Here is a 57,671-nt window from a genome sequence, read left to right as displayed (position 1 = left end):
GATTATCTCTATGCGTTTCCCAAACTCGCCCAGCAGCAGAAACAGGCGCAGTCCGCGCAGGAGAGCGATCGCGCACAGTCTGCGCCAATAGTGCAGGCCGCTCGGCAGACGGGAGCGGCGCCCCGGCGGATGCAGCCCGAGGGCGCCCCGGCGCTACCCGCGATCAAGACGCGCGCCGACGCGCTCGCCGAGAGCGAGCGCGTGACAATCGACACGCCATCGATCGTCGGCTCCATCTCGCTGAAGGGCGGCCGCATCGACGATGTTTCGCTGAAGAACTATCACGAGAGCGTCGACCCCGAGAGCCCCATCATCGTGCTGCTCTCACCCGAGAGTTCACCGCATCCCTATTATGCCGAGTCGGGCTTTCTGACCGCAGAGACAGAGGGCGCGCCCATCCTGCCCACCGGCGAGACGCCGTGGACCGCCGACCGCCGGTCGCTCGCCGTCGGCCAGCCGGTGACGCTCACCTATGACAACGGCCATGGGCTCGTCTTCCGGCGCAAGGTGTCTGTGGACGAGCGATATATGTTCGCCGTCGTGGACAGCGTTGAAAATCATGGCGAGAAGCCGGTGACGCTCTTCCCATATCTGCGCGTGACACGCCTCGGCGCGCTGGAGAGCGCCGGTTACGCCGCGGTTCACGAGGGCTTCGTGGGCGTCGTGGGCGAGGCCGGCCTCCAGGAGATCAAATTCGACAAGATCGAGAAAGAGCCGCGTGGCGTCAAAACGGCGAAGGGCGCGGGCGGCTGGCTCGGCTTTACCGAAAAATATTGGGCCGCCGTTCTCGTCCCGGAGCAGGACAAGGCGATAGAGGCGCGGTTCTCGGCGGCCGGCAATGGCCCGATCAAGGCCTACCAGGCCGATACGGTCGCGGCGCCGCTCACCGTCGCCTCGGGCGCCACCGGCACGGTCTCCTCGCGAATCTTCGCCGGCGCCAAGGTCGTGGACACTCTCGACGCGTACAAGGCGCAAGGCGTCGAACGGTTCGACCTGCTGATCGACTGGGGCTGGTTCTACTATCTGACGCGCCCGATGTTCAGCCTCTTGGACAGCCTGTTCCATGTTCTCGGCAATTTCGGCCTGGCGATTCTCGTCGTCACCGTGCTCGTGAAGATCGCCTTCCTACCGATCGCCAACAAGAGCTATCAGGCGATCGCCAAAATGAAGGAGATACAGCCGAAGATCGCAGAGCTGAAAGCGAAGCACGGCGATGACAAGCAGACGCTGAGTCGCGAGCAGATGGAATTGTTCCGCCGCGAGAAGGTAAATCCGGCCGGGGGCTGTCTCCCCGCGCTGCTGCAAATTCCGGTGTGGTATTCCCTCTACAAGGTGCTGGTTACGACCATCGAGATGCGCCATGCGCCGTTCTATGGCTGGATCAAGGACCTGTCGGCGCCCGATCCGACCAACATTTTCAACCTATTCGGCCTCATTCCGGTCGAACCGACGCAGTTTCCTGTCGTCGGGCCGTATTTATGGCTCGGCGTGCTGCCGCTCGTCATGGGCGTCTCCATGTGGGCGACCATGAAAATGAATCCCGAACCGGCCGACGAGATTCAGCGCATGGCCTTCGGCTGGATGCCGGTGATCTTCACCTTTTCGATGGGCGGCTTCGCCTCCGGCCTGGTGATCTATTGGACCTGGAACAATGTGCTCTCGGTCGCTCAGCAATGGTACATCATGCGCCGAGCAGGCGTGAAATTCGAGCTGTGGGACAATCTAAAGAAGAGCTTCAAGTTCAAGACCGCCTGACGCGCCGCCCCTACGCTCCATGGCGAGTGCTGGATGGGTCGAGACGCCGGTACAATGCCTTCGATAGGAAGGGATCTGATCATCATGTATGCAGCGCTGATCTTCGACTGCGACGGCGTTCTCGTCGATAGCGAAGTTCTCGCATTGGAAGTCGAATTGGCGGCTCTGGCCGAGCATGGCCTTATCTATGAATCTGGCGACTTCATGCGCCGTTTCATGGGAATGCCGGACCCTGCGTTCTTTGCGGCGCTCTGCGCCGACAGCGTAGATCGACGAGGCAAGCCGCTGCCGGCCAATTTTCCCCAGTTGCACGCCGATCGGTACAGCGCCGCATTGCGGGAACGACTCACTGAGGTCGCCGGGGCGGCTCGGACCGTGAGCGAATGCACGATCAAAAAGGCGGTCGCGAGCTCCAGCAAGACCGCCATGCTTCGCTTCAAATTGGAGAAGGTCGGATTGTGGGAGACGTTTGCTCCGCATGTCTACTCCGGCGATTTGGTGGAACGAGGAAAGCCGGCTCCGGACCTTTTCCTATATGCCGCTCGCGAGTTGGAGGCAAAGCCCTCGAACTGCGTGGTGATCGAGGATAGCGTCAATGGCGTTCTTGCCGGTCGAGCGGCAGGCATGACCGTCTGGGGGTTCGTTGGCGGCGGACACTGCTCTGAGACCAGCGGCGCTGAATTGAGAGCGGCCGGCGCCGAGCGGATAATTCGAGACTGGGCGGACTTCAAAGTCACCTTTGCGCAAGCCCGTCTCTAGGAGTGAGCTATGGGCGCCGTTTTGGTTTCGGGAGGCACGGGCTTTGTCGGCGCCGGCGTTGTGCGCACGCTTCTTCGGGACGGCCATCATGTGACGGTCCTCAATCGTGGTTCGCATCTCGTCGCCGACACGCGCCAACTCACAGCGGACCGAAATCGTAGCGGCGATATTTGTCGCGTCCTGAAAGGCCAGCGCTTCGATGCGGTCGTGGATACGAACGCCTACACCGGCGTGCAGGCGCAACTTCTCATCGAAGCGCTGGCTGTTCGCACAGATCGCATCGTCGTAATTTCGAGCGGCGCGGTTTACAGCGACAATGCGGCTCAGCCGCCCGGCGAGGATCAGCCTGCCGAGGGAGCGAGCGTATGGGGGCCTTACGGACTCGGGAAGGTCGGTGTGGAGACCGCCTATCGCGCGGCGGCAGACCGGTTTGCTCACTGCGCGATCGTCCGGCCGCCGTACATTTTCGGACCAGGCAACAGCTCCGATCGCGAAACCTGGTTCTGGACGCGTCAATTGGCGGGTCGACCCGTCCTGCTGCCCGGGAATGGCGAAACACGCGCCCAATTTGTGCACAATGACGATCTCGCCGCCGCGGTGATCCTATTGGCCAGTGGCGATCGGGTCGGCTTCGACGTGTTCAATGTCGCTCATCCTGACATGCTCAGCTTCGCGGAGCTTGCGGCGCTGCTGGGTGAGATCGCTGGCGTCGATCAAAGAACCATTTGCCTCGATTCGAAAGCGGACGACATGCCGCCGCGCGCATGGTTTCCATTTCGGGATTTCCCTTGCCTTATGGACCCGACACGAATTTTACCTGAAACGAGCTGGGGTCCAAAGGCGGGGCTGCGTGAGCGCTTCGCAGAGACTTTGGCCCATTACTCGCCGACGCGCTTGTGGCTGCCTACTCGCCGACGGACGCTGAAGCGCGGCTGCTGACGAAGGTTTCCGCCGATGCCGATTGAAAGTCTTTCAGATAACTCATGGCCCAATGGCCAGCAACGCTGTCATTATGGGGAAGAACGGGCCATGCACTATCCGTATTGCCGAGGGGCTTGCACGACGACTTCGATGCGGCCGCCAGTTATTTGAGCGAGCGCTGCGTCTACGACTCCCCTAAAGGACCCGTAAAGGGACGCGAGTCGATCATCGATGCTTATCGCGCCGCTTCGGCCTGGGCCCATGCGACATTCGACGAAGTCGCGTATGAATCGCAGGTTGAGCAATCCGCTATCAGTGACACGGAAACCGTCGCCGTCATCTATACCGATCGCATTCGCGAGGGCGAACTCTGGCACACACACAAATGTAGGCAGCTTCTCACGTTGGACCCCGAGTCTAGCAAAATCGTTGCTATTTCGTATCAAACCCTCGAAGGAGAGGGCGAACGTTTGAACGAGTTTTTCGTCGCCTCTAGAGTCGTGACGCCTACAGATAGCGAGGTCGTCCATGATCGGATCAGTTCACATAAGGCATGCGCTGCGAACCGACGTCCGTGAAATAGCCCGCGTTCATGTGGACGCGGTTCGTGTCGCTTACAGAAACATCTACGCAGACGAGCACCTCAAAACTCTGTCCGCGGATCGAATGGCCGATAATTGGCTTCATGAGGAGAAAGGCCATCTGGTGCATTCGGAATATGTCGTCTTTGTAGCACTTATAGACGACAAAATTATAGGGTTTGCTGACATCGGGCCCACCGCATTCAAAGCAGTCGCAGAATTGTATGCGATATATCTCGACTCGGCCTATATCGGAAAAGGCGTCGGGAGCTCCCTGTTTCGAAAATGCATAGAGAGCGCGAAGCAGCGCGGCTTTCAAGCGATGAAATTGACTGTTTTAAGCGCAAATTACGTGGCCCGCGTTTTTTATGAGCGTATGCAAGGTCACGCATTGCCTGAAACGGAAATTGAGATCGTCACGGGTGGAACACGCGCCAAAATCATTACCTATGCGTGGCCCGATTTATCCGTCGTTCGTAATGAAGGACGAGGGCAGAACCATCGAGTTTTGTGACAACCCGGGGCTGAGGCGGTCGGTCAAATTCGTGGTCGAGTCCTTCTTGGGCGCCTCACGGACATTCGACCCGCGCCACCAGCTCGCTTCCCCCTCCCCCGAGATACGCCGCCATTGCGAACAAAACAAGAATTATGGTTCAGTCTCCGAGTCCGCTCACCCTGCCGATTCGCCCATGACCGCCATCGCCTATCTCGAAAAGCTCAACGCCGAACAACGTCGCGCCGTCGAGCACGGGCTTGCTGACGGCTCGTCGGCTTCCGCCGGCGGCCCGCTGCTCATCATCGCGGGCGCCGGCTCCGGCAAGACCAACACGCTCGCCCATCGCGTCGCGCATCTCATCGTCCGAGGCGCGGATCCACAGCGCATGTTGCTGATGACCTTCTCCCGCCGCGCCGCCGCCGAGATGACGCGGCGGGTCGAGCGCATCTGCGCCGAGGCGCTGGGCGCCAAGGGCGGCGGCGATGTCCTCGCCTGGGCCGGCACGTTTCACGCGATCGGCGCGAGGCTGCTGCGCGAATACGCCGGCGTCATCGGGCTCGATCCCGCCTTCACCATCCATGATCGCGAAGACTCCGCCGATCTGATGAATCTCATCCGCCACGAGCTCGGCTTCTCCAAGAGCGAGAGCCGCTTCCCCACAAAGGGAACGTGCCTTGCGATCTACTCCCGCGCCGTGAACGCCAAAATCCCGCTCGAGCAGGCGCTGCTCGGCGCCTTCCCCTGGTGCGCGCGCTGGCACGAGGAGCTGCGCCGCTTGTTCGCCGCCTATGTCGAGGCGAAGCAGGCGCAGAATGTGCTCGATTACGATGATCTCCTGCTCTACTGGGCGCAGATGATGCAGGACGAAGCCCTCGCCGAGGAGATCGGCGGCCGCTTCGATCACATTCTCGTCGACGAATATCAGGACACCAATCGCCTCCAGGCCTCCATCCTGCTCGCCTTGAAGCCGAAGGGCCAGGGGCTCACCGTCGTCGGCGACGACGCGCAATCCATCTATTCCTTCCGCGCCGCCACTGTGCGCAACATTTTGGAGTTTCCGAAGAGCTTCACGCCGCCGGCGGAAGTCGTCACGCTCGACCGCAATTATCGCTCGACCGAGCCGATCCTCGCCGCGGCCAACGCCGTCATCTCGCTCGCCGCCGAGCGCTACGCCAAGAACCTCTGGACAGAGCGTCGCTCCACCGAGCGGCCGCAGCTCGTCACCGTGCGCGACGAGAGCGATCAGGCGCGCTTCGTCGCCGAGCGCGTGCTAGAGGCCCGCGAAGGCGGCATGACGCTGAAGCAGCAGGCGGCGCTGTTCCGCGCCTCGCATCACAGCGCCATGTTGGAGCTGGAGCTCGCGCGTCGAAACATTCCCTTCGTGAAATTCGGCGGGCTGAAGTTCCTCGACAGCGCCCATGTGAAGGATGTTCTCGCTCTGCTGCGCTTCGCGCAGAACCCGCGCGATCGCGTCGCCGGTTTTCGCATTCTGCAAATTCTGCCCGGCGTCGGCCCCTCATCCGCGCAGAAGATTCTCGATTTCCTCATCGAGCGCCCGGACCCGCTCGCCTGTCTCGCCGACGCGCCGACGCCGCCGCGCGCCGGGGAAGAGTGGCGCGGCCTCGTCGCAACGCTGCAAACGCTGCACGCGAGAGAGGGCTGGCCGGCGGAAATGGAGGCGGTGCGCCGCTGGTATGAGCCGCATCTCGAGCGGCTGCACGAGGACGCGCCGAGTCGCCTCGCCGATCTCGTGCAGCTCGAGCAGATCGCCGCCTGCTATCCCTCGCGCGAGCGCTTCCTCACCGAGCTGACGCTCGACCCGCCGGACGCGACCAGCGACGAGGCGGGCCCGCCTCTGCGCGACGAGGATTATCTCATCCTCTCGACGATCCATTCGGCCAAGGGGCAGGAGTGGAAGTCGGTCTTCGTGCTGAACGCCGTCGACGGCTGCATCCCTTCCGATCTCGCGACGGGCACGGCGGCGGAGATAGAGGAGGAGCGCCGGCTGCTCTATGTCGCGATGAGGCGCGCGAAGGACAGCCTGCGCCTGGTGACGCCGCAGCGATTTTTCACCCATGGCCAGCCGGCGCAGGGTGACCGGCATGTCTACGCCGCGCGCACGCGATTCATTTCGACGGAGATGCTGCGGTATTTTAATTGCGTGAGCTGGCCGGCCGTGGCGGCCGCGGGCGAGCGTCTCGCCGGGGGTGGGCTGCGGGTCGATGTGCGGGCGAAGATGCGGGGGATGTGGGGATAGCAAAGGGAAGGTTTCTATGCAATTCGGCCTCCTTTTTTATTCTCGGAAATTGAATTAGATTATTGGGTCGTGAGGCTGCTGGCAGTTAGCTGTCGGGGGAAATCTTGCCTTAATGCGCTCGATCACAGCCGAGCCATATTTGTCGACCAACCGCTCAAGAAACTCAGGCTCAATCGCGTTGACGAAGGCTAGAAGGCCAGAAAGATGCGCGGTTTCATGGCCATTGAGCTGCCCGAGCGCGTAATGGTGCAACGCGGCGCGGATATCTCTTTTCCGATCCCGTCCCAGTGACACCTTTCCATTATCAGCGAGGACCAAGCCAGTTACGACTCGCCGGTACTTTCTTGTCGCAAGGACCGTTTTATCCTCATTCAGACGCAAGTGCGGCGAGGCGACTTCCCGAACAATGCGTCTGAGCATGCGCTCTATGCCAATAAGATTATGAGCTCGCTTCGCGGAAAACGTCAGGTCATCAGCGTAGCGGGTGTACTTGACTTTCTCCTTGGCAACGGCTTCGGTAACGCGCTGGTCGAACTCTCTCATCAGGATGTTTGAAAGATGGGGCGATGACGGCGCACCAATTGCGAGGCGCATTACTGAGCCGTATTTCGTTCGCCGGAACAATAAGTTTGCGCTCAGACATATATCGTCTATGTCCTTGAACACCGAATGCCGGCGGCAATACGCCGCCCAGTCGTCGGCTTTAATCGAGGGGAAGAAGTCGGCGAAGTCGAACTTGAGGATTGCTCCACCACCGGCATGAACAGCAGCGTTATCTCTTATCGACCGGCCCTCCCGGTAAGCCATTGCCGCGTCATGAACGGGGAGTCGGGACAGTATCTCTTCAACAAGGATCCTCTGGAGGAATTTAACTTCTCGCGCCGGCTGCGATATGATTCTTTCGCCACCGCGCCTTTTAGGTATCGAATATGTCTTGTAGCGGGACGGCGCTGTTGCGATGATCGTTCGAACGTCGCGTTCGCTAAGACCCGAAGCGGCCACGAGTGCCTGAACCACGTCAGACACGTTGCGTTCCTTTAGCTGCTTGCAGGATTGCGGCAAACCTTAGCTTGTCTTTCTCCTTCCAATGTTCTCTGATCACTGCTCGACGTCGCATTTTGCTTGTATCCTTGGCTCCTTCTTTTACAGGCAACGTCGCCGCGTCTACGCCCTTTGCTATACTGCTTGCAGTCTGCACGTAGTAGTCATTCGTTCCCTTCGAAACAGTTGTGAGCCAGTCAACAGCAGCCGCGCAACATAGATACCCACGAATCTGGTCATCGCTCTTCTCGGCCCCTAGAACCTTCAGCAGCCATGATATCTCCCGCAGAGTGAGCGCTCCATATTCCTGTACCAGTCCTACAATTAGTTTTATCACATGCCCCGCTCGACGAGGGTCGAAGGTGGTCGGCTCTCGGGCTGTATTGACCCGGCTTTCCAGAGGCCCCTCCAACATTTCCACTAGCTTTTTCTTGTCCACTTTTGCGGCGGATTTTCCTTCCAGGCCAACGTCGTGGTCTGCAATTACATGGATCGCCTCGCGACCGACTTCGCGCTCGATGCGCCGAAGTGGTCCGAGTTTTACGAATGACGGCTCATTCCAGTGCTCTTCTCTGATCACGACGAACAAGCGCTTCATGATCTCGTCGATCACGGAAAAAGCTCCGAGTTCGGCGAGGCTGCCGGCACTTTCGCAAAAAATGATGATTAGCTCAACGATCTGAGCGAGATCCGTCTCGAATATGAGTATGTCGTCGTAGCTTTTATGGAAATCATATTGCTTCGTGATGTCCTCCGCCTGGATCAATTCCCGATCCCTCAAGGGCTTTGGAGGAAGCGCTTTGAGGAAAGCGTCCCTAAGAGATTTCGGGACAGGGTCTCCAATATCGCCGTATTCCCCGCCGCACAACAACACGACGTCGAACGGCTCCTTCACGTGGATTCGTTCGGCGTCGATTTCTTCGACGAAAGGCAACAAGTGCTTACCTTTAAGGACTCGGAAGACGGCTTTGCGCCATCGAGCGGAGCGGTCCCACGGACGATGGCGCAAAGCCGTCTTCCGAGGCCGCAAGTGAGGACAATAAAGTTAGACCTAGCGAAGCGCCGGGCCACGTGCCTGACGGCACGTTACGCGTAAGCATAAACTAAGCTATTTCGTAACCATCAGCCTGTCAATCGCGCCTTCCGGGGATTACGCCGTCGGCCAACAATGCAGCAGGATGGAAACCAAAACGAACTCCGAATCCAAAGGCACTTGACGACGTCGTAGCAACATTCGCCGTCTTTGATCATGCGTCCCTCCCGCGCGCTTTCGGGCCGCGGCCGCGGCGTCCGGAGGCCGTGACGAGCGCCGCGATATCGTCGCCGGTGAGAAATCTCCGCGCGAGCAGCGCCTCGGCGATCCGCTCGACGTCGGCGCGCCGCCTGCGCGTCAGGGCGAGCGATTGCGCATAGAGACGGGAGAGGTCCGCCTCGACGATGTCGCGCAGATCGCGGTCATAGGCGAGCGATCCGGCCGCATCGCTTCGATGCAGCAGCGTTGCCCCCAGTCCATGCGCGGCGTGGCCCTCGGCGAGCGCGCGCGTCGCCACTGCGAGATCCGCCACCGCGCCGGTCGACGCCGCGCCGAGAATAGCTTCTTCGGCGGCCCGCCCCGCGAGCAGGATCATGACGCCGGCGTCGAGATCGGCCCTGGTCGGGAATTCAGGTCGTCGCCCGGCGGCGCGCGTTTCCCCTCCGGATGCGCCGCGCGGGATGATCGAGGCCGATGCGATCTGCATTCCGGCCTCCCGATAGGCGACGCAGTGCCCCGCCTCATGGACGGCGGCGACGCGGCGATCCGCCGGGGTCCGATCGTCCGGCGGCGCGATGATGCGCAGCAAATCGTCTAGCGTCGGCGGACGCCCGGCGTCACGGGCGAGCCACAATACGTCGTCGGCCCATTGCGCGGCCTGCGCGGGAGTGGCTCCAGGCGCGAGGCTCGCCGCCGGGACGAGATCAACGTCGGTGAGCGCGGTCCCGAGGTGATGGCGCAGCACGGCAGCGAGGCCTAGCGCGTCGGGCGGCCCGATCTCAATCAGCCGTCCGATGCGCCCCGGTCGCAGCAATGCGGGATCGATTTTCTCGGGGTGATTGGTCGCCGCGCAGACGACGAGTCCGTCCCGCTCGGAGTCGGGGCCGCCGGAAAGCGCGAGCAGGACGGCGTCGAGCAGCGGCGCCCACCAGCTCAGCCGGTCGGCGTCGAGTTTCGCGCGATCAGGAAGTCCGTCGATCTCGTCAATGAAAAAAAGCGCCGGGCGCGCCGCGCGCGCGGCGTCCCACGATCGCATGAAGGCGGTCACGACGTCGTTGAGCCCCGTGGTGTTGCGAAACCACTCGCTGGGGCTGGTGGCGATGAAATTCAGCCCGCAGGATTTCGCGACGGCGCTCGCGAAGAGAGTCTTCCCCGTGCCGGGCGGCCCGTGGAACAGAGCCGAGCAGTCCTTGGGCCACGCCGTGCCGGCGCGGTGGGCGGCGACGGCCGCGGCGAGGGACAGGCCCCAACGCATCGCGCCGGCGGGAACCCACGGAAGATCCTGCAAAGACGGGCCGTCGCCCGTCCGGTCGACGGCCTTGCGCTTCGCGACGGCGGCGAGCCGGTCGACGACGTCGCGCGCCGCCGCGCCCGAGCGGAAACAGGCCACGATCTCATGGAAGTTGAGCGTCGAGACGTCGGGGAGCGCGTCAGGAATGCGTCCGCTCGCGCTTTTCCGCAGCAGCGACCGCAGGACTTTGGCGTCGGGAGCGCGGACGTGGACGTCTGCATCGGCGACGGCGATGAGCGTCGAAGGCAGGAACCTTTTCGGATCCTGAGAGACGCCGACGACGGATCGCCCACGCGCGAGGTCGGCGGCGACGGCGTCATTGCCGCGGGCGGGATCGTGGTCGCGGCGGTAGGAACCGTCCCGCGCGAGCGAGACGGTCCGCATCGCATCCTTCCGGGCGGCGCGCGCCAGAGCGTCGCACCAGTCGGCGCCGGGGGCCTGAACGACCGCGGCGATCGTGTCGCCGCAACGGATCCGCCGGCGCAGATCGGCCGGCAGGGCTGCCCGCAGGCAGGCCAAGGCCAGCGCGTCGGCGACGCCGGCCGATCCGACCGCGTCGTCGTCATCGTCGGGGCGGTCGAAGAGGTCGTCGTCGTTTCCCTTTACGTGCGAGAGCTTTCTCATTGGTCCCTCCCGCACGCGGCGCCGCCGGGACGACCGAGGCGATAGAAGCGGCCCGCCGTGCGCGCCCAGCCGGCTTCGTCGTCGAGCGCGAACAGATCGGAGGTGATGATGCTGCGATCACCGAGCACGGGATGACCGGCAACCGCTCCCGCGAGAGCGGGCGTCCTGCGCCCAATGACAACCCAATGGTCCAAGATGGGCGCCTCGGCGAGATCGCTTTCCGCAGGAACACCATCCGCGAGGATACGGGCGATATCATCCGACAGGGCGCGCGTTCTTCGAATGATCTGCTTCGGATCGTCGCCCAGAAAGATTGCACTACGCATTATGAAACCTCCATGCTCGAAAGGACTCACCGTCGTGGCGTCCGGCTCATCGACCACGAGCGATCGGCATTCGACGCCATCGTCTCTGCCGTAGAATCATGCGGGGGCGGCGACGATGTGCGGAACGCGATGCGCACGTCTTCTGAAACGCAGTCGCCATGCGCCAGCTATCCGCGATGAGATCGGAATCGGCGGATCGCCGGCGCCGCAGACCGAAAATGACGATCTCGCGAGCGGCCGCGTCCCCGCGGAGCGCATGAAGCAGCGTGAGGCTCATCGCCGCGTCGACGTCTGCGATCGAGGCGCCCTGGTCCCGAGCGATACGAATGGCGCCACCGACTGCGGCAGCCACCCTGTCGCGACAGGAGTCGCAAAGGTCCGCGCCGTCGAAGAGGCGCGCGAGATCTCGCGTCAGCTCATGCGCTTGGGCGCTCGTGAAGGCGAGAGCAGAGACAGCGCGCCACCGGGTGAAAGAAGGCGGCGACGCGCAATGGGTTTCAGCAATATTGCAAGGCTTCATGGCGCAACTCTCCTGATCGCGCCCATCGGGGGCGCGTCGAATCTCGACATGTCGGAATCCACTCGGCGGGTCGGAGTTTGCCTGGTCCTCGAATGAGCGCCCGAAGTCGCGATCTTCGGCTGCCGACGAAGAATCGGCGCGGCTAGACCACATGGCTTGGTGATGCGCAGACGCAACCGAGGCGCGTGCGGCCGCGTCGCCGCGGCCGCACGCGATAGAATTGCGGGGTTGCGTCAGGCTCGGAAAGCGGAGCGCGCGTCGAGGCGGATCTCTTCCCACGCGCGCGTCACGCTGCGCGGGCTGCCCAACACGAGCTTGCCGGCGTCGTCGAGCGACCGGACGGGGACGTCTCTCGACAGAACACGGACGTCCGGCCGGCCGTGCACCGGTTCGAGCGCACGGTCGCGAGCGAGCTCCTCGCGGACGCGAATGTCGCGCGGCCGCGCCGACGGCTGCGCCTGGGCGCGGATTTCCGATCCGGCGAGAACAGCCCAACGCCCGCCCGCTTCGGCGACGGCGGCTCTATAGCCCATGTCTCTCAGGATCCAGACGCGGCCCGCATCGAAGGGCGTCACGAATCCGTCGAGGTCGTCCGACTCAATGGCGCGCTCGGAGTCGTGGACGGTCCTCTCCTCGAGGAGATCGACGCCCGCCACCGAGAGATAGAGACGCGCTCGCTCGAACAACGGCAGCGCGGCCTGGAAAGCCGTCCTCGACGGAGGATTGGCGTCCACGCCAGACATGACGTCGCAGCGTCCGGCGGCGACGAGATGGCTGTGCAAAAAATACTGCAACGCGTGAGCGATCCGCTTGTCCACCGCAGGGCCATAGATGATGGCCGCGCGCGTGCACCAAGCGAATTCGCGGTCCCGCATGTGATGAGCGAGACGATTGCGCACATCGAGCGTCTCGCCCGCACGCGCCATGACGACATCCGCCCAATCGTCGTTGAGGAGAAGATAGGCGGCAGGCGTGCGGAGCGGCAGAGCGCGAAGGTGGAAAGGGAGCTGTTCGCGAGCGCTGACGACCACAAAAAGACCCGCGGCATCGCATCCGGTGATCGCCGGACTGGCATGTCGCGTCGGCGACGGATCGGATGCGGTCTGAACGCAGATCGGGTCCAAACGACCGAGGTGTTTGGGCCCTCGCGTCGCGCAGAGATCGAAGCGCAGGCGGCAGGCGTTCTGGATGGATTCCGCTTGGTGCGGAGACGTGATAGTCCCTTTGTTAGCCATATGGTGATCTCCCTAGGATCATCGTTTGGTCAGGCCGCTGTGGAGGGGCCCTAATCCCTCCATGGCGGCCGCTTTTCGACTGGGATAGCCGCGACCAATCGACGAGATATGGATGCGGTTCAGGTTCCGCAAGGTCGAATTCGGCAAATTTTTAGAAGAAAAATATATAGTTAACGCAACTATCCTGCCAAGATCGGGCTTTTTAGCCGAATACGAGCAATGTTCTATTTATCCTCTAAGCTCTTATGCTGTGAACGACAGCATTCCCGCCGCGCGCCGCTCCGTCAGCCGAACCGCGAGCCGCGCCCTGTGTGACGCATTCGAGCAGATCGGCTACGATGATGGCGCCGGGGACGGATTCGTCTGCGCCACAAAGGCGTGCCGGGTTCGACCCGACTCCCAAATCTGAGATTTTTCCTCATGCGATTCTGTTTTCTTCATGCGGCCGACCTCCATATCGACAGCCCGCTCGCCGGTCTCGGCGTCAAGGACCCTGCCGTCGCGGCGCGTTTCGCCCAAGCGGGGCGGCGCGCCGTCGAGGCGCTGATCGACGAGGCGATCTCAGCCGACGCGGCTTTCGTCTTGATCTCCGGCGATATTTTCGACGGCGATTGGAAGGATGTGACCACCGGCCTCTTCTTCGCGCGCGCGCTCGGCCGGCTCGACCGCAAGGGAATTCCAACCTTCATCGTCAAGGGCAATCACGACGCCGACAGCCTCATGTCGAAGTCCCTGCCCTATCCGCCGAGCGTGCGAATCTTCTCCTCGTCACGCGCCGAGACGCTGCTCGACGAGCAGCGACGCGTCGCTCTGCATGGCCGCAGCTTCGGCACGCGTCTCGTCGACGGAGCCTTCGTCGCGAGCTATCCCGAGCGGCGCGAGGGCTGGCTCAACATCGGCGTTCTGCATACGGCGCTCGACGGCTCGCGCGGCCACACCGCCTATGCGCCCTGCACGGTCGAGGATCTCGCGCGCTTCGGCTATGATTATTGGGCGCTCGGCCATGTCCATGCGTCGGAGATCGTCGCGCGCGATCCATGGATCGTCTATCCCGGCAATATTCAGGGGCGGAGCGTCAAAGAGACGGGCGCGAAGGGCGCGATGCGGATCACCGTCGACGACGGACGCATCGTCGAGGCGACGCCGGTCTCGCTCGACGCCGCCCGCTGGGCGCATGAGCACGTCGAGATCGACGATTGCGTCGACGAGGCCGCAGCGCTCGCCCGCATAGAGGCGCGCCTCGGCGCCATCCATGCGCAAGCCGAGGCGCGGCCGCTCGCCGCCCGCATCCGCCTCGTCGGCGCGACGCCGCTGCACGAGCGCCTCGTCGCGGGGCGCGAGACGCTGGAGCAGGAATCGCGCGCGCTCGGCTTCCGCCTCGCCGAGGATTGCTGGGTCGAAAGGCTGGAGATCGCGACGCGCCCGCCAGCCCGCGCGCGAGCGCCCGCCGCGCCGGACGCGCTCGACCTCGAGACGCTGCTGCGCGAGGCCGCCGCCGATCCCGGCTTCGAGGCGACGCTGGCCGAGCTGGCCGAGCTTGTGAGCGACAAGCTGCCGCGCGGCCTGCGCGCCGAATTTCCGGCCGATCCGGCGGCGCTGGCGCGGCTCGCCGAGACTGCCCGCGATCTTCTGCTTGGCGCGCTCGATCAGGAGGACGCCGCGTGAGGATCGAGGAGCTGCGTTTCGAGCGCTATGGCGCCTTCACCGATCGCGCGCTGACCTTTCGGCCCGACGCGCGGCTGCATATCGTTCTCGGCGCCAATGAGGCGGGCAAGACCTCGGCGCTCGCCGGCATAGGCGATCTTCTGTTCGGCTTCGGCAAGCGCACCGCCTATGATTTTCTTCATGAGAGCCGGACGCTGCGGATCGGCGCGCGTCTGCGTCTCGTCGACGGCGCGGCGCTGAGCTTCCGGCGCCGCAAGGGCGACAAGAACACGCTTCTCGACGAGGCCGACAAGCCGCTCGACGACGAGCTGCTGGCGCCGCTACTGGGCGCCGCGACGCGCGAGAGCTTCTTCGCCGAATTCGGCCTCACCGCCCGCGCGCTGCGCGACGGCGGCCAGGAATTGCTGAAGGCCGGCGGGCGGCTGGCGGAGACGCTCGCGGCCTCCTCCGCTCAGCTTTCCGCCCTGTCGCGGCTGCGCGCCCGGCTCGATGCGGAGGCGGAAGCGCTGTTCGGAGCGCGCCGCGCCTCCTCGAAGGAGTTTTATATCGCCGCCGCTCGCTTCGACAATGCGGAGAAGCTCCTGCGCGACGCCATCGTCACCGCCGACGCTCTGAAGGCCGCCGACGAGGCGGTCGAGGAGGCGCGGCGCAAATGCGACGCGCTGCGCGGCGCGCATGAGGAAATCGGCCGCGCCCTCGCCCTTCGTCGGCGCGCGACGCGCACTCGGCCGCGCCTGTCACGCCTCGCCGGGTCGAGCGAGGAATTGGCGGATTTCGCCGACCTCCCCCCGGTCGCCGCCGAAGAGACGGCGCGCTGGCGCACGGCCTGGAAGGACGCCGAAACGCTCGACGAGAAGCTCGCCGGCTACGCCGCCGACGACGCCGAGGATCGGGCGACGATCGCCGCCCTCGCCGTGGACGAAACGCTGCTAGCGCAAGACGCCGAAGCGCAGAAGCTGCGCGAGCGGCTCGGCGCCGTGCGCAAGGCGCAGTCCGATCTGCCCAAGCGCCAAGGCGAGCAGCGCATCGCCGGCGACGCGCTGACCGAAACCGCGCGCCGGCTCGGCTTCGCCTCCTTCGAGCAGCTCCTCGCGCGCATGCCGACCGATCCCGCCCTGGCCGCCGCGCGCGAGGCCGTCGATGAACGCCGGCACGCCGAGGAGCGCTGCGCCGATGCGCTGGGCGAACTGGAACTGGCGCGTCAGAAGCAGCGGGAGCTGGAAGGCGCCGAGGAGAACGGAGCCTATGTCGCCGATCCAGAGCCGTTCTCGCGGCGTCTCGAGGCCTTCGCCGAAGTGGCCGGCGACGCCGATCGGCTGCGGCGCGACCGCGCGCAGGACGCGCTCGAGGAGGCGCGCATCGCGGAAGATGCGGCGCGGCTCGATCCGCCGGCGAATGCGCTGGACGAGCTGGCGCGCCGCCCGCTGCCGGACGAGGGCGCGATAGAGGCGGCGCGCGCCATCGACGCCGACATTGCCGAGAAAGAGAAGCGCTCGGCCGCCGATATGGCTGCGGCGCGCGCGACGCTCGCCGAAATCGAAGGCGAGATCGAGCGGCATTCGCGCGCCGGGGCGGCCGCGACAAGAGAGGATTTGCTCGCGGCTCGCGCCCGCCGCGACGCCGCCGGCGCGGCGCTCGAAGCGTCTCTCGACGGCGCGCCGTCCGAGCGGCGCGAGAATTTCGTCAGACTACGCGCCGAGACGCGCGAAATCGACACCGTCACCGATGTTCTCCTCTCCGACGCCGACCGCGCCTCTCGTCTCGAGACCGCGCGCGAGCGGCTCGCGCACGAGCAGAGCAAGCTCGCCAAGCTGCTCGACGCGCAGGCGGCGCTCGACGAGCGAAAATCAGCGGCCCAAGCCGCCTGGATAGAATTGTGGAGCCGCAGCGGCGTCGTCCCGCGCGCGCCCGCGGCGATGGCGCATTGGATGACGCAAATCGGCGAATTGACGGAGCGACGGCGGCGTCTTTCGGATCGCGGATGCGAGGCGGCGGCGATCGAGGGCAAGCTCGCGGCGCATCGCGGCGCATTGGCGCGGCTCGTTCTGGACCTCGGCGGCGTCGACGATCCGTCCATGCCGATCGAGTTGCTGCACAAGGATGCGTCGAGCCGACTCGCCCGCCTGCAACGAATCTGGACCGGGGCGCGCGAACGCGCCATACGCCGGCAGCATGCGCAGGAGGATGTCGAGCGACGCGAAGCCGCGAAATCGCGCGCGCTCGAGACACTCGAGGCGGCGCGCTCGCAATGGCCGACGCGGATGAGCGCGATCGGCCTCGCCGCCGATGCGACGATCGCCGAGGCCGAGGCGGCGCTGGCGATCTGGCGCGACGTGCCCGTGCAAAAGAAGGACTTCGAGGAATTGAGCCGCCGCATCTCCCGGATGGAGGAGGATATGGCGGCTTTCGCCGCCGACGTCGCTCGCCTCATCGCGGCGACGGCGCCGGACATCGATAGCAGCGTGCCACTGGCGGCTCTCGACGCCGTCATCGCGCGTCTCGAAACGGCGCGCAAGATGCAAAGCCAACGCGACGCGCTGACGGCGGCGATCGACAAACGCGCGGTCGCGCGCGCCTCGCTGATGACGCAGAAGGCGAGGATCGACACGATTCTGGAGCGGGCGCGCCTCGCGCTCGGCCTCGGCTCTCCCGCCTCCCTCGCAGCCGCGCTGCCGCGTCTCGAGCGGCGGCAAGAAGTGGTGAAAGAGATCGAATTCATTCGCCGCGATCTCGTCGAGATCGGCGATGGCTACAACGAAGAGACGCTGCGCGCCGAGCAGGACGGTCTCGACGCCGATCTGCTGCCGACGGAGATCGAGCGCCTGAGCGTCGATCAAAGCCAGCTCCTCGCCGATATAGAAGCGGCCGCCAAGCTTCGGCACGAGGCGGAGACGGCGCGCGAGCGACTGGCCGCAGGACGGGACGCCGAAGCCGCCGCGCATGAGAAAGCCGAGGCCGGCGCGGAACTGCTGAGCGTCGCGGAGCGCTGGATCACGCGCGCCGCCGCCGCCCGCCTCGCCGCGCGGGCCATAGAGCGCCATCGCGCCGCGGTGCAGGACCCGCTGATCCTGCGCGCCTCCGCTTTGTTCGCGCTGGCGACGGCCGGCGCCTTCAAAGGGCTCTGCGTCGATTATGACGAGGGCGACGCTCCGACCTTGGCGGGACTCCGCCCTGACGGCGTGCGCGTGCCGGTCGCCGGAATGAGCGAAGGCGCGCGCGACCAATTGTTCTTGTCGCTGCGCCTCGCCCTGCTCGAGCTGCGCGACGCGCAGCCCCTGCCCTTCGTCGGCGACGATCTTCTCGCGAGCTTCGACGAAGCGCGCGTCGCCTGCGCGCTCGGCCTGCTCGCCGAATTCGGTCGCGCACGCCAGGCGATCCTCTTCACCCATCACCGCCATGTCGCCGATATAGCGAGAGACACGCTGCGGGACGCGGCGGATGTGCTCATGCTGTAGTGGGTGTCCAGAGTCGTGATAATCACGTGAAATCCCGCAGGAATTCCGAGCCCGGCGTAACGCCGCTGATCAGCAGCCGGTCCCGCGCGCGCGTCGCGGCGACATAGAGCAGTTGTCGTTCTGTCTCATAAACATCCTCGAGCTCGACCTCGTCGGCGACCGAGTCGATGCGGGATTGCAGCGGAAGGATTTCGTCGTCGCAGGCCATCACCGCCACGGCCTTGAACTCGAGCCCCTTGGCGAGATGCATCACGCCGATCGAGATGCGCTCGCCCGGATCGTCGCCGCGCTCGGACAGCTCCATCGGCTCGCGGCCAGCCGCCGCGACGGAAGCCCGCGCCCGCGAAAGCTCCTCGGTCCTGCGCGTGAAGACGCCGATCTCGCTCGCATCGACGCCGCTGGCGAGAGCTTCCATCAGGAAGGCGGCGACCGCGTCGATCTCTGCGGCTGCGTCGGGCGCAACGAGCACGCGCGGCTCGACGCCGTTGAAGACCGAGACCGTGCCGCCGCGCGCTTCGGCCACGCCGTCGACGTCGTGAATCTCTTTCGGCAAGAGCCGATCCGCGGCGCGACGGATTTGATGCGAGGTGCGATAATTCACCTTCAGGCAGGACGAGCGCCCGCGAATGTCGACGCCGAGCGCGCCCCAGGAGAAGGGCTGCTGAAAGATGCGCTGACCGAGATCGCCCGCGAAGAACAGGCCGTTCTCGCCCGCGCTCGCCACGGCGGCGACGAAGCGCAGCTCCGGAACGCCGAGATCCTGCGCCTCGTCGACGACGACATGGGTGAAGGGCTTTTCCGTCCGCTCCGCATAATGCCGCGTCACCGCGGAAAACACGCCCGGCCAAGTGTGGAAACCGCGCGTCTCGAGGCTCTCCCGCGCCGCCGCGAAGATCGGCCATAGACGCTCGCGCTGCTTGGAGCCGAGCCGGTTCTTACGGCCGAGACGCGGAACCGCGAGATAGGCGGCGCAATCCTCGACCTGCCAGGCGTCGACGACATGCGTCCATTCCGAGCGCAGGAAATTCAGATTGACCGACCCCTCGGCCGCTGCGGCCTTCTCCAGAGCGCGAGCGAGCCGGTCCGGTGCCGCGACATGGGGGCGATGGCCATGCGCCAGCTCGAAAAGCTCGGAGGCGATGATCGGAAGCGAGGCGACTCTGATGCGCGACAGCAGCCCGGCGTCGGCGCCGGCGAGCAGCCGGACCTTGCGCTCGAGCGCGGCGGCGAGCGGATCGGAGAAAGTCGCCAGCAGCACGCGGGCATGGACCGAAGCGCGCGCCAGCCGCACGGCGCGATGCACGGCGACGACGCTCTTGCCCGTGCCGGCCGAGCCGGCGACGCGCGCCGGGCCGGAATAGTTCCGCTCGACGAGATCTCGCTGCGACGGGTGCAGGAACACCGCCCATTTGTCCCAAGGCGCATCGAGCGCCTGCGCCAGCTCCTCGATATTCTCCACGACGCGGAACCGCCGCAGCGCGTCCGGATGGGCGTAAGGATCGGCGGGCGCGGGCGCGGGGCGCGCCAGCAGGCCGGTCGTCGCATATTGCAGCAGCGCCTCGGCGGCCTCGGCCGGCAGGCGCGGCGCCAGCTCGAGAAAGCCGTCCTCGCTCGCCGCGCGAATGTCGGCGAGCCAATCCGCCGGCGCGCCGATCGAGAGCAGCTCATCGTCCGACAATCTCGAAAAGGACGACGGCGTGCCGGCGCTCTCGCGCGGCGCAAAGAGCGGCAGCTCCTCGACGCGCTCGCGCACCTCGACGATCTGCACGGCGCCGGTCTTGGGATGCGCCTCGATCCGCCGCCGCTCGGCCCAGGCATAGGCCTTGTCGTGATGATCGACATAGGCGAGCAGCATGCTCGCTTCGGTCTTGTGGACGATGATGCGAATGTCGCGATTGACGCGCACGGACCAGAAATTCCGGTCCTTGGAATTCTCGATGCGATGAAGTTGCAGGCCGGGGTTTTGGGGATTGGTCTGGAGGTCGAAGGCCGAGGTCTTCACGGCTTTTTGATCTGGCGCGGGGAGCCGCGCCAGGGAGTCGGTGAAGGTGTCGGCGATGCGGAATTCCATTCTGCGTCCAATTCCCAGGCATATTAATTACTAAACGATCTATCGCGCGTCATTGGATGACGCCATCGATCTCCGCCGTATCGCCGTGCAAATAGTAGAAGTCCGCCGGCTTCTTTTCCTTTGCACGTCTTTCGAGGTCATCAAGGCTGATTTTATTGCCTGATGCCGCAATCAAATTTTCTGCCTCTTTCAATTCGGCAATAAAATTCGGATCGTCATATTGACTTGCGCGGGCCATTTCAACATTCGCGCTTCCCGGCCCACCGACAAGAGCGTCGTTCTTATATTTGAAGATACAATTCCCTCCGCAGGGCTTACCCGGGATCAATTCGACCCACTTTGGTCCGCCGAGATATACAGCGTAATACATCAACTTTGCTTTTGCTATATCCAAGCCGCTTTCGACCAGAGCGTCATAGAAAACCCTGTGCGTCTGTCGCCACGGACGAACATGCCGATCACAATAGTGATCATGAATTACCGCCGCTTTTAAGAACTGCTTTTCGAAAGGCTGGCCAACGAAAGGCTGCGCCCAGGGCGGTATCGAGGCGCCATCTGTCTTGTCTCCTGTTTTGGTCAGCCACTCCAAACCGTTCGGATCTTTGTAACGGAAGTCGGACTTGATGATGCAAAGACCAGTCTTTTCGCAGCCGGCGGGGGTAAACGCCAGTTCGCCGATGAACTCCGCCTGCGCTGAAGCCGAAAGTAATGACGCGACCATAGCGACAAATATCAGATACCTCTTCATGAAAACCTCCCAGTGCAGGATAAGAGATTTCGATACGGCGACTTACCTCACACCCTGAAAACCTTCATCACCTCATCCCCGAAGTGATTGATCACCTTCACCGCGATCTTCCCCGTCGCCGGGCGCGCGAAGGACCGTGAGACGTCGCGATACAGCGTCTCCCAGGCCTCCTTGTCGATCTCCGCCTGCAAGGCCGTCTTCAGGCTCTTATACGGATCGTTCGCGCCGAGAAAATAGGCGTGGCGGACGAAGAAGCTCTCCTCATTGTAATTCGTGTCGACGAACCAGGCGGCGATCCCCTTGGTGTCGTCGCTCCTGATCTCGCCCGTGTTGGGATCGAAGATATCGACGCCCTTCACCTTCACTTTCACCCGCCCGTCGGCCTCGTGCAATATGTCGATGTCCGGCTCGCCGAACACGACGAACAAATTCCCCTTGCCGGTGTTCTTCAGATCGCCGGCCATATGCAGATCAGGGTTCATCTTCGCTTTGAGGATCGGCAGCGGCCCGAGCTTCGTCACCTCGCTCGCATGGGCGTCGAAGGCGAAGGCGCAGGCGATCAGCGCGTCGAAGCGCGCATCCACCGCCTCGCGCGCCGCGGCGGCGAGATCGACGCGCGACACCGAGCCGAACTCGGGGCCAATGAAGATCGCCGCGCGCCGCTCCGTTTCTCCCTCCATGAAGCGGCCTTCCGCCGCCACATATTCGCCGGGCCAGGGGGTGAGCGCGGTGAAGCGGATCGAGTCGCGCTTCTCGCTCTGATGCACGCCGGCGGTGCGCAAATGCTCGAGCGTCATTTCGGCGAAATCGGTCGGCGGCATGGCCTTGTGCAGGCGCCGCCGCGCGCCCTCGTCGGCCTCGAGGAAATCGATCAGCTCCTCCTCGTCGGCCGGCGCGACGCGATGCGGCGACAGGCTCTCCACCGTGAAAGGCCCGGCGACGCGCACGCGGGATTTGTCCTCATAGGGCCGGTCGTACAGCAGCTCGACATCGGCGGCCTTGGCGATCGAGGCGTCGATCTCCTTCTGCCGCGCGATGCGCGCCTCCCAGAATTGGGCGTGTAGCTGCTTCGCGGCTTCCGGCCACGCCGCGGGAAATTCGCGAGGAACCAACCATTCCTTCGTGTCCTTTGTGTCTTCGTGGTGGAAGTCTTCACCACAAAGGACACTAAGATCACGAAGAAGCGGCGCGATGAGAGCCTGCCATTTGTCGTAGATCGCATCGATCTGCTCATTATTGGCGATCGACTTCAAGGTCACATGCGGCGCGCGCTCATAGACGAAGCCCTGGCGCAGATCGCCCTGCGTCCGCGCCTCGGGCAGGATTTTGCCGGAGACCTCCTGCTCCTTGCGCCGGCCCTCGGGCGAGTCGGCGAGCAGATAATAGGGATAGCGCGCGCTCATCAGGCGGGTGCGCGCGAGCGCCAGAGCGACGCGGGAGGTGTCGATGGTGATCCAGCGGCGGCCCCATTGCTCGGCGACATGAGCGCTCGTGCCCGAGCCGCAGGTGGGATCGAGCACCAGATCGCCGGGGTCGGTGGTCATGAGAATGCACCGTTGGACAGCCAGCGTGGAGGTCTGGACAACGTAAATTTTTGGATCGAGTCGGCTCTGTATGCCGCCAATATCGCGCCAAAGGTCGGTCAAACCGAATGCGGGAAAGTCTTCGAGGTAACGAACGTAGCGCAAGATGTTTTGGCTAGGTTCGACACGACTTGAATATAGGAGTCGCCGTAGGCCCTCCTCGTTTGTCTTCCACCGCGCCTGCAAGGTCGGAGTGAACTGGCGTCCTTCGAAAGGGACGCTGAACCAGGACGCCGCACCCTCGCCTTTCGCACGCCCCATGCTCTGGCTCGTTAGATTATCGTCGGTGTAAAGTCTGCCACCTCTTTGCACCTGTTGCGTAAGTCCGAGGTCGGTTGATGCGGCAGGTTCTCTGGTGCCGTCGACGTATAGGATTTTGCGGTATTTTGTTGCCCCCTCCTCGCCCGCAGCCTTCATTTGAAACAAAGGCCGAAATTTCGCGGCTTGCTTATTTTTTGCGAACCACAAAATGTAATCGAGCGTTCCCGGCAGGAAGTCCGAGGTTGCTCCCGTTGTTTTTTGATACGAAATTTGAGAGAGGCAATTCCCCTCCCCAAACACCTCATCCATCACCGCCCGCACGCGATGCACATTCTCGTCGCCGATCTGCACGAAGATCGAGCCGCTCTCGGCGAGCAGCTCCTTGGCCAATGTCAGCCGGTCGCGCAGATAGGTGAGATAGGAGTGTATCCCCTCCTTCCATGTGTCGCGGAACGCCTTGATCTGCTCGGGCTCGCGGGAAATATCCTGCTGCTTGCCGTCCTTCACGTCGCGAGAGAGAGTCGAGACCTGCCAATTGCTGTTGAATTTGATGCCATAGGGCGGATCGAAATAAATGCACTGCACTTTTCCGCGCAGCGCCTCGCGCTCGGCGAGGCTCGCCATCACCGCGAGCGAATCCCCCAGGATGAAGCGGTTCGACCAATGCTGGTCGTGCTGGTAGAAATCCGTGCGCGCTTGCGGGTCGTCGAGCCCGTTGAAATCGGCGAAGAGATCGGGCGCCTCGCTCTCCGCCTTCTGCGTCTCCTCGGCGCGGCGCTTCAGATCGTCGATGATCGCCTTGGGATGGATTTTCTCCTGAATATAGAGCGGCGGCGCATTCACCACGAGATCGGACCAGTCCTGCCGATCCTTGCCGCGCCACACGAGCTGCGCATCGCCGATCTCGACCTCGCCCTTGTCGAGAAGCTGCCGCGCCTGCTCCTTGGACAGGCGAATGCGCGCCCCGCGCCAGACGATCTGCGGATCGAGATCCGCGTCGCGCTCGCGCGTCTCGCCCTCGGCCAGCGGCGCCGCGCGCGGAAAATGCTTGGGCGGAAAGGGCTGGCTCTCCTCGATCCGCTCGTTCAGCGACTGATATTCCGCCGTCGGAATATTTTTCCGCGCCGCCTCGGCGTGAGTGAGCGTCTCGATCTTGACGGACTTGCCGCCGGGTTTCTTGGCCATGTGTGTTCCCTTGGGCCCTCATCCGACCCGGCTTCGCCGGGCCACCTTCTCCCACCCTGTGGGAGAAGGAAGCGCCCTTCCTTTTTTTATTCCGCGACCGTCGTGTTCTCCCTTCTCCCGCGCGCGGGAGAAGGTGGCCCCGCCATAGGGCGTCCCGTAGGACGCCCGTCGCAAGCGACGGGCTTTGGCGGAGTCGGATGAGGGTCCCGCTCCATGAACGCGGCATCCTGGTCTACTTCGAACATGCGCATTCCTGAGTTGAAATCACGCCGCGTGATCTGAAACCTTCCGCTCGACGAGCCGGCGAACCAGCGCGTCGAACTCGCTCTGAAACTGATAGCCGTCCTGAAACTCCGCAAAATCCCAGCGCCCATGCGCGCCGAGATTATTGACCCCCGGAACCCAGAAGCGCCGCATCGTCTCCGCCTTCAACTGCGCGTCATGCCCGCGAAACCCCTTCGTCTCGACCACGAGATTGAGCTGCTCCTCGCCGCCGTCGTCCAGCTTCACGATGAAATCGGGAACATATTTTCGGGGGATCGCGCCGTCGCGATAGGGAACCTCGAAGCCGAGCCCCTGGTTCTTCACATAGGCGATCACATGAGGATTGCGCTCGATGACGCGCGCCATCTCCGCCTCCCAATCGCTGTCGCGCACAACCGCGTCGACATGGGATTTGTCCGGCGCCGTCATATGGACGGGCTTCGACGTGGTGAAGCTGACGTGGCGGGTGGCGCCGCGCGGATTATAGGGATCGAGGATCGCCTTGATGCGCTGCGCGCCCTCGGCCGCGCGCTGGCAAGCCAGATAGATACGCTCGGCCGCCTGATCGGCGAGCTCGAGATAGGTGACGGCGGCCGGAGGCACGTCCTTGACGACGAGATAGCCCTCGTCCAGCCAGCGGCGCACGACGCGCTTGGCCTCGCCGAACAAATGGGCGGGGAAATCCTCGCCCGAGTCGCGGAAGCGCGTCTCCAGCAGCCGCTTGGCGAGATGATAGACGATGGTGCTCGGGCGGATGTCCTCGAGCACCTTGGGGCCTATCTCTACGCTCTCGCCGACGATGCCGGACAAGAGCACCGTGCAGGGGCCGACCATCTGAGCGTCCAGCACGAGGCGCGAGTCGTTGGTGAAATGCGCCTCGAGCCGCTCCTCCGGCAGATCGACGCGATAGCCCTCGACACGCGGAAAGACGATCTCCAGCGCCGCGCGCTCCTTCAGCGCTTTGACGCGGGTGACCGGCTTGGGCGCCGCCGGAGGGGCGACGACGGGCTTGGCGGTGAAATCGAAGGGGATGCCGAGGATGTCGGCATATTCGACATTGAACAGGCCCTTGTCGTTCAGCTCATAGGACTGCCGGCGCAGCGCCCGGCCGACGACCTGCTCGCAGAGGAGCTGTGTGCCGAAGGCGCGCACGCCCAGAACGTGAGTGACGGTATTGGTGTCCCAGCCTTCCGTCAGCATGGAGACGGAGACGACGCAGCGTATGGCCTCGCCGAGCCGGCCGGGCTTGCCGACCGTGTTCATCACCTCGCGCAGGAGATCGGCGTCGCTGAGCGCCTTGCCGTCCGCGCCGTCGCGCGCGGAAATCTCGCGCTTGAACTGCTCGATCTCCGGCCCGGCCAGCTCGCGAAAGGCGGGATCGAGCGCGTCGCCGGATTCAATCTGCTCGCTGTCGATGAGCAGCGTGTTGGGCCGCGGAAAGCGCATCCCGTATTCGTCGAAATTGCGGAAGGATTCGAGATGGCCGCAATGAGGCGTATAGAGTTCGCCATCCTCGTTCGCACGTTGAAAGCCCGATATCCATTCGTAAACGAGCTTCGAGACCGCCGTATTGCTGCACACGACGATGAAGACAGGCGGGATGGCAATGCCCATGCGGCGCCATTCCTCATCGACTTGTCGGTAGTGGCTGTAGAGCGAATAGAGCGCGGTCTGAATTTCCGGCGCGAGCTTCAAAGGGTCGAGTTCGCCCGATTTGCTCGCGCCCTTTTTCGGCAGGCTGCGGCCGCGCTTCTTCAGCTCCTCCCAGAGATTGCGATAGAGGGGCATGTCGCCGGACGGAAGGCTGTCATCGATCGGCACGCGAGGGAGCTTCACGATTCCGCATTCGATGGCGTCCATCAGCGAGAAATCGCTGACGACCCAGGGAAAGAGCGAGCCCTCGCGATAGCCGGAGCCACGCAGGAAAAACGGCGTGGCCGACAGGTCGAAGACCGCCTGAAGCCCGACCTTGCGCTTCAACGCTTCGACGCCCGATATCCAGAGGCGCGCGGCCTCATTGGCCTTCTTGGCCTCCTCCTTCTCGTCGGCCTCGAGCTTCTCGTCCTCGCGCGGCGGCCGCTCGCGATAGCAATGATGGGCCTCGTCATTGATGACGACGATGTTCTTCAGCGTCATCAGCGGACCGCAGGCGCGCTCGAGCATTTGGCCTTCCGACTCGATCGTCACCACAGGCGCGCCACGCGGCCCTTGCAAAAGGGCGCGGCCGGTCTTCGAGACCTCCATCGTCTCGCGCCTGCGGAAGGCGTGGTAATTAGTGATGACGATCTTCGCCTTGGCGATGTCGGCGACGAGATCGGAGGGGACCAGCTCACGGGTCGTATAATAATTATCGGGATCTTCCGGCCGCAGCACCCGCAGCCGATCGCGAATTGTGACGCCTGGCGCAATGATCAGGAAGCCGCGGCCGAATTTCCCGCTCCCCGGCGAGCGAATGGCGTTCGCGGTCTGCCAGGCGATCAGCATCGCCATCACCGTGGTCTTGCCGGCGCCGGTCGCCATCTTCATCGCGAGCCGATAGAGCTCGGGATTGGAGGCGGCGTTGGCCGCCGCGATATTGGCGAGGATCGCTTTGCCGCGCGAGAATTTTGGCGCGACCTCGGTCAGCCAGACGATCGTCTCGACCGCCTCGATCTGACTGAAGAACGGCTTCACGCCATGGAACTCGTGCGCGCGCCAATAGGCGAGCAGCCGCGCCGTCGTCGGAGTGACGCCCCAATCGGAGGGATTGGGCAGAGCGCGCCAGCTCTCCACGAGCGAGCGAATCTCATTGATGACCGGGGTCGGATTATACTCCTGCTCCGCGTCCGAGACGCCGCGCGCATCACCGAGCGCCATGGTCGTCTGGCGCTCGCGGCCCGGCCTGTTGCGCGGCTTGGGGACGGGGGTCGTCAGCTCGGACCGCCTGCGGCCCGCGACGGGCGGAGCGTCGATCGGCTGGCCGTCGGCATCCAAAAGATGATGGAAACGCGGCGCCTCATATGGACTATTCAAAATCGGCTGCTCGAAAAACGAGGCGGCCATCGGCGGGCGTCCTTTCGAGGAATCGGGGGCTGGCGAGCGGCCTCCGGACTCAATATGGCGACGCCCGTGGTGTCAACTCGGCGCCCGGAAGTGTCGGGCGCCTTCCGCGACGACCGGCGACGGCGCGCCGCCGGCGCAGGCTCTCCGCGTCATTCGGACGACGACCTGTTCGGCGCCGTCTGGCCGAGCGGCCGGATGGGACGATTGAACCTCGGCTGCTGAGACGACGCCGGCGGACCATTCGTGGCGGCGGAATCGGACCGCTCGCTGCTCGGCCGCGGCTCCGGAAACGGCTCCATCATCAGATCCAATTCGTCCTCCGGCGCCGTCGACTCCTCTGCGACATCGGTGACGACAGGATCGCTCTTCCCGCCCCCGCGCAAAATCTCGAGAAGCCGCGGCGTGAGATCTCTGTTTTTCGCCGACAGCAACGTCGGCGCCAGGGCTTCCAATTTTTCGATATCCGCCTGGATCCACCCCTCCTCGTAGCCGATCTGCAACGCGAGCTTGATCGCGGTGTTGCTGATCACGTCGGCTTTCCGCTTCGCGGCATTCAACTTGGCGCGCGCGGCTTTTGTTTTCGCTTTGGCGAGCTTCTCGTTTTCGCAAGCATGATCGTATTCGGCGCTAAGACTTTTGAGGCTCATGAGACATCTCCTTCGGCCTCATGATGCGATGAGGTCATGAAAGCGCAAAGCGCTATTTCAATGTTGACACCTCACGTTCGATCACGCTCGCCAGTGAGCAAACATGAAGCGAGATGAGATGTCTCCGATAATCGGACTCGGATCACACAGCCTCTTGCGCTTTGCATGCGCGCAGACGAAATTGGAACATGTCTACCAAGGATTTCATTAATACACTCGAGGCTGACCTACCGCCGCGACGGACATGAAACATGCGCGAAAGATCACTCGGAATGCGCTTCGCGATCGTGAGCCGCGGACATGGCCGCTCGGCGCTCGCACGCTCGGATTACCAGCTGGGCCACGCTCCTGTGGATTATACGTATATCGATGAATCGACTCTCGCATCGACGGCAAGCCACCGCCGGCATTGGATGCTCACGCCGAACGATGCGCCGCTATGGGCCTCCGACGCGAGAACTGTTTGGAGCGCCGCCGCTCGCGCCGAGCGACAGTGGAACGCGCAGGAGGCCAGGATTTTGGATGTGCAAATTCCGAGAGGCATTCCTTACGAATGGGTCGATGAGCTGGTCCGAGAAATATACGGCCCCTTCGTCTCGGACGGTCTCGTCGCGCAAGTCGACTTTCACGTCTCGCCAGCCAGAGACATGGGCGAAAACCCGCATCTGCATGGCCTCATTTCGACGCGCCCGATGACGACATCGGGATTTGCGCGAACCAAGATCGAGGCGCGGCGATGGAATCGTATTTTTCGGGAAGACGATGGACGTGAAATGCGGCGGCAGGTTGCGGCCGCAATCAATGCGGTCGCGGAGCGTCATGGCTGCGAAATCCGAGTCGTCGCCGAGACGAATGACGAGCGCGGACGGCCTCCGGCCGAACAACCTCGTCGACGCGGTATTTTTCGCGCTCCGCGCACCGCCTTCGCGAAAGATGCGCTCGCCAAGCTCGACGCTGGTCGCCGGGATCGACTGGCTTGGGAGGAGGCGGCGGCCGCGGAAGAGATCGCCACCGCCGAACGCGTCAGAGTGGAATCGCAGATCGCCGCGTACGCAGCAAAGCTGCCGTCGCTTTTTCCCACGCGGGGATCAGCGAGATTTAACGGCGAGGTCCTACTCCACGCGTCCTGGCAATGCATGGTCGAGAGTCACGGGAGTGAGCCGATCGAGCGGAAGTTTATCGGCGAGCGAGCGCTCGCTATCGCCTATGCCGGCGCCGACCTTCTGATCGAAGAGGACGCTCTCTGCATCGAAGGTGAAATCACGGCTCAGGTCGCCAGTTTCGTCGGCGCTCTCACCTCGGCCGTCGGCTGGGACGAGGTCTCGAAACGCGGTGAGATGACACGCAGCGCTCGTATTCGTCTGACACGCGCCACCCGGTCCTGGGCTGATCCCAAATTGTTCCATGTCCGGAGGCTCGAGCAAGACCAACTGTTCATCGACCTCTCGTCTCGCTACGAGAGTGCGGCGAGTCCGGAACAGCGCGTGAAGATGTTTAACGCATTTTGCAGACAGCACGCTATTTCGAGGAGGACACGTGAGGTGCTGATCGCCGGCCTGACCGACAATTGGGATGACGGCGCCGACGTCGGTGCGCTCACATTGCAGATCGATCGCGCGGTCTCCGAGCTAGCGATGATCTCCATCGACCGATCGATCAAACGAATTGTCTCGGCCAAAGTTCGCGCGCACGCTGAGGCCAATGGCGAAGATGCCGGGCTGAGCGGCGATGATTGCGCCGGCGAATTGCCGACGGAAGCGCTTCGGGTGCTCCGCGCCGAGCACGAGGGCGCGCGCGCCGAGAGGAAAACTGATCCCGAACCTGATTTTCTACCGCCTCCTGAAGAGGATGGAACAAGCGGAGCTGGAGAGCTAATTCCGCAAATATCCGCCGATACGCAGGGCGTCGAAGTGGACGAATTGAAGGGAACGATCAAATGAAGTTCACAGAAGCCGGGTTCCCGCGCCCCGCCGTTGCGGGGATGGTGTCTGGCATCTAGGTCGCATTTAAGGCGATCGGCCCCCCATTTCCAAGAGCTTCGTGTCGGGCGAACTCCGCCGCGGCCCAGTAACCGATAGGGAATGCCCCCCCTTCGGCCGACGTCGTATGTTGGGCTCGGTGAGCAAAATGCGGCGCCATTGACCCCGCTGTCATACTGTCTTGTCGCAGCTCGTAAAGAGCATTGAACAGCGCCATCGGTCACCCCTGCATCAGCGCGACGATTTCGCAGATACGTTCCAGATACGCCTTTTTCTGCGTCGGGTCGCAGCCTTGCCGCACGTACGTCGGAATGCGATCGAACCACTTCGCAGGATCGTCGATCCGGCCCCCGATGAAATGCTCGATCATCGCTTCCCGCAGGATGCAGCGATGCGGCTCTGCGGTTGGCATTTCCACCTCGATCACGGAACGTCGAAACCGCTCGAGAGCCGCGCGCACCTCCTCTCTGGTCAGAGAGCCGGCATCCACGACGAATGGCAGTTCATCCTGAAGCGGCGCATCTTCGAGCTTGGTAGCGGTCTCGGACGCAGCCTCCGGCTCACCGACAATAACGTCATCTTCCTCGGCGCCTTGATCTGCCTTGGCCGCTGAAGGAAATTCATTCCCGAAGACGACCTCCTCGGAGACAACCAGCGGCTTCGCCGCGAGCTCGTCGATCTTCCGGGCGAGCCTCTCCGTCTCGCCGTCGGTGTCCGCGAACCAGTCCGTCGACCAGACGCGCAGGATCTCCCATTTCAGATCCCGCAGGACTTCCTCGCGAAGACGGTCGCGATCACGAGCGCTCTTGCTGGAGTGGTAGGCGGCGCCGTCGCACTCAATGCCTGCGAGATAAACGGACGGCTCCTGCGGGTGGCGGACTGCGAGATCGATGCGGAACTTCGAGACGCCGACCTGCACATCGACGGTGAAACCCTTCGCCCTCAGGCGCTCGGCCACGGACTTCTCGAAGGGACTGTCATAATCGCGTTCAGTGGCTGCGCCCTCGGCCCCGCCCCGCCTTTCGGCGTATTCCAGATAGGCTCTCAGCACACGAACGCCGCGGCTACTGGTCTCCGTCGGCTTCACGTCCGTAGAGCGCATCGAGGTAAAAAGTCCGATGCGCCTGCGTGCACGGGAGAACAGCACGTTCAGGCGGCGGTGTCCCTCGCTGCGGTTGATGGGCCCGAAGTTCTGCTTGACGACGTTCCGTCCGGGCTCCTTGCCGTAGACCAGGGAAATCATGATGAAATCGCGTTCATCGCCCTGCACATTCTCCAGGTTCTTGACGAAGAACGGTTCCCCGCGCGCCTCCGCGCGCTCGATATAGCGTTCGACAACGTCGTCCCCGGAGGCGAGGCGTCGGAACTCCTCGGTAATCCGGTCGCGTTGGGCGGTGTTGATGGTGACAATGCCGATCGTGCCGAAGCGGGAATCCTCGGCGTCCGCAAGACGGCGCATGAGGCCGATGGCCTCCTCGCAGATCCATTGGGCCTCCGCAGGGTTCTGGTTCGCCTCGTAGGCGCCATCGACATGGACGAGGTCTATCGAGAACGAGTTCGGACGGGCCATCGGAAAGGTGATGAGCGACTTTTCGTAGAACTCGCGGTTCGAGAAGTCGATCAGGCTCTCGCACCGGCTGCGGTAATGCCACTTCAGGGTGCGGACGCGGCGGAACGACTTGCCGCAAGCCTCGAGGATCGACTCGTCCTTGACGTCCTCGATCTCCTCATCGCCCTCCTGATCGTCGGATGCCCTGTTGAAGAAGTCGGTGGGAGGCAATTGTTTGGGGTCGCCGACCACGACGATCTGGCGCGCCCGCAGCAGCGCCCCCAAGGCGTCCTCCGGACGCATCTGCGAGGCCTCGTCGATGATGACGAGATCAAACGTCATGTCACGGGGCAGGAATTTCGCCACCGACAGCGGGGACATCATGAAGCAGGGTTTGAGCGCCCGGATGGAGCTCGGCGCGCGCTGGAGAAGCGAGCGGACATTTGTGAAACGCTGCTGCTTCCTTATCTCATTGCCGAGGAGCGCCATCTCCGTCCAATGGCGCCTCGGGCCGGAGTTGTTCCCATTAAGGGGCTGGCGGCGCTTCAATCTTCCGCGGGCGTCATGGCGGTCCTTGAGGATCTTGAGCCGATCCTGCTCGGCGAAGGTCCTACGCCGGACGTCGAGCGCTGTTCCGCGGGCGTTCGCGAGATTTTCGTGTTCGTTTGCGCGCTCGGCGCGCCGCCTGGTGAGGACGTGCTCCAGGGCGTGGCAGAAGCGCTCGGGTTCGACGCCGGCCTCTTCGGCGGAAGCGAGGAAGACCTCCAGTCCCTCGTCCACAAGGGTTCGCCGGGCGATTGCCTGAGCGAGGAAGTCGCGAAGTTGACCGGTCTCCCTCAGCAGGCGGTCGCACAGTTCGACGAGCGCCTCTGGTTCGCTCGGAAGCTTGCCGCCGAATCCGGCGACGAAGCTGGCAAGCCCCTCCCGCAAGGCGCCATCCGCATCGATGAGTCTCGTTCGCAGCGTCCTGAGATCGGCGAACGCCTGCCCACAGGCCGGCGACAGTAGGCGTCCAGAGACGGCTTCAGGAAGACCGAGCGCCCGAATCTGCTCGATCCACCGGGCTGCGGCGACGACACGGTCGATGTCCCCCGCCTGCCCCAGCATAGCGCGCACTTTCCCGCCCAATGCCACGGCGCCGAGCGCATCGTCCGTTCGCCGGCGCCGGTCAAGGAGATCGCCATAGCCGACGATTTCCGCCAAGGTGAACTCGACTGTCTCGAGCACGCCGTCGGGGTCGCATGCCGAGGCCGTCTCGGCAGCCACGGCGTCGGCGACGACGATCCGAGCCGCCTCACGGATCGAGACCTCCCCGAAATGAGCGACGTCCTCGCGGGCAAGGCGGTTGGCGACGACGGCGACGCCTTTCAGATCCGCAAGCCTGCCGATCGTGTCGGCATCGCTCGCAAGTAGCCCGGCGGCCACGCGATCGCCGCCGGGATGCGCAGCAAGCTGCGTCGATATCGTTCTGCGCGCCCCGATCGACCAAGCGACGTTGTCGAACTTCGTCGCCATGCCTTTCCAGAGGGGGCCGAGGACGCTTTCGCCGATCCCGCGTTCGAAGTCTTCGATCGCCTCGAGATGGTTCGATAGCTCTGCCAAGGCGTTCGCCGCGGGCTCGGCGCTTGGATCGATACCCAAGATCGCGGCGATGTCCTTTGCTTTCTGCAACTCCGCCCACCTCCATGGGAAGTAGGGCGCGAATGCGTCGCCGAGGGATGTCGCAGCAGCGGCCACGTCCTGATGTATCGGCGCGTTTTCGCGCCGATACGCCGGCAGCTTCCGGCTCCAAGCGGCATCCGCTTCCCGAAGTTGCTTCCATGTTCGGTGAAGGGCCTCGAAGCACGCCTCGTCGCCCGGCAGCTTGCGCGAAAGCCATCCCCTATCGGCCACCGGAACTGCCGCCGCCACGATCGGCGCCAGCACCAGCGTCTCCTGCGCCGCGAAGGGGAAGTCGTCGCCGATCTTCAGCACATCGCGGATCTGCGCCAACGCAGTGCTTCGTTCCTCGACCCTCCGGCTTCGCTCGGCCATCGCCGCGGCGCGGGGCAGGATCTCGCAGCAGGGAAGCGTGCGCAGCGCCGGCTCCCGCATTGCTCCCTGAAGTCGACGGGCCGCCTCGACAACTTCGATCGGAATCCGTCCATGCATCGGGCTCGCCGCCAGATCCTCGTCAAGCCTTCGGCTTTGCTCGGCAACGTCCGCCGCCTCGACGACCTGACGCGGCTCCAGATCGAACGCCGCATGAATGCCGGCAACATCCGGGGCATCGGGGATGCGGGCGATGACGGACAGCCCCCAGCGGCGGTCATGAAAGCCCGCCTGCTCGATCTCGGCGCCCAGTTCGATAAGCCCTCTACTGGTCTCCCGGATCGCCGTAAGCGCTTCCACGACCCTGACGGCCTGTCCTGAGAGCGCAGTCAGGCCCAGCGGCGCCCAGACGGACTGTGACGGCGCATAGCCGAAGTCCTGTCGGAACGCGGTGGCGAGCGCTTGGTATTGCCCGAGCGAGGCAAGGATGTCGCGAATCCCCTCCTCGTCCTGGATGAGGTTATTCGGAAATTTCGCGCGCCTGACCGCCTCGGGGAGTTCATCGAACTTGCCGGCGCGCGCAATCGCGCGGGAGAAGAGGGAAAACGCGCTGTCGCCTGCATGCTCCTTGGCGTGCAGGGCATCGAGGTAGGCCGCGATCTCCCGGCGGGACGTTTCCCAGAGATTCCTGCTGAGTTGCCTGTCGCCGGTCTGTCCGTCCGCGCCATCGGCGTTGATGCGGGCCTTGAGGCTTTCGACGACTTCCTTCGGCGAGCTCTTCTCAGAATGCAGCTCAAGGCAGAAATCGCCGAGGCCGGCGATGTCGAGACGCCTCTTCACGACCTCGAGCGCCGCAAGCTTCTCGGACAAAAATAGGACTGTCCTGCCGCCGTCGCGGGCCAGCACATTCGCGATGACATTCGTGATCGTCTGGCTCTTGCCCGTTCCCGGCGGCCCCTCGATGACGAGGTTGAAATCCTTCATGACGTCGATGATCGCGCTGTGCTGCGACGCATCGGCGTCATGAACGAGCAACGGCGCCACAGCTTCGATCTCAGGGGCGTCGATTTGGTAGTCCTCGGGAATTTCCGGCAGGCCGCCCTCTTCCTGTTCGGGCCGGTGATCCGTGCGCTCAATCCCGCTGAGGATGCTTTTAATGAGCGGATGATCGACAAGAACCGGCCATTTCTCGGCGTCGAGATCCTGATACATCGCCAGCCGACCGAAGGCGAAGTGGCCGAGCGTCAGGAACCGCCGAACGCGCCAACCCGGTAGATTTTCGATCGCCTTCTCGACCAGCGACAGATACGCCTCGACCGAGATTTCCGTTTCCTCGTCCGTCTCGAAGTCGGGCAGCACCCGCCCGTGCTCGTCCTCGACGTATTTGATGAGGGTGACATTCGTCTCCGGCGCCTCCGACACGGCGCGGACGCCATAGACCTTGCGACCGTGCTCGACCCTCGTTTCGAGAACGACTGGAAGCAGGAGCAGCGGCGCGTGGAGAATTTTCGCGGAGGACTCCGACTGGCGCCACTCGAGATATCCGAAGCCGAGGAAAAGGGTCGAAAATCCCATCTCCTGCTCCGATAGCCTCGCGAGGTTGCGGATGGCCTCTATGCGGGGCTCGAGGTTCTCGGACAGCAGCAGCGTCTGTAACCGCCTCCTTCCGACGCCAGTCTTACGACCTTCTTTCCCGAGTTCGATTTCCGGGCTTATGCGGTGGTTTCTGGCGTGTTCGGCGAGATCCAATTTTTTCCGGTCGGGCCTCGGCGGCAGTTCGAGCTGCCCTCTGACCTTGTCACGAAGCCACCTGTCCAGCGCGGCGACGCGCACCTCGTCGTCCTCGCCACGATCGGCAAGATCCTTCAGGCATTTGCCGTAGTCCTCGTCCGTCGCCTTTAGGTAGGCCAGATGCGAGGCGAACTCCTCGGTCCGCTCGTCCTCGGGTTCGTCGCCCGGATCTGGGAGGGCGACGACGTCCAGCACCAGCGCCTCCTTGATGAGTCGAGAGGCGACATCCTCGAGCGAGTCGTCGACGATCTGGAGGTGCCTCCGCGACCGCGACAGCGGCTTGTAATTCAGCATCGGATTGCGGAGCGTGAGATCTAGCAGCCGATCGCGGAGATTGCCGAAAATGCCGAGGAGCCGCTGCTTTTCCATAGCGACCTCAATGTCGTTGGTAGGCTGATGGATCGTCATCGACCGGAAATGCCCCTGCAAACCAAAAAAAACTGCGTTGAATGAGCCGTGATGGCCCTGCCTGCCATAAAATTCGCGCAGACATCGCGTGGTTCGTCAAGCTTGCCCTAGCGACATCGCCGTTCTGGCAGAGTGTCAACATCATCTCGGGCGGCAGACGGCCTCTACAGGTCAATCAGACGGGTCGAAATTGAAACCGTGCGCCGAAAATGCGATCTCGATCGCCAAGAGCGGCATCGTCCACGACATCGGCGAGCGGCGCGCTCAAATCTCGCCTGTGATATCGCTCGCGACCTCGGCGATCAAAGACCGCAGCCAGCGATGGGCGGGGTCGTGGCGGTAGCGCATGTGCCACGCCATCTCGACCGGGAAGGTTCCGAGATCGACGGGCGCCGGCAGCACCTTGAGCCGTCGGTCGTCGGCGAGGCGGCGGCAGATCAGGCGCGGCAAGGTCGCGCAATAATCGGTGACCGCCACCATCTCCGCGACGGCGAAGAAATTCGTCACCGAAATGGCGACGTCGCGCCGCAGCTCCTGTCGCGCCAGCGCCTGAAACAGCCCCACGCGCAGGCGGCCGGGCGGAACCACATTGACGTGGCGCAGCGCCTCGAACTGCTTCCTCGTGATCTTGTCGCCGATTTCGGGATGGTCCGCCCGCACCACGCACGCCAGGCTCTCCTCCATCAGATGCTGCACGACGAGATTGTCCGGCGGGTCGACGATACGGCCGAGAACCATCGCCGTGGCGCCGGAAACGACTCCAGTCTCCGCGAGGTCCGCGCCATAAGGCGTGAGACGCAATGTGACCCCCGGCGCGATCCGCCCCAGCCGCGCGACGATCGCCGGGGCCAGCACATATTCGACATAGCTGTTGGGCGCGATGGTGAAGAGACGCTCGGCCTTCGCCGGATCGAAATCCTGCTGGCCCAGCACGGCGTCGTCGAGCTTCGTCAGCGCATCGGCGATCACCGGAGCGAGCTCCAGAGCGATCGGGGTCGGCTGCACGCCATAGCGCCCACGGATGAAGAGCTGATCTTGCAGCATCGCCCGCAGCCGCGCCAATGCATTGGACATGGCCGGCTGGGTCATGCCGAGCCGCTCCGCCGCGCGGGTGACGCTGCGCTCCTCCATCAGGGCGACGAAGATGGGCAGCAGATTGAGATCATAGCGCATCAGTTATAATCTCATACCTATATCTATAATAAAAGAAATAAAGCTGCAGAATGATAGGCGCAGGCGCATGTTGGCGGCGTCCAAAGGACGCGAGCCAACGGAGGGCGCAATGACAAAGGGAAAGGTGCTGGTGATCGGCTCCAACGCCACGCGGATCGAGGTCCGGGGAGGCGGATGGGGGGCGACTGGTCAATATCTCAACGAGACCGTCGTGCCCGCCATGGCGCTGATCGACGCCGGCTATGAGATCGTCCTCGCCACGCCCGACGGAACCAAGCCGCAAATCGACGCAGCGTCGGACTCGGCCGCGCATTTCGACAGCGACGAGGCCGCCTATCGGCGCGCGAAAAGCTTCTACGCCGAGCATCCCGCGATGAACGCGCCGCGCAGGCTGGGCGAGGTGATCGAAGAGGGTCTCGACGCCTATGTCGGCGTCTTCGTTCCCGGCGGACAAGCGCCCGTCGTGGATCTCATGCAGGACCGCGACATGGGCGAGGTCCTTCGCCACTTCCACGAAAGCGCCAAGCCCACCGCCCTACTCTGCCACGGCCCGATCGCGGTGGTCGCGGCGATGACGCACGCTCGCGAATTCCGCGCGGCTCTGATCGCCGGCGCCGTCGAGACCGCCAGGAAATGGGCCGAGGGCTGGCAATATGCTGGCTATCGGATGACCGTCTTCTCCGCGAGCGAGGAGACGGTCGTGGAGGACCAGATCCTCCACGCGAAGCTCTATTTCGACATGCCCTTCGCGCTGACGGCGGCGGGCGGCGAGGTTTCCGTCGGCTCGGTCGACTTCGCGCCTCATGTCGTCATCGACCGCGAGCTCATCACCGGACAGAACCCGCGCTCCGATCATCCGATCGCCGCGGCCCTCGTCGCGGCCTTGGATCGCTCGCTCGCGCCGAGCTGAGCAAATGAAATGAGAACGCGCATGACCGGCGGGGCGCTGCGCATGCGCGTCGCGCTCCTCGCGACAGATGAAGGATCGAAGACCATGACAGTGAAAATCATCGCTCTGCTCACCGCCCGGCCCGACAAGAAAGAGGCGCTCGAAGCGCTGCTCACCGGCATGATCGCGCCGAGCCGCGCAGAGCCGGGCAATCTGCGCTACGATCTCTGGCGCGACCAGACCGACCCCGCGCGCTTCGTGCTCGACGAGCTCTACACGAGCGGCGAAGCGGTTGCGGCGCATCGCGAGACGCCCCATTTCCGCGCCTATCTCGCGGCGATCAATGATCTCGCCGAACGGACGGCCTTGCTGCTCGACCCTGTCCAAGTGGGCTGACCGCCCAATCATCATCTCCGACGGCGCGAGAAGGCCGGAACCGTCGGCCTCGTCTCCGGCGGAAGCCGAACACGCGCGACAAATGAGGATTTGCATCATGAGCGAAGGCATCGAAGGCAAGATCGTGCTCATCACCGGCGGCGGCGTCGGACTCGGCGCCGAGACCGCACGCCATCTCGCCGCGCGCGGCGCCCGCATCGCCGTCGCGGCGCGCCGCAAGGACAAGCTCGATGAGGTCGTGGCCGAGGTCACGAAAGCGGGCGGAGAGGCGCGCGCTTATCCTTTGGATGTGACCGACAAACATCAGGTCAAGGCGGTCGTCGATGCGGCGGTCGCCGATTTCGGCCGGCTCGACGTCATCGTCAACAATGCCGGGCTGATGCCGATCCGTCCCATGATCGAAGCGAACACCGACGAATGGGACGCGATGATCGACGTCAATCTGAAGGGCGTGCTCTATGGAATCGCCGCCGCTCTGCCGATCTTCGTCGCGCAGGACAGCGGCCATATCATCAACATCAGCTCCGTCGCCGGCACAAAAGTCTTCGCGCCGGGCGGCACGGTCTATTCGGGCACGAAATTCGCCGTGCGCGCGATCTCCGAAGGGCTCCGGCAGGAGATCGGCGGCAAGATCCGCGTCACCTCGATCGAGCCGGGCGCGGTCGACAGCGACCTCAAATATTCGACGACGAGCGCCGCCCGCGAGAAAGTGATCGACTTCTACAAGATTGCCATTCCGGCCGCTTCCGTCGCGCGCGCCATCGCTTTTGCGATCGAGCAACCCGCCGATGTGGACATCAATGAAATCGTGCTGCGCCCGACCGCGCAGGAATTCTGATCGGCCAAGTCCCGCGGCAGGCCGGAAGGCAGCCGCCGGAGGAGCCAAAGGATGGAAACGGTGAGCATAGAGAAGCTTCTGCCGAGCAAGCTCGGCTTCGGCGCCGCCCCGCTCGGCAATATGTTCCGCGACATTCCCGAGGAGGAAGCGCTCGCGACGGTAGAGGCCGCCTGGAACGACGGCGTCCGCTATTTCGACACGGCGCCCTTCTATGGCGCCGGTCTCGCGGAGCTCCGCTTGGGCGAAGCCTTGGCGGGGAAGCCGCGCGAGGATTATGTCATCAGCACCAAGGTGGGCCGCGTCATTCTCGATGAGATCGAGGACGTCGGCGCCCGCGATCTCGGCGAGAAGAGCGGCGTCTTCGCGCATGGCCGTCCGAACCGCATCGTCAATAATTATTCGGAGAGCGCGACGCTGCGCTCGCTGGAAGAGAGTCTGAAGCGCCTGAGGACCGACCATGTCGACTTCGTCTTCGTCCATGACGTGGCGCAGGACTTCTATGGCGACGAATGGCTGGCCATGTTCGAGAGCGCGCGCCTAGGAGCCTTTCGCACGCTGGGCCGACTGCGTGAGGAAGGCGTGATCGCGGGATGGAGCCTCGGCGTCAACCGCGTCGAGCCGATCGAGATCCTGATGGAGCTCGACGAGCCGCGTCCCGACATATTCCTGCTCGCCGGCCGCTACACGCTGCTCGACCATGACAAGGCGCTCCAGCGCGTGATGCCGACGGCGGCGGAACGCGGTCTGCGCATCGTCGTCGGCGGGCCCTACAGCTCGGGCGCGCTGGTGGGCGGACCCAATTTCGAATATGCGCCGGCGACGCCGGCCATTCTCGACAAGGTCGCGCGGATCAAGGCGATCGCCGACGAGCACGGAGTCGGCATGAAGGCGGCCGGGCTGCAATTCTCGCTCGCCCATCCGGCGGTCGCAGCGGCGATACCCGGCGCGAGCCGTCCGAGCCGAATTGCGGAGGATCGCGCCGCCATGAATGAAGTTGTTCCGGCAGAGTTCTGGCGCCGGCTGCGTGACGCCGGCCTCATCGATCCCGCCGCGCCAACTCCTGCCGCACGGTGATCTGCGGCGAGGCTCGCCGGTTCGATCCGAGCCAGCCATGGGCGCCATTCGCCGCCGCGATCATATGGCGACCGAGCCGACCGATTGCGCAAGGGTCTCAAAGATAGCCGCGGCGGATCGCAGATTGCGTCGCGGCGCCAGCGTGCTACAAATGCGCGTGACACCACTCGGCCAGCATCGCCGGACGTGATGCGACGCCAATGACTTGCGCATTCTGGCACCCGGGGGCAGTATCCTCCCGCCCCAGCCAGAAATCCGCAAATTATTGGAATCACGAGAAAATCGCCTTAGCTGGGGCGCGTTTCCACATCCCTTGTGACACATGGCTGGTACACCACGGAGCCTCTCGTGCCCGCCATACCCCATGTCGTGCGTCGCGGCGCGTTCTATTATTGGCGGCGGCGACTGCCGTCGGAATCGAGAAATTCTGCGACCCTGATTCTCGGCCTGGGCGCCAGCAACCCGAGGAGAGCGCGCTTCCTCGCCGGCCAGATTTCCGCGCTCGCCGATCGCTGTTTCTTCCCCGCCGCCATGACCAGCTTCGCTTACACCTCCCCCGAGACACGCCGCCATTGCGAACAAAACGAGAATTATGATTCAGTCTCCGAGCCCGCTCACCCTGCCGATTCACCCATGACCGCCGTCGCCTATCTCGAAAAGCTCAACGCCGAACAACGTCGCGCCGTCGAGCACGGCCTGTATGACGGCTCGTCGGCCTCCGCCGGCGGTCCGCTGCTCTTCATCGCGGGCGCCGGCTCCGGCAAGACGAACACGCCCATCGGGTCGCGCATCTCATCGTCCGGGGCGCTGATTTGCAGCGGATGTTGCTGATGACCTTTTCCCGCCGCGCCGCCGCCGAGATGACGCGACGGGTCGAGCGCATCTGCGCCGAGGCGCTCGGCGCAAGTGGCGGCGATGTGCTCGCCTGGGCGGGCACGTTTCACGCGATCGGCGCCAGGCTGCTGCGCGAATATGCCGGCGCCATCGGCCTCGATCCCGCCTTCACGATCCACGATCGCGAAGACTCCGCCGATCTGATGAATCTCATCCGACACGAGCTCGGCTTCTCCAAGACCGAGAGCCGCTTCCGCACCAAGGGCACGTGCCTTTCCATCTACTCCCGCGCTGTGAACGCCGAAATCCCGCTCGAGCAGGCGCTGCTCGGCGCCTTCCCCTGGTGCGCGCGCTGGCATGAGGAGCTGCGTCGCTTATTCGCCGCCTATGTCGAGGCGAAGCAGGCGCAGAATGTGCGGCGGGCTGTGGGGGTGTGAGGGGGCATCGGCCCCCTATCCGTTCGCAGTCTGCTGCTTGTCGTCTCGATCAGTCGAGCGAAACGAGCAGAGTGCCGCCATAAGTGACCGGCGGCATACCGAGGGTGACGGAGGCGGGGGTGCTTCCGCTTCCCGGCGACCAGGACATGAAAGGAACCACGTTGAAGAGGTTCTTTCCCCAGAATGTCAGCCTGTAACGGTTGTCGCTGGTCTTCAGGCCGGCGCCGACGCCGAGGTCGACATAGGGCCGGTTCCAATATTGAATCAACGACCAAGGATTGGTCAATTGAACCTTGTCGGTGTACGCGACATTGAAATAGCCGAACGCGCTGACGGGCTGTTCGGCCCATGGACCGAGTCCCGCGCCACTGAAGAGGGCTCCGAGAGGATGCTCGTAATTGGCGCCGACCCTGAACGCCCATCTCGGAAGGTTGGTCCAACGCGTGTTCGACAGCGAAAGGGACTGCGGCGCTTTGATGAAGTTCGCCGGCGCCTTCGAAGGTGTCGGCCAGGCCCAGTCGCTCGGCGCCGGCGCTTGCGAATACTTCACCCAATGCGCGTCCGAGAGCGAGCCGGAAAAGGTGATCCAGAGTTTCTCGATTGGGCTCCAACGTCCGTCGAGCTCGAAACCGCGCATCCGCGCCTGTTCGGCGTTGCCGACGTTGCTGACGGAAATCGGCGCGCCATTGACGTCGTAGCTGGTCTTGCTCTGCACGACCTGAAAATTATACAGATCGGTCCAATAGCCGGTCAGGTTGAGGAACAAGCGCCCGTCGAGCCAGTTCGTCTTCACGCCCAACTCATAATCCCAAGACACTTCGGGCTTGTTGCCGAGCAGCGGCGCATGATCCACGAGGTGGTAAACGCCCCCACGGTTCACATAGATCGGTCCCGTGCCGGTGATGTTGACCGCCGAGGCTTTTTCTCCACGTCCGACCAGTCCGAACAGAACGACATTGTCGTTGTAGCGATATTCGGGATTGACGAGCGCCGTCAACATGTTGCGGTATTTCGTCTGAAATCCCGTATCGGACCGACCCCAGCCGCCCGCTGCGATGATCGCCTGCTCCTGCTGAAAGGGCGTATATTCAGCACCGTAATAGAGCGACGGCCGATGACTTGCCGACCCGCCTCTGCGCTCCCATGAATCTCTCACGCCGAAGGTGATCGCCGCCTGCTCGTCGATATGATAGGTGGCGTTGGCGTATGAGGCGAGCTGATGCGACGTCGCTTTGACGTGCCACCAATCCGTCACGCCGGGGATGGCCGCAGGGCGGTTGTACCATTTCGCCGCATCCGCGCCGAAGTCGGTATGGTGCATCTGGCTCAGCACCTCTTCCGCGAAACCATAGAGTCCGACCTGCCACTCGAGCGGCTGCTCCTTGGGCGACGAGAGGCGAAATTCCTGCGAGCCTTGGCCGGCGTATGTGTCCATGGAGCCGCTGCGAATGGCGGCCAATTGGTTTCCGTCCGAAAATCCGCGCTCGAGGCCTCGCTCGAAACCGTATGCGGAGATGGACGTCAGCAGGTGCTCGCCGACGCCTACGTTCAGCTCGTTCGAAATGGTGTAGTTTCGTTGCGGATCGGTCCCTTCACGCGCCATGTAGGGTCTGTGGGGATCGAAAGTGAGAACCGGACGGCCGAGCCTATTCCAAAAACTCTGTGCGTAGCTCGTCGCGGGAACCGCGCCATTCGCATAGATGAGAATGGAATTGCCGACCGGGATCGCGCTGCGAAAATAATTTCGGTATTCGTCCGCGCTGGCGTAGTTGAAGATCAGCCGATCGCTGATGTTTTCTCCGACGAAGAGCAATTGGCCGCGAACGCCCCATCGGTTGAAGTTTCCATAGCCTGCGCCGGTCAGCTGGTCATGGATAAAACCGTTGTCCCTGTCGAAATATCCGGTCACGCGATAGGCGAGCGTGTCCTCGATGATCGGGCCTGTGATATTCACTCGCTCCGTCGTGCGCCCGTAATTTCCATAGGACGTTTCGATCGTCGCTTTACGCGCGAAGGAAGGCGCCTGGGAATGGATCACGACGCTGCCCATTGTCGTGTTCTTGCCTCCCGCCGTGCCTTGAGGTCCATAGGCGACCTCGAAGGACGAAATTCCAGGGAAGTTCATCCACTGAAAGCCGGGCGCTTGCCAGAACACATTGTCGAGCACGAATCCGGTTGCGGAATGCGCTCCAACGCCAGTGTTCGAGCCGGCGCCGACGCCGCGGATGGAGGCGAAGGACCATTGCGCCGTACTGGTGTTGGGTCGATAATTGGAAATCTTCAGAGCGAAATCGTCGAGATTCTGGAGCTGCTGCTCCTCGATCGTCTCCGTGTTGATAACCTTGATCGCCCTCGGGGCTTTCTGCGCCTGCTCTTCGCGGCGCGCCCCTTCGCTGCTGGTTACGACGACATCCTCGATGCGAGCGTCTTCGGCTCTGGCGATTTGAACGAATGCGCCGACGGCAACCGTTGCGAGAAGTAAATTTTTCAATCGTGACATGCCCATACACGACATCGACGCTCTCCATTCTAGTTTTTCGATCGACTAGATAAGAATATATACGTTGTCAAGGTCACGCTTATGGCGAGACTGGGAAGGCGTCGATGCGCGTAGATCTCGAAATGACGAGGGCCAGAGGCTTGGAGACAGATTCCGACGAAAGCCCGAAGACCGCGGCGCGAGTCGCGCGTCGATGCGCGCGCCCGCTCGCTCGGCGGAAAGCCCGTCAAGATCGGATGTTGCAAATTTGAATGACCCCGGAGACGAAATGCCACGCAGAACGCTGCGCGAAGTCTCGCAAGAACGAATGCGAACTGGCCCGCCGCGTCGGCTCCGAGTCAGGCAGGTCCGAAAGCAATCCCGTTTCAGCGCCGAGGTTCGGCATAGAACCGCAACACGACGCTCGGACGCAATATGGCGCGCCAGCAAGAGACTGGCCTATCCAATGCGGTTGTCGGCTACGATCCGGCCCAAGGGGGATATTGCGGCGGCGGGCTATGACCTCTCGCTCAATCGCTATCGGGAAGTGGAGCATGAGGAGATCGAGCACGAGAGTCCGGCGGCGATCCTCGCCGATCTGCGGCGGCTCGAGGCGGAGATCGCGGAGGAGATGACGCGGCTCGAGGAGATGGTGGGGTGAGATGGCCGATTGCGAAGCTCAAAGACATAGCCCGCATCGAGCGCGATGGTGTCGACCCCAAAGGTCTGGCGACCGGAACGAAATATGTCGGACTGGAGCACGTAAGCAGCTGTGGTTCCATAAGCGCAATCGAATTGGAAGGCGGGGAAATTGCAAGCACAAAGTTCGCTTTTACGAATGCGGATATATTGTTCGGAAAACTACGCCCTTACTTAAGAAAGATCGCGCGACCGAGTTTCGGTGGAGTTTGCAGCACCGACATCGTTCCGATTCGGGTCGGTTCAAACATAGATAGAGGCTACCTATTCCACTTCCTCCGCACGGACGCGGTCATCGCCAATGCGACATCGCTTGCGACAGGCGCCAATTTGCCGCGGCTCAGTCCCAAAATATTGGAGACTTTTGAGGTTCCTGTCCCGCCCCTCGACGAACAGCGGCGGATCGCGGCGATCCTCGATCAGGCCGACGACCTGCGGCGCAAACGGCGGGAGGCGTTGGGGCGGATAGTCGATTTGTCGCGATCCAACGCTTACGCGTTGTTCGGGGACCCGCTAGTAAACCCAAAGGAATGGCGCTCTGATCTTACTCTTGGTGAGGTTTCAGAAATCGCATCTGGGGTGACGAAGGGCCGCAAGTTGAACGGCGCTGCTGTTCGCTCTGTGCCTTACTTGGCTGTCGCCAATGTGCAAGATGGCGCGATCACTTTAAAAAACGTGAAATACATCGACGCGACCGAGGAGGAAATTCGCCGCCTTCGCCTCAAATCAGACGACCTCTTGCTCACGGAAGGAGGAGACCCCGACAAATTAGGACGTGGTTCGTTATGGAATGAGACATTTCTCGAAGAATGTATCCACCAAAATCATGTGTTTCGCGTCCGAATCGAATCCAAGGAGGTTCTGCCTGCTTTTCTGAATTGGCTTATCGGAAGTGATAGAGGTAAGCGCTATTTCTTGAACGCAGCAAAGCAGACGACGGGAATCGCGTCCATCAACATGACTCAGCTTCGGGCATTTCCGCTTCTTGTCCCGCCGCTCGATGTTCAATACCGCTTCGTCGAACAGAGCGCCGAGTCGACAAGCTCAAAGCCCATCACCGCGCCCATCTCGCGCGGCTCGACGCTCTGTTCGCCTCGCTGCAACATCGCGCCTTCCGCGGCGACCTCCCCGCCCCCAAAGGCGAATCCTCGCCGCGCAACTCCTTCTCCCGCTCGCGGGAGAATGTGGCCTCGCGAAGCGAGGTCGGATGAGGGTCCGCATAGAAAAGGCGAATTTTCAACGCGTTGTAGCCACGAGAACCCTCATCCGACCCGACTTCGTCGGGCCACCTTCTCCCACGAGTGGCACGAGTGGCACGAGTGGGAGAAGGAATGCGCGCCCGATCGGCCCGCGTTATAGATGGCGGGGGCTGGACTTTGGCCTTGCTCTATCGTCGAATTGACCCGCCATGTCCCAATTTTCATTCCTCCAAGCCGAATTTCCCGACATCTTTGCCCACGCCTCCCTCCGAATGTCGCGGACGGCAAGGCGGGCGACTCGCTGGGCAAGCGCCTGTTTGCCGCGCGCGTGGAGCTGATCGGCGAAATCGACCGCTCCCAGCCGGAGACGCCGGCCGGCGACTATACGCAACTGCCGCTGGCGATGCTGCATGTCGGCGAGAGCGGGTCGGACGCCGATCGCGACGCCGCCGTCGCCGAGATCCGCGCATCGCTCGCCGGCGCGCTGCGGTCGGAGGTCGAGGGCATGAGCCTCGACAATTTCCTCGTCCGCCCGCATCGCCGCTCCGTCGAGAGGTTTTCATCGAGCGCCGCCTGGGCGCGGCTCGACGCCGACGCGCGCGCCGAATTGATCGAGCATGTCGCCGGCCTTCCCTCGTCCGTCGGCGACGACGATCTCGCGGCGAAGCAGTTCGATCTCCTTCTGTTCCGAACCGAGCTCGCCCTGTTGCGCGTGGAGCCCTCTTTCGTGGGACTCGCCACGCGCATTCGGGAGATCGCCTCGCTCCTCGAAGCGCTCGCCAATGTGCCGATGGTCTCGGCGGAGATCGCGCTGATCGAAGAGGTCCAGACCGACGCCTTCTGGCAGGATGTCACGCTGCCCATGCTCGAGAGGCCACGGCGGCGATTGTGCGCGCTCGTCAAGCTCATAGAGCGCGAGAAGCGGCCGATCGTCTATTCCGATTTCGAAGATCGCGGCGGCGGCGGCGGCGAGGTGGCGATTCGCGGCCTGCCGGTGGGCACGGATATGGACGCCTTTCGCCGCAAGGCGCGCGTCTTCCTGCGCCCGCACGAGAACCATATCGCCGTTCTCAAGCTCAGACGCGCCGAACCTTTGACCGCGACCGATCTCGCCGAGCTCGAGCGCATCTTCCGGGAGTCCGGAACAGATGACGCCTCCCTCGGGCTCATCCAGTCGAAAGGTGGCCTCGCACGCTTCGTTCGCTCGCTGGTCGGCCTGGACCGCGAGGCGGCGAAAAAGCTCTTCTCGGAATTCGAGGATGGACGGCGACTGACCGCGGACCAGCACGAGTTTCTCAATCTCGTGATCGATCACCTCACCGAGCGCGGCGCGATGGACCCCGCGCTCCTCTACGAGACCCCTTTCACCGACTTCGACACCAAAGGAGTCGAAGGCGTTTTCGAGACGGCCGACGTTCTGCGCCTCGTCGACATTCTCCGACGCGTGGATGAGCGCAGCGCGGCCTGAGCTCCGCTCGACGCCGAATTTCACCCCTCCAAACAAAGGCGCGCTACCGCTCCACCGTACCCGGGACGGCGGAACGCATGCGGATGCGGAGGCGACGGATTTCTGGTCGCGAGACTTCTCTCGACACGATCGGTCGGCTCCTTGCTGAACGGATCGCTGGCGAGAATTCTCGCGGGTTCGTCATCCTCTTCGTCCGGCTCGGCGACCACGGCGGCGACGGCTTTTTTCGGGGCCGCCCTGAGCGCGCCGAGCACATCGACGATCTGATCCGCCGCATCCCCGTTGCGGTCCGACAGCAGGTCCTCGGCGCGCGCCTCCCGCCGATCCAAATCGACCGTTACCCATCCCTCCTCCGCGCCGGAAACCAGCGCTTTCCCGATCGCCGTGCGAGCGACGGAGACCGCGACGCAAGGTCCGCAACGGCGCGACCTCGCCATTCGCGAACGTGAAACTCTGTCGAGTCGCCCAGAGGAATTTTTCACCCCCGGGCGTTCCCAGAATCGTGCATGAACCTCTCGACTCACACGGCTCCCGATGTTCGGCCGTCGCCATGACATAGAGGCCAGTGGGCGAAGAGTTCGGGGGTTCGCCCGACGTAGCCGGTCGAACCAATCTCGCGCCCCCTTGGTCTGATGGCGCATCCGCTTGAACTTACGGCGCGCCCATCGAATGACATAAGCCTCGATCCTCGTCAGGGTCGGACCCAATCGCGTCTCGTAGAAGTGGCTGTAGTAGCTGATCCAGCCGCGAATGCAGGGGTTGTGCTTCTCGGCCAGCTCTTGCAGGGACTTGTCGCTGCGATGATGAAGCGCCCATCGCCGAACGGTCCGGCTGATGTCCGTCAACGCTTTCGGACTGGCGGCGGGCATGAAGCTGTGGGCGGCCCTTCCACCCCATATCACCTTCCGGAGCGCCGGTGTCGACCGCGGTCACGCGTCCGCCGCCAAGCCGGCGCCGCCGGGACTTTGCGCATCGATCCTGAGTTTCGGAAATCCTCATGACTTCCTCGCTCACGAGCGATCGTTTCATTCCTGCGCGCGAATAAAGAGCGCTTCGTGACCGGCGCTCCCGAACCGCCACGCAGCCGGCCCTCGGCCACCGCCCCGCTGGTCACAGAGCCTTCTCCGCTCAGGACGCGAGAGCCAAGCCGCCCATCATGAGGCCGATCGCGGCGATCCAACTGCCGAGCGCGCGAATGGCGATGCGCCGCCAGCCTCGCGAGACTGTCTCCTCTCCCCGAAAAGCGACCGTCGCCGCCGCCACGAGCGCGATTGCGACATATCCGGCGATCGCGATCCCGAGCGCGAACAGCAAGCGATTTGTCTCCGGTCCCATTCCGCCGGCGTTGGACGCGCCGCGCATCGCCGCCGCGCCGAAGGCGATGACGCACAGCAGATTGCGATGGATACGCAATCCGGCGGCCAGCAGCAGTCCGAGCAGCACGAGCATTCCCGAGGCGGCGAGTCCGCCGGCCGGTGCGAAAACCACCTCGGCCCCGACGCTCGATCCCGCCAGGAGGCCGAGGGGGAAGAACAAGAGGATCGGTCTGGCCGCCGAGGGACCGAGCGATCCGGCGAGGAGGGCCAGCGCGAACCAGAGAATAAGGTCCGCGAGATCGGTCAGCGGATGCGCGGCTCCGGCGTAGAAATCGCCGAGCCTCGCGCCGATGATATGAGCATTCGCCGATGTCGCCGAGGCGATCAGCGCGAGCGCGCCGGCGGATGTCGATCTCGGCCAATGTTTCATCGCCGACCCATGTCTCATATCGCGACGCCGAGGCCGGTCGCCAGAAAGTAGCCGCCGAGCAGCGCGATCGCTGCGCCGAGCCCCTGAATCAGGCGTTCGCCGACAGGCCATCGCGACAATGCGCCGAGCGCGACGCCGCATCCGTGAAGAAGGCCGGTCGCGGTGACGAAGCCGGCGCCATAGGCCAGAGGATCGGAGGCGTCGGGAAGCTCCGCGCCATGCGCGTGACCGTGAAAGACCGCGAATAATCCGACGAGAGCCGCCGCGGCGGCGAAGGGCGCGCGCAGGCGCATCGCGACGGCGACGCCGAGCAAGACACCCGACAGAGCGATCATCGCTTCGGGCGCGGGCAAGGGAATGCGCAGCACGCCGAGAACGCCGCCGATCGCCATGACCAATGGAAAGGTGATCGGCAATAGAAAGATCGCCGGCGCGCCGAGCTGCGCGCCCCAGAGCCCGACGGCGACCATGGCGATCAAATGATCCGGCCCGCTCAGCGGATGAAGGACGCCGCTCGCCAAGCCTGCGGCGACGCCGGCCTGCTCATGGGCGATTGCGGGCGAGGCGAGCGCGACGCTCGCGATCGCCGCGAGGAGGAAGGATCGACGGATGAACGACATGATTTCTGCGCCCTCAATCGAGCTCGAGAACCCGGAGCAGCCGGCCGATGAACCAGAACATCGCCACCGAGCCGATCGCATAGGCCGGGACCAGCCCGCCCCATCCGGTGAGAACGGCGCCGAGGCGGCGATGCGCCCAGAGCAGCGAAAGGGTGAGAAGGACGAAAGCGAGCTGACCGATTTCGACGCCGAGATTGAAGAAGGCGAGCGCCGCCGGCAGCAGCCGGCTCTCGATCCCGAGCCCGGCGAGCGCGCTCGCGAAGCCGACGCCATGCACGAGACCGAACGCGCCCGCGACGGCCGAGGGGTAGCGGGCCGTGAGGCCGGCTTCTCCACGCCGCTTCTTCACGATCTCGACGCCGACGAAGACGATGCTGAGCGCGATGCAGGCGTTGAGCGGCCGCTCCGGCACGCCGACAAGTCCGAAGGCCGCGGCGGCCAGCGACGCGCTGTGCCCGATCGTGAAAGCGGTGATCGTCCCGATGAGCCGACGCCCGACGCCGACGATCCAGATCAGTCCGAAGACGAACAGCAGATGATCGGCGCCGAGAAGTATGTGGTCGACGCCGTAATTCAGATAGGTCGCGCCGAGCTCGATCCAGCTCTGCAGCGAAGGCGCTCCCGGCCCGAGAATCGAGACGGTGGGATTGGCGGTCGTGATCGTGTAGCTGCGCGCCTCGCCTTCCATCGGAATGATCTTGATCAACGCCGCCGACATGCGCGAACCGAGATTGCCGATCGTCAGCGCGCCGACGAGGCCCTTTTCGCCGCAGTCGAGCTCGGGCAGGCGGAAGAAGCAATGCGGCGGCATGCGCAGATCGACGCGCGCGGCGCCGATCGTCGGTTCTATGGTCCAACGGGCCACATAGGCGCCATGTCGCACCTCGCGCAGCTCCAGCGCGCCGAGCGACGATTCGTGCGCATGGACCGCGATCGGAGCGAAAAACGCCGAGACGATCGTCCAGGCCGCGAGAATTCGCAATGACGGTCTCACGGCTCGATCCGAACCGTATAGGATGCTTTCAGCCGATTCACGGCCTCCCATGCCCGCGCGCGCGTCTCGTCGGCGCGCCAGAGCCGCAGAACCTCGTCGCGAAAATTTTCGAAGACCGCGGGCTCGCCTGGCCGGCGCGAATCGAGGCGGACGACGTGCCAACCCTCCTTGGATTCGAGCTTCGCCCATGTTCCCTGCGGCAGCTCGAGCAGCGCGTCGCGAAACTTTTCCCCGAATGCGGGGGCGAGACTGTCGATGGGCCGCGCGAGGATCGCGCGCGTCTTGTCGCGGAGCTCTTCCGAGTCGCGCCCGGAGCCGATGTCGTCGAGCCAGCGCCGCGCCTGCGCCTCGGTCGTCGGAGGCGTGAGATAGAAGCCGACGCGCTCCGGCTCGTCGAAGCGCGCGCGATTTTCTTCGAACCACGCTCGCAGCCGCTCGTCGGTCGCTTGGGGCAGACGAATTTGATCGAAGATCAGCAATTGCAGCTTATAGGCGATGCGGTCGCGAATCATGTCGTCGCCGCGGTCGACTCCGAGCGCTTTGCCCTCCCGATAGAGAATCTCGCTCGCGACCCAGCTGTCGATCATCTTCTGCAGTTCGGCGTTTGACGGCGTGCGCGCCTTGTCCTCGTCGAAATTGTCGATAAAGGACTGGCGCAGCGCCTTGCCGACAGTGATCACGCGCTCGTCCTTCGCAGCAGGACGCGACATGGCGTCGGCCGCAAAGACGAGAGCGCCGATCGCCGCGAATTGGACGAGAGGCTCGCGAAGAAATCCCGTCGCCGCACTATCCCTCGATCGCGAAGCGCCGCCGGCCGCGTCGCTCGCAGCGACTTTCGAGCCGTCGTCGTCCCCGGCCATGAGACGCTGCAGAAGAGAGAATGAAAGAGTCTTCACTTTGGGCGCCATGCAATTCTCGTATCGCCATAGCGGCGGCTTTATGCATCGCCGCGTGAGCTTTGTCACCCGCGCGCAAGCAAAAAAACACAGTCGAAACTGAGCAAAAAAGCCATTTCCTGTAAAAAAAGGGTCACACTACTGTCTTCGGCTCTGCTTCATATACCGCCGCCGATACCCCCACGGGGCGGGGGTCGCAGAAGAATCCTGGGGGGCCTTCATGCACCGTTCGAAATCAGCAATTATATTGACAGCCGCGTCGGTTTCGCTCGCTTTCGGCGGCTCGGCGACCGCCACCGGATTCGGCGACAAGGCGTCGAACCCTTATGTCGCCGGCGACATGCACAATCACAACACCTGCACCGACGGCTCGGTCTCCGCGGGCTACGCGATCGACCGCTCGGTCGGCAAGGGAACGGCCGCCGCCGGCGGAACGAATTTCGACCTCGATTGGTTCACGCTCGGCAATCATGGCGGCTCCGGCAATCGCGACTGCCGCTTCAGCGACACGAGCGCCAATCTTCCGGGCGATACGACGACCGCCTGGTCGCAGACGCTCGGCCAGACGATTCAGGGCATCACCATCACGAGCCTCAAAGGCGATCCGAAGGGGACGGGCGCCGCCGCTCAGATGTGGCGCTGGCAATCAATCGGGGAAGTCGAATATCCGATCATCGTCAATCGCTCGGCGCAATATGACAAAGTGCTGGTGGAAGGCCTCGAATGGATCGTCCCCGGCCATGAGCACACGGATGTCGCGGTGATCGCCGGGCAGCATCCGCGCCATGGCGGCAACGCCGACAAGATGGCGGAGTTCGAATTCCGTTTCGATCGCGCCGACACGGACAGCATCGGGCCGGTCGATTCCGGCAATAATCCGCTGTGGCCGGGCAAGGACAATGTCAACAATGCGGGAACCGCCGGCCATGGAAAGGCGCTCGAAGGCGTCAAATGGCTGCAGGCGAATTATCCGTTGCAGTCCTATGCGATCCCGACGCACACCGAGCGCCAGGGGCCGTTCTCGGCGTCGAGCAGCAAGGGCTATAATATCGAGCACTTCCGCGACTTCAACAATGCGGCGCCGACGGTCGCTTTCGGCATCGAATCGCCCGGCCATATGGCCGAAGGCGGATTGACAGGCGGCTCCGGCTCCTATGGCTCCGGCGCGGTCGGCGGCGGCACCTACGGCATGGTCGGCGTCTACAACGCGAAGGTCGGCGGACTCTGGGACGGTTTGCTCGCCGAAGGCCGCAACTTCTTCATGTTCATCAGCTCGGACTGGCATAACCGCGGCGCTTTCGGCGCGCGCGACCGCTACACCACGGCGGATTTCATCCCGGGCGAATATACCAAGCTCTATGTTCCGCGCGGCGAGGGCTTCCACAATCAGTCGATCATCGACGGAATGCGCTCTGGCGACAGCTATTCGGTGAATGGCGATCTCATCGGCCCGGATTTCGTGTTTCGCGCCAGCGCGCATGGCGAGTGGAAGACGATGGGCGAGACGCTCGTCGCGCAGCCGGGCGAGACGATCACGCTGCACGTCGAGATGACCGTGCCGGCGAAGAACAACAGCCCCTTCAGCTTCAACAATCCGCTGCTCGCGCAAATCGGCCAGAGCCAGCCGCTCGACAAGCCGTCGCTCGATCACATCGATCTCATCACCGGCAAGGTCACGGGCGTCGTTTCACCGGATTCGCCCAATTATGCGGTGGCCAACGCCGCGGGCGTCGCCGGCGCCTCGATCGTCTACAATCCCTTCGCGGCGATCGCCAAGCAGGTCAATTGGCAGGCGATGAAGGCCAGGAAGCAGCACGACGGCTCGACCCGCCTGTCTTTCGTCACCAGCTTCACCATGGGTTCCGAGCCCGGCTATATTCGCGCGCGCGGCACCAATATTCCGGTCGCGACGCCCAATGTGACCGACAGCGCCGGCAATCCTCTGCTCGACTCCAATAATGCGGCGGTGAGCTGCACGGACAGCTCATGCCCGGCGCATCTCGAGTCGGTCGGCGGCGTGAAGAAAGTGACCCACGACGTCCAGGCGTGGTCGAATCTCTGGTTCTATGCGAACCCGATCTTCTTCCGCCCAGTCGGCTCGTCGGAGCTTCTCGTCGAAAAAAATGCGAAGCTCGCTCATCGGCTGGCGGAACACGGTCAGAATCACGAACACGAGCACGAGCACGAGCACGAGCACGAGCATCATCACTCCCGCTGAGAAAACGAGCGCGTAGCTCCGTCACCAATCCTAGAGCATGTTCCCGAAAAGCGCGAAGCCGCTTTCGGAAAAGAACATGCGAATTCAAATCGGTCTGGAGCGCATTCGGACCTGATTTGCCCGAATGCGCTCTAGCGCCGGCGGCGATCTTACGCCGCCGGTTTTCCTATTTTTCCGGACCGTCCGTTCCATGCCTCGTCTCGTCCCGATCGTCGTCCTCTCCATCGCCGTCATCGCCATGGTTTTCGCTTTTCGCGCGCAAACAAACGGCGGCCAAGCCGCGACGACGACCGCGTCGAACGCGCCCGAGGCTCCTGCAGCGGCGACCGCGACGGCGCCGGACGCTTCCAACTCCCCCTTGCCGACCACGCAAGACGAGCCGACGCGAGAGGATTGCGTCGCCGCGGTGGACGAGGCTCGGAATTCGGCGAATGCGCTGCCGGCCGAGCATCCGTCACGCTATATCGCCGAACGACATCTGCATCAGTCCATGGTCGAAGCCGGAAATGGCGAGTTCGACGATTGCCTCTATTGGGCGGAGCGCGCGATGCTCGAAGTGCGAGAATTGCGCCATGAGCTGACGCCGGGCGAGAAGATCGAGGTCTTGCAACCGGACGAGACGCCGGCGAAGACCGAGCCCGCCGGCAAGACGACCGACGAGAAAAGCGCGCACGGAAGAACGAGGCGTTGACATTCCGGGAGCGGGCGTCGGCCGCGCATGTGCGCGAGCCGCGAGGAGTGTGACAGCATGGATCAGATCGAGCCGCTCTTTCCTATTCCTCTCATGCGGTGCCCGGGCATTTTGAGCCCGGCGCTGGTCGATGCGGCGCTGGACGCGATCGGCACGGCGCGCATCGAGAAAAATCTCCGCTCGGACCAGCTCTTTCACACGCAAGTCGCCGACCCGCGCGGCGACGAATTGTTCCGGCGCCTGTCCGAGGCCGCGGCTCCCAAGCTCGTCGATTTCGGCATGCTCCTCTTCGGCGAAAAACTCGAATGGACCGTCAAGGAGATGTGGACGAATGTGCTGGAGCCGGGCGGAAGCCAGGCGCTGCATTCGCACGCCAATAGTTTCGCGTCGGGCGTGTTCTATCTGACGCCTTCGCATCCGGGCAGCCGAACCGCTTTCGTGCGGCCTCCCGGCGGTTTCGAGTTCAACTTCCGCCATCATACGCGCTCTGCGGCGATGGGACCGTTCAACGCCGGAAAATATGTGGTTCCCGTGGCGGAGCCTGGCGACTTGATTCTTTTTCCGAGCTATCTCTACCACGAGGTGCCGAAGAACGAGGGCGATGTGAGAGTGACGGTCGCTTTCAACGCTATTCCCGACAGCCTCGATTGTTGGGGCTACCGGATCAAATTCTCGCCATAGAAGCGCGACCGACGCCCTATCTCTGGCCACTCGCTTCGTCTTCGCGCTCCAGCATCTCGCGCGCGAGGCGGCGTTGGGGCGCGGCGGCGTCGATGCGACGCAGCAGATGCGTCCCCTCGTCGCGGTCATCGGCGATCAGCGATCGCGCCATGCCGATCAGCGGCGCATAGGCAGGCTCGAATTCCGGGCTGATCCGTAGCGTCGCGAGCAGTCCCGGCGCCGCGGCGTCGACGAGCGCGCGTCCGCGCGGATCGCCGGGCAGAGCCGCGCCGACTTCGAGAAAATGATTTCGCGCGCGCCAATAGGAGGCGAGGCGCTCGCGCAGTCCGTCGTCTCTTTCCTCGGGCAGAAGCTCGCGCGCATCCGGCGAGATTTCGCGGATGACGGCGAGCAACGACGTCCAAGGCGGCGCCGTCAGCGCGCGCACATTGCGGCGCGCGTCGAAGATCACGAAAGGCTCGTCGTCCGTGTTGCGCGGGCCTTCGCCGGCAAAGGCCGCGAGCGCGCGCGGACCGCCGAGATATTGTCCGAGGAGATCGATCGGCGCGCCGAAGCCCAGCGGCCGCGCGACAGCGGCCATAGCGGAATCGTCCAATCGCGCGGACAGCGCCTCGACATCGAGCGCGCCTTCGTCGCGCTTTCCGACGAGAGCCAGCATCGGCGTGCGCACGCTATAATGATTGAGCCAGGCCGAGGCGTGCGGATAGGCTTCGACAAAGCTGCGAATGATCGCGCGCAGAGACGGCAGGTCGAGCTGATAGAGCGGCAGCCATTGACAGAATAGACCGCCCGGCGCGAGCCTCTCGCGCGTCGCCGCGAAATGCTCGGTGGTGTAGAGAGCGCCGCTTCCGTCCAATGCCGGATGAAACAGATCGGCGACGACGACGTCATATGTGGCGCGATCGGCGACGACATAGCGCCTCGCGTCGGCGACGGCGACTTTCGGCGTGGCGACCCGCTGCGCCTCGTTCGCGAACCAGGGCAGAAGCTCGACGACCTCGGACGAAAGCTCGACGCCCTGCGCTTCGACGCCGGGCGTCATCGCGCCGCCGACGAGCGTCGCGCCCGTGCCGACGCCGAGGAAGAGAGCGCGGCGCGGCGCGGCGTGCAGCAGCAGGGGCAGCATCGCCTGCCGAAAATCGGACCGCGCCGAGCTCGTGCCGCCCATGCGGAAGTGGCCGTTGATCTCCAAATAGCGGACGCCCGCGGCGTCGTCGACGACGCTCGCGGTGACCATCGGCCCATCACGCGTCGCGAGGACGGCGCCGCCTGCCGGCGCGCGTACGAAGGACGGCGAAGGAAGGGCGCAGAGAACGACAGCGAACGCCGCTGGCGCGGCGAAAGGCGCGAGCGAAGCGCGACGCAGCGGCAGCAGCAGCAGATAGCCGAGCGCGACCGGGATGAGGGCGGGCCACACGCCGAATGTCGGAATGAGGATCAGCGACGTGGCGAGCGGCGCGAGCGCCGCTCCGAGACTGTTGACGCCGACCGCCCAGCCGATCGAGCCGCGCGCGTCTTGCACGCGCTGAGTCAAATGGCCGAACAGCGCTCCCATGGCGACTGACGGAGCGATGAACAGAGCGAGCGCGACCGCGAGCTCGCCGATCACGCCGACATTCTCCGAGCCTCCCGCTGCGCCGACGATGACAGGCGAAAGGGCCGCAGTCGACAGGCAGGCGAGCGCCGCGGCCGCCGGGAGCCAACCGAGACCAGACTCGCCGGCCCTCCGTCCGAATGTCTGCCAGAGCAGACCGCCCGCGGCAGAGCCGAGGAGATAGGCCGAGAGCAGACCGGCGAATGTGAAGACCGTATCCTGCAACGCCTGGGCGGCGAGCCGCACGATGAGAGTCTCGAAGGCGACGCCGACGAATCCCGTCGCGAAGAGAGCGGCGGCGAGACCGATCGGCGTCGCGCGCGGCGGCGGCGGCTTCGCCGCCGATGAGCGGTCCGCCGCCATCCGATGCGCCGCCAGCGCGCTCAGCGCGCATATAGCGTTGATCGCGGCGAGGAAGAGAAGCGTTTTCGATAGGCCTAACCACGGCATCAGAAGAAAGGCCGAAGCGAGCGCGCCGATGACCGCGCCGGCGGTGTTGGCGCCATACACCCCGGCGCAGAAACGTGACTCGCCCGTGACGGCGCCGGTCATGCGCGCCAATGCGCTCAGCGTTCCGCCCATGGCCGCCGTCGCGGGGAGGAGGAGCAGCGCGGGCAGAACGAAGCCGACGCCCCAGAGCGACGCCGGCGACGGTTCGACGCCGAGCATGGCGGGCGCGACGCGCGCGGCGGCGGGAAGCATCCAGACGCTCGCGACGCCCCAGAGCCCGATAGCCGCCTCCAACAACGCATAGGCCAGGAAGGGCGAGCGCGCCGATCGTATGAGCGGATCGAGAACGAAGGCGCCGAGCGCGAGGCCCGCGAAAAACCCCGTGATCACGCCGAGCACGGCCATTATTTCCGTGCCGAGCGCGAGGCTCAGCATGCGGGTCCAGACGATCTCGTAGCCGAGCCCCGCGAAACCCGACGCCGACACGATGGAAACGATCGCCGTCCGTCGAACATTCGACGCTTCGATCCAGCCTTTGCGCGCCGAATCGACATTTCT

Annotated in this window: 40 protein-coding genes and 1 pseudogene (2 of these 41 cut by a window edge); 22 read left to right on the top strand and 19 right to left on the bottom strand. The window is 63.8% G+C overall.

All coding sequences use genetic code 11. The features are described from left to right. From yidC to Mspo_RS03620, 6 genes are all read left to right on the top strand, one after another. Positions 1-1,755: the 3' portion of a membrane protein insertase YidC gene (yidC, locus tag Mspo_RS03645; RefSeq protein WP_159726914.1), read on the top strand. The gene continues 66 nt to the left of window position 1, outside the view; only the last 1,755 of its 1,821 coding nucleotides appear in the window; the start codon falls outside the window, past its left edge; the stop codon is at positions 1,753-1,755. Between the two features lie 84 nt (positions 1,756-1,839). After that, a complete protein-coding gene (locus Mspo_RS03640; RefSeq protein WP_201281613.1) occupies positions 1,840-2,514 on the top strand; it encodes an HAD family phosphatase in 675 nt (224 codons plus the stop codon). A gap of 9 nt (positions 2,515-2,523) precedes the next feature. After that, a complete protein-coding gene (locus tag Mspo_RS03635; RefSeq protein WP_159726912.1) occupies positions 2,524-3,453 on the top strand; it encodes an NAD-dependent epimerase/dehydratase family protein in 930 nt (309 codons plus the stop codon). 116 nt (positions 3,454-3,569) lie between these two features. Continuing rightward, positions 3,570-4,013, top strand: a complete 444-nt coding sequence (locus Mspo_RS03630; protein WP_159726910.1) for a nuclear transport factor 2 family protein — start codon at positions 3,570-3,572, stop codon at positions 4,011-4,013. Further along, a complete protein-coding gene (locus Mspo_RS03625) occupies positions 3,964-4,530 on the top strand; it encodes a GNAT family N-acetyltransferase (RefSeq protein ID WP_159726908.1) in 567 nt (188 codons plus the stop codon). The genes Mspo_RS03630 and Mspo_RS03625 overlap by 50 nt, the downstream gene beginning before the upstream one ends. A gap of 175 nt (positions 4,531-4,705) precedes the next feature. After that, positions 4,706-6,769 (top strand): ATP-dependent helicase, encoded by a 2,064-nt coding sequence (locus tag Mspo_RS03620; protein ID WP_159726906.1) that lies wholly within the window; start codon positions 4,706-4,708, stop codon positions 6,767-6,769. A 54-nt stretch (positions 6,770-6,823) separates the two neighbouring features. Here the strand turns inward: Mspo_RS03620 and Mspo_RS03615 are convergent, their stop codons facing one another. From Mspo_RS03615 to Mspo_RS03600, 4 genes are all read right to left on the bottom strand, one after another. Continuing rightward, entirely contained in the window at positions 6,824-7,795 is a 972-nt protein-coding gene (locus Mspo_RS03615) for a retron St85 family RNA-directed DNA polymerase (RefSeq protein ID WP_159726904.1), read from the bottom strand. After that, positions 7,788-8,705 (bottom strand): retron St85 family effector protein, encoded by a 918-nt coding sequence (locus tag Mspo_RS03610; RefSeq protein ID WP_159726902.1) that lies wholly within the window; start codon positions 8,703-8,705, stop codon positions 7,788-7,790. Before Mspo_RS03610 ends, Mspo_RS03615 begins: the two co-directional genes overlap by 8 nt. Before the next feature lie 352 nt (positions 8,706-9,057). Continuing rightward, positions 9,058-10,977 (bottom strand): AAA family ATPase, encoded by a 1,920-nt coding sequence (locus tag Mspo_RS03605; RefSeq protein ID WP_159726900.1) that lies wholly within the window; start codon positions 10,975-10,977, stop codon positions 9,058-9,060. After that, entirely contained in the window at positions 10,974-11,360 is a 387-nt protein-coding gene (locus Mspo_RS03600) for a DUF6634 family protein (protein WP_159726898.1), read from the bottom strand. Before Mspo_RS03600 ends, Mspo_RS03605 begins: the two co-directional genes overlap by 4 nt. A 199-nt stretch (positions 11,361-11,559) precedes the next feature. Between Mspo_RS03600 and Mspo_RS03595 the strand changes: the two genes are divergently transcribed. Further along, the gene (locus tag Mspo_RS03595; protein ID WP_159726896.1) at positions 11,560-11,919 is read left to right on the top strand and encodes a hypothetical protein; all 360 of its coding nucleotides are present in this window, start codon (positions 11,560-11,562) and stop codon (positions 11,917-11,919) included. 137 nt (positions 11,920-12,056) lie between these two features. Here Mspo_RS03595 and Mspo_RS03590 read toward each other — a convergent pair whose 3' ends face one another. Then, on the bottom strand, positions 12,057-12,854 hold the full coding sequence (locus Mspo_RS03590) for a hypothetical protein (RefSeq protein WP_159726894.1): 798 nt from the start codon (positions 12,852-12,854) through the stop codon (positions 12,057-12,059). 316 nt (positions 12,855-13,170) lie between these two features. Between Mspo_RS03590 and Mspo_RS03585 the strand changes: the two genes are divergently transcribed. From Mspo_RS03585 to Mspo_RS03575, 3 genes are read left to right on the top strand one after another with little or no spacing between them, the layout of a single operon-like run. Continuing rightward, the gene (locus Mspo_RS03585) at positions 13,171-13,467 is read left to right on the top strand and encodes a hypothetical protein (protein WP_159726892.1); all 297 of its coding nucleotides are present in this window, start codon (positions 13,171-13,173) and stop codon (positions 13,465-13,467) included. Between the two features lie 11 nt (positions 13,468-13,478). Next, on the top strand, positions 13,479-14,723 hold the full coding sequence (locus tag Mspo_RS03580; protein ID WP_159726890.1) for a DNA repair exonuclease: 1,245 nt from the start codon (positions 13,479-13,481) through the stop codon (positions 14,721-14,723). Then, positions 14,720-18,178, top strand: a complete 3,459-nt coding sequence (locus tag Mspo_RS03575) for a YhaN family protein (RefSeq protein WP_159726888.1) — start codon at positions 14,720-14,722, stop codon at positions 18,176-18,178. Before Mspo_RS03580 ends, Mspo_RS03575 begins: the two co-directional genes overlap by 4 nt. A 22-nt stretch (positions 18,179-18,200) precedes the next feature. Here the strand turns inward: Mspo_RS03575 and Mspo_RS03570 are convergent, their stop codons facing one another. From Mspo_RS03570 to Mspo_RS03550, 5 genes are all read right to left on the bottom strand, one after another. Further along, positions 18,201-20,249 carry a 3'-5' exonuclease gene (locus Mspo_RS03570; RefSeq protein WP_159726886.1) on the bottom strand — a complete coding sequence of 683 codons (2,049 nt, stop codon included), beginning with the start codon at positions 20,247-20,249 and terminating at the stop codon, positions 18,201-18,203. A gap of 49 nt (positions 20,250-20,298) precedes the next feature. Then, on the bottom strand, positions 20,299-20,997 hold the full coding sequence (locus Mspo_RS03565) for a DUF1353 domain-containing protein (protein WP_159726884.1): 699 nt from the start codon (positions 20,995-20,997) through the stop codon (positions 20,299-20,301). A gap of 47 nt (positions 20,998-21,044) precedes the next feature. Beyond that, positions 21,045-24,026, bottom strand: a complete 2,982-nt coding sequence (locus Mspo_RS03560; protein WP_159726882.1) for a site-specific DNA-methyltransferase — start codon at positions 24,024-24,026, stop codon at positions 21,045-21,047. A gap of 264 nt (positions 24,027-24,290) precedes the next feature. Then, positions 24,291-27,332, bottom strand: coding sequence for a BPTD_3080 family restriction endonuclease (locus Mspo_RS03555; protein WP_159726880.1), 3,042 nt, complete (start codon positions 27,330-27,332; stop codon positions 24,291-24,293). A 149-nt stretch (positions 27,333-27,481) separates the two neighbouring features. Further along, positions 27,482-27,862, bottom strand: coding sequence for a hypothetical protein (locus Mspo_RS03550; protein WP_159726878.1), 381 nt, complete (start codon positions 27,860-27,862; stop codon positions 27,482-27,484). 389 nt (positions 27,863-28,251) lie between these two features. Here Mspo_RS03550 and Mspo_RS03545 point away from each other — a divergent pair, with 389 nt between their 5' ends. Then, complete coding sequence (locus Mspo_RS03545) at positions 28,252-29,919, top strand: MobA/MobL family protein (RefSeq protein WP_159726876.1); 1,668 nt, start codon at positions 28,252-28,254, stop codon at positions 29,917-29,919. Positions 29,920-30,178: 259 nt separating this feature from the next. Here Mspo_RS03545 and Mspo_RS03540 read toward each other — a convergent pair whose 3' ends face one another. Together Mspo_RS03540 and Mspo_RS03535 are read right to left on the bottom strand one after the other, a co-directional pair. Next, positions 30,179-35,737 carry a DUF4011 domain-containing protein gene (locus tag Mspo_RS03540; RefSeq protein WP_159726874.1) on the bottom strand — a complete coding sequence of 1,853 codons (5,559 nt, stop codon included), beginning with the start codon at positions 35,735-35,737 and terminating at the stop codon, positions 30,179-30,181. Between the two features lie 264 nt (positions 35,738-36,001). Next, the gene (locus Mspo_RS03535) at positions 36,002-36,910 is read right to left on the bottom strand and encodes a LysR family transcriptional regulator (protein WP_159726872.1); all 909 of its coding nucleotides are present in this window, start codon (positions 36,908-36,910) and stop codon (positions 36,002-36,004) included. 109 nt (positions 36,911-37,019) lie between these two features. Between Mspo_RS03535 and Mspo_RS03530 the strand changes: the two genes are divergently transcribed. From Mspo_RS03530 to Mspo_RS03510, 5 genes and pseudogenes are all read left to right on the top strand, one after another. Then, entirely contained in the window at positions 37,020-37,820 is an 801-nt protein-coding gene (locus Mspo_RS03530) for a type 1 glutamine amidotransferase domain-containing protein (RefSeq protein WP_159726870.1), read from the top strand. 84 nt (positions 37,821-37,904) lie between these two features. Continuing rightward, a complete protein-coding gene (locus Mspo_RS03525; protein WP_159726868.1) occupies positions 37,905-38,195 on the top strand; it encodes a putative quinol monooxygenase in 291 nt (96 codons plus the stop codon). A gap of 97 nt (positions 38,196-38,292) precedes the next feature. Further along, positions 38,293-39,033: an SDR family oxidoreductase gene (locus tag Mspo_RS03520; RefSeq protein WP_159726866.1), complete on the top strand. Its 741-nt coding sequence runs from the start codon at positions 38,293-38,295 to the stop codon at positions 39,031-39,033. Positions 39,034-39,093: 60 nt separating this feature from the next. Further along, positions 39,094-40,107 carry an aldo/keto reductase gene (locus Mspo_RS03515; protein WP_159726955.1) on the top strand — a complete coding sequence of 338 codons (1,014 nt, stop codon included), beginning with the start codon at positions 39,094-39,096 and terminating at the stop codon, positions 40,105-40,107. Positions 40,108-40,740: 633 nt separating this feature from the next. Then, positions 40,741-41,357, top strand: a pseudogene (locus tag Mspo_RS03510) (UvrD-helicase domain-containing protein); the annotation flags it as partial. A 70-nt stretch (positions 41,358-41,427) separates the two neighbouring features. Here the strand turns inward: Mspo_RS03510 and Mspo_RS03505 are convergent. Then, a complete protein-coding gene (locus tag Mspo_RS03505; protein ID WP_159726864.1) occupies positions 41,428-43,878 on the bottom strand; it encodes a TonB-dependent receptor in 2,451 nt (816 codons plus the stop codon). Between the two features lie 445 nt (positions 43,879-44,323). Here Mspo_RS03505 and Mspo_RS03500 point away from each other — a divergent pair, with 445 nt between their 5' ends. The 3 genes from Mspo_RS03500 (at position 44,324) to Mspo_RS03490 (ending at position 47,223) form a co-directional block, all read left to right on the top strand. Continuing rightward, positions 44,324-44,518, top strand: a complete 195-nt coding sequence (locus tag Mspo_RS03500; RefSeq protein ID WP_244613105.1) for a hypothetical protein — start codon at positions 44,324-44,326, stop codon at positions 44,516-44,518. Beyond that, complete coding sequence (locus Mspo_RS03495) at positions 44,515-45,915, top strand: restriction endonuclease subunit S (RefSeq protein WP_159726862.1); 1,401 nt, start codon at positions 44,515-44,517, stop codon at positions 45,913-45,915. Before Mspo_RS03500 ends, Mspo_RS03495 begins: the two co-directional genes overlap by 4 nt. 168 nt (positions 45,916-46,083) lie before the next feature. Then, entirely contained in the window at positions 46,084-47,223 is a 1,140-nt protein-coding gene (locus tag Mspo_RS03490; RefSeq protein WP_244613103.1) for a type I restriction-modification enzyme R subunit C-terminal domain-containing protein, read from the top strand. A 20-nt stretch (positions 47,224-47,243) separates the two neighbouring features. On the opposite strand, the gene Mspo_RS19810 is transcribed toward Mspo_RS03490, so the two are convergent. From Mspo_RS19810 to Mspo_RS03460, 5 genes are all read right to left on the bottom strand, one after another. Next, positions 47,244-48,092, bottom strand: coding sequence for a group II intron maturase-specific domain-containing protein (locus Mspo_RS19810; protein ID WP_244613102.1), 849 nt, complete (start codon positions 48,090-48,092; stop codon positions 47,244-47,246). Between the two features lie 259 nt (positions 48,093-48,351). Next, complete coding sequence (locus Mspo_RS03475; RefSeq protein WP_159726858.1) at positions 48,352-48,969, bottom strand: HupE/UreJ family protein; 618 nt, start codon at positions 48,967-48,969, stop codon at positions 48,352-48,354. 14 nt (positions 48,970-48,983) lie between these two features. Next, the gene (locus Mspo_RS03470) at positions 48,984-49,589 is read right to left on the bottom strand and encodes a HupE/UreJ family protein (RefSeq protein WP_159726857.1); all 606 of its coding nucleotides are present in this window, start codon (positions 49,587-49,589) and stop codon (positions 48,984-48,986) included. 13 nt (positions 49,590-49,602) lie between these two features. Further along, on the bottom strand, positions 49,603-50,571 hold the full coding sequence (locus Mspo_RS03465) for a HupE/UreJ family protein (RefSeq protein ID WP_244613114.1): 969 nt from the start codon (positions 50,569-50,571) through the stop codon (positions 49,603-49,605). 8 nt (positions 50,572-50,579) lie between these two features. Beyond that, entirely contained in the window at positions 50,580-51,479 is a 900-nt protein-coding gene (locus Mspo_RS03460) for a peptidyl-prolyl cis-trans isomerase (RefSeq protein ID WP_244613100.1), read from the bottom strand. Between the two features lie 220 nt (positions 51,480-51,699). On the opposite strand from Mspo_RS03460, the gene Mspo_RS03455 reads away from it, so the two are divergent. The 3 genes from Mspo_RS03455 to Mspo_RS03445 all read left to right on the top strand — a co-directional run bounded on the left by Mspo_RS03455 (position 51,700) and on the right by Mspo_RS03445 (position 55,069). Beyond that, positions 51,700-53,697, top strand: coding sequence for a hypothetical protein (locus tag Mspo_RS03455; RefSeq protein WP_159726853.1), 1,998 nt, complete (start codon positions 51,700-51,702; stop codon positions 53,695-53,697). A gap of 190 nt (positions 53,698-53,887) precedes the next feature. Beyond that, entirely contained in the window at positions 53,888-54,388 is a 501-nt protein-coding gene (locus Mspo_RS03450; protein WP_244613098.1) for a hypothetical protein, read from the top strand. 57 nt (positions 54,389-54,445) lie between these two features. Further along, the gene (locus Mspo_RS03445; protein ID WP_159726851.1) at positions 54,446-55,069 is read left to right on the top strand and encodes a putative 2OG-Fe(II) oxygenase; all 624 of its coding nucleotides are present in this window, start codon (positions 54,446-54,448) and stop codon (positions 55,067-55,069) included. Between the two features lie 16 nt (positions 55,070-55,085). Here Mspo_RS03445 and Mspo_RS03440 read toward each other — a convergent pair whose 3' ends face one another. Next, positions 55,086-57,671, bottom strand: partial view of a spermidine synthase gene (locus tag Mspo_RS03440; RefSeq protein WP_159726849.1) — the 3' portion only. 6 nt of this gene lie beyond the right edge of the window; the window shows 2,586 of its 2,592 coding nt (coding positions 7-2,592); the start codon falls outside the window, past its right edge; it ends in the stop codon at positions 55,086-55,088.

It is taken from the genome of Methylosinus sp. Ce-a6, assembly GCF_009811655.1.
Taxonomy (GTDB): Bacteria; Pseudomonadota; Alphaproteobacteria; order Rhizobiales; family Beijerinckiaceae; genus Methylosinus.
This window is presented reverse-complemented; position numbering and strand designations above follow the sequence as displayed.

Bases quoted from the DNA above. Each gene is read 5' to 3' on its own strand.
- Mspo_RS03640 (WP_201281613.1), top strand. From the start codon at position 1,840: ATGTATGCAGCGCTGATCTTCGACTGCGACGGCGTTCTCGTCGATAGC.
- Mspo_RS03635 (WP_159726912.1), top strand. From the start codon at position 2,524: ATGGGCGCCGTTTTGGTTTCGGGAGGCACGGGCTTTGTCGGCGCCGGC.
- Mspo_RS03625 (WP_159726908.1), top strand. From the start codon at position 3,964: ATGATCGGATCAGTTCACATAAGGCATGCGCTGCGAACCGACGTCCGT.
- Mspo_RS03620 (WP_159726906.1), top strand. From the start codon at position 4,706: ATGACCGCCATCGCCTATCTCGAAAAGCTCAACGCCGAACAACGTCGC.
- Mspo_RS03605 (WP_159726900.1), bottom strand. From the start codon at position 10,977: ATGAGAAAGCTCTCGCACGTAAAGGGAAACGACGACGACCTCTTCGAC.
- Mspo_RS03595 (WP_159726896.1), top strand. From the start codon at position 11,560: ATGAAGCAGCGTGAGGCTCATCGCCGCGTCGACGTCTGCGATCGAGGC.
- Mspo_RS03585 (WP_159726892.1), top strand. From the start codon at position 13,171: ATGCGGTTCAGGTTCCGCAAGGTCGAATTCGGCAAATTTTTAGAAGAA.
- Mspo_RS03580 (WP_159726890.1), top strand. From the start codon at position 13,479: ATGCGATTCTGTTTTCTTCATGCGGCCGACCTCCATATCGACAGCCCG.
- Mspo_RS03570 (WP_159726886.1), bottom strand. From the start codon at position 20,249: ATGGAATTCCGCATCGCCGACACCTTCACCGACTCCCTGGCGCGGCTC.
- Mspo_RS03565 (WP_159726884.1), bottom strand. From the start codon at position 20,997: ATGAAGAGGTATCTGATATTTGTCGCTATGGTCGCGTCATTACTTTCG.
- Mspo_RS03560 (WP_159726882.1), bottom strand. From the start codon at position 24,026: ATGGCCAAGAAACCCGGCGGCAAGTCCGTCAAGATCGAGACGCTCACT.
- Mspo_RS03555 (WP_159726880.1), bottom strand. From the start codon at position 27,332: ATGGCCGCCTCGTTTTTCGAGCAGCCGATTTTGAATAGTCCATATGAG.
- Mspo_RS03545 (WP_159726876.1), top strand. From the start codon at position 28,252: ATGCGCTTCGCGATCGTGAGCCGCGGACATGGCCGCTCGGCGCTCGCA.
- Mspo_RS03540 (WP_159726874.1), bottom strand. From the start codon at position 35,737: ATGACGATCCATCAGCCTACCAACGACATTGAGGTCGCTATGGAAAAG.
- Mspo_RS03535 (WP_159726872.1), bottom strand. From the start codon at position 36,910: ATGCGCTATGATCTCAATCTGCTGCCCATCTTCGTCGCCCTGATGGAG.
- Mspo_RS03530 (WP_159726870.1), top strand. From the start codon at position 37,020: ATGACAAAGGGAAAGGTGCTGGTGATCGGCTCCAACGCCACGCGGATC.
- Mspo_RS03525 (WP_159726868.1), top strand. From the start codon at position 37,905: ATGACAGTGAAAATCATCGCTCTGCTCACCGCCCGGCCCGACAAGAAA.
- Mspo_RS03520 (WP_159726866.1), top strand. From the start codon at position 38,293: ATGAGCGAAGGCATCGAAGGCAAGATCGTGCTCATCACCGGCGGCGGC.
- Mspo_RS03505 (WP_159726864.1), bottom strand. From the start codon at position 43,878: ATGTCACGATTGAAAAATTTACTTCTCGCAACGGTTGCCGTCGGCGCA.
- Mspo_RS03500 (WP_244613105.1), top strand. From the start codon at position 44,324: ATGCGGTTGTCGGCTACGATCCGGCCCAAGGGGGATATTGCGGCGGCG.
- Mspo_RS19810 (WP_244613102.1), bottom strand. From the start codon at position 48,092: ATGCCCGCCGCCAGTCCGAAAGCGTTGACGGACATCAGCCGGACCGTT.
- Mspo_RS03475 (WP_159726858.1), bottom strand. From the start codon at position 48,969: ATGAAACATTGGCCGAGATCGACATCCGCCGGCGCGCTCGCGCTGATC.
- Mspo_RS03470 (WP_159726857.1), bottom strand. From the start codon at position 49,589: ATGTCGTTCATCCGTCGATCCTTCCTCCTCGCGGCGATCGCGAGCGTC.
- Mspo_RS03455 (WP_159726853.1), top strand. From the start codon at position 51,700: ATGCACCGTTCGAAATCAGCAATTATATTGACAGCCGCGTCGGTTTCG.
- Mspo_RS03450 (WP_244613098.1), top strand. From the start codon at position 53,888: ATGCCTCGTCTCGTCCCGATCGTCGTCCTCTCCATCGCCGTCATCGCC.
- Mspo_RS03445 (WP_159726851.1), top strand. From the start codon at position 54,446: ATGGATCAGATCGAGCCGCTCTTTCCTATTCCTCTCATGCGGTGCCCG.